The organism is Streptomyces sp. NPDC001204 (assembly GCF_053598035.1).
The window spans coordinates 1-57,671 of sequence record NZ_JBSFJL010000003.1; the positions used below are offsets into that span (position 1 = coordinate 1).

At 72.5% G+C, this 57,671-nt stretch carries 51 protein-coding genes and 1 rRNA gene (1 of these 52 running past the window's edge); 38 read left to right on the forward strand and 14 right to left on the reverse strand.

Going from position 1 to position 57,671, the window contains the following annotated elements; translation table 11 throughout:
• The first annotated feature begins 179 nt into the window (after window positions 1–179).
• Window positions 180–296, forward strand: a 5S ribosomal RNA gene (rrf, locus tag ACWC91_RS05420).
• 80 nt (window positions 297–376) lie between these two features.
• Here the strand turns inward: rrf and ACWC91_RS05425 are convergent.
• A complete protein-coding gene (locus ACWC91_RS05425; protein WP_450725830.1) occupies window positions 377–1,285 on the reverse strand; it encodes a hypothetical protein in 909 nt (302 codons plus the stop codon).
• A 270-nt stretch (window positions 1,286–1,555) separates the two neighbouring features.
• Between ACWC91_RS05425 and ACWC91_RS05430 the strand changes: the two genes are divergently transcribed.
• The gene (locus ACWC91_RS05430) at window positions 1,556–2,314 is read left to right on the forward strand and encodes a hypothetical protein (protein WP_450643456.1); all 759 of its coding nucleotides are present in this window, start codon (window positions 1,556–1,558) and stop codon (window positions 2,312–2,314) included.
• Window positions 2,315–2,400: 86 nt separating this feature from the next.
• Here ACWC91_RS05430 and ACWC91_RS05435 read toward each other — a convergent pair whose 3' ends face one another.
• Window positions 2,401–3,693, reverse strand: coding sequence for a DUF1015 domain-containing protein (locus tag ACWC91_RS05435; RefSeq protein ID WP_281155712.1), 1,293 nt, complete (start codon window positions 3,691–3,693; stop codon window positions 2,401–2,403).
• Between the two features lie 73 nt (window positions 3,694–3,766).
• Between ACWC91_RS05435 and ACWC91_RS05440 the strand changes: the two genes are divergently transcribed.
• From ACWC91_RS05440 to ACWC91_RS05455, 4 genes are all read left to right on the forward strand, one after another.
• Window positions 3,767–4,792: an HAD-IIA family hydrolase gene (locus ACWC91_RS05440; RefSeq protein WP_281155713.1), complete on the forward strand. Its 1,026-nt coding sequence runs from the start codon at window positions 3,767–3,769 to the stop codon at window positions 4,790–4,792.
• 70 nt (window positions 4,793–4,862) lie between these two features.
• Entirely contained in the window at window positions 4,863–5,906 is a 1,044-nt protein-coding gene (locus ACWC91_RS05445) for a FecCD family ABC transporter permease (RefSeq protein WP_225076019.1), read from the forward strand.
• Complete coding sequence (locus tag ACWC91_RS05450) at window positions 5,903–6,958, forward strand: FecCD family ABC transporter permease (RefSeq protein WP_281155714.1); 1,056 nt, start codon at window positions 5,903–5,905, stop codon at window positions 6,956–6,958. Before ACWC91_RS05445 ends, ACWC91_RS05450 begins: the two co-directional genes overlap by 4 nt.
• Window positions 6,955–7,839 carry an ABC transporter ATP-binding protein gene (locus tag ACWC91_RS05455; protein ID WP_225076021.1) on the forward strand — a complete coding sequence of 295 codons (885 nt, stop codon included), beginning with the start codon at window positions 6,955–6,957 and terminating at the stop codon, window positions 7,837–7,839. The genes ACWC91_RS05450 and ACWC91_RS05455 overlap by 4 nt, the downstream gene beginning before the upstream one ends.
• Here the strand turns inward: ACWC91_RS05455 and ACWC91_RS05460 are convergent.
• Window positions 7,823–8,170, reverse strand: coding sequence for an SCP2 sterol-binding domain-containing protein (locus ACWC91_RS05460; protein WP_225076022.1), 348 nt, complete (start codon window positions 8,168–8,170; stop codon window positions 7,823–7,825). The genes ACWC91_RS05455 and ACWC91_RS05460 overlap by 17 nt on opposite strands.
• A 42-nt stretch (window positions 8,171–8,212) precedes the next feature.
• Here ACWC91_RS05460 and ACWC91_RS05465 point away from each other — a divergent pair, with 42 nt between their 5' ends.
• The 5 genes from ACWC91_RS05465 (at window position 8,213) to ACWC91_RS05485 (ending at window position 14,354) form a co-directional block, all read left to right on the forward strand.
• On the forward strand, window positions 8,213–8,548 hold the full coding sequence (locus tag ACWC91_RS05465; protein ID WP_281155715.1) for a hypothetical protein: 336 nt from the start codon (window positions 8,213–8,215) through the stop codon (window positions 8,546–8,548).
• 7 nt (window positions 8,549–8,555) lie between these two features.
• Window positions 8,556–9,371 (forward strand): TlyA family RNA methyltransferase, encoded by an 816-nt coding sequence (locus tag ACWC91_RS05470; RefSeq protein ID WP_225076024.1) that lies wholly within the window; start codon window positions 8,556–8,558, stop codon window positions 9,369–9,371.
• Entirely contained in the window at window positions 9,368–10,273 is a 906-nt protein-coding gene (locus tag ACWC91_RS05475) for an NAD kinase (protein ID WP_141362301.1), read from the forward strand. The genes ACWC91_RS05470 and ACWC91_RS05475 overlap by 4 nt, the downstream gene beginning before the upstream one ends.
• A gap of 91 nt (window positions 10,274–10,364) precedes the next feature.
• A complete protein-coding gene (recN, locus tag ACWC91_RS05480) occupies window positions 10,365–12,116 on the forward strand; it encodes a DNA repair protein RecN (RefSeq protein ID WP_225076025.1) in 1,752 nt (583 codons plus the stop codon).
• Window positions 12,117–13,223: 1,107 nt separating this feature from the next.
• Window positions 13,224–14,354, forward strand: coding sequence for a glycosyltransferase family 4 protein (locus ACWC91_RS05485; RefSeq protein ID WP_225076026.1), 1,131 nt, complete (start codon window positions 13,224–13,226; stop codon window positions 14,352–14,354).
• A 3-nt stretch (window positions 14,355–14,357) separates the two neighbouring features.
• Here ACWC91_RS05485 and ACWC91_RS05490 read toward each other — a convergent pair whose 3' ends face one another.
• Both ACWC91_RS05490 and ACWC91_RS05495 read right to left on the reverse strand, forming a co-directional pair.
• The gene (locus ACWC91_RS05490; RefSeq protein ID WP_225076027.1) at window positions 14,358–16,025 is read right to left on the reverse strand and encodes a PucR family transcriptional regulator; all 1,668 of its coding nucleotides are present in this window, start codon (window positions 16,023–16,025) and stop codon (window positions 14,358–14,360) included.
• A gap of 115 nt (window positions 16,026–16,140) precedes the next feature.
• On the reverse strand, window positions 16,141–17,943 hold the full coding sequence (locus ACWC91_RS05495; protein ID WP_225076290.1) for a glycoside hydrolase family 15 protein: 1,803 nt from the start codon (window positions 17,941–17,943) through the stop codon (window positions 16,141–16,143).
• Between the two features lie 515 nt (window positions 17,944–18,458).
• Here ACWC91_RS05495 and ACWC91_RS05500 point away from each other — a divergent pair.
• The 9 genes from ACWC91_RS05500 to ACWC91_RS05540 all read left to right on the forward strand — a co-directional run bounded on the left by ACWC91_RS05500 (window position 18,459) and on the right by ACWC91_RS05540 (window position 30,088).
• Window positions 18,459–20,126, forward strand: coding sequence for a CTP synthase (locus tag ACWC91_RS05500; protein WP_225076028.1), 1,668 nt, complete (start codon window positions 18,459–18,461; stop codon window positions 20,124–20,126).
• A gap of 85 nt (window positions 20,127–20,211) precedes the next feature.
• Window positions 20,212–20,838 carry an NUDIX domain-containing protein gene (locus ACWC91_RS05505; protein WP_141362309.1) on the forward strand — a complete coding sequence of 209 codons (627 nt, stop codon included), beginning with the start codon at window positions 20,212–20,214 and terminating at the stop codon, window positions 20,836–20,838.
• Window positions 20,839–20,998: 160 nt separating this feature from the next.
• Window positions 20,999–23,086, forward strand: coding sequence for a tetratricopeptide repeat protein (locus ACWC91_RS05510; RefSeq protein ID WP_450643455.1), 2,088 nt, complete (start codon window positions 20,999–21,001; stop codon window positions 23,084–23,086).
• A 135-nt stretch (window positions 23,087–23,221) separates the two neighbouring features.
• Entirely contained in the window at window positions 23,222–24,346 is a 1,125-nt protein-coding gene (gene ald / locus ACWC91_RS05515; RefSeq protein ID WP_225076030.1) for an alanine dehydrogenase, read from the forward strand.
• Window positions 24,347–24,746: 400 nt separating this feature from the next.
• A complete protein-coding gene (locus ACWC91_RS05520; protein WP_141362315.1) occupies window positions 24,747–25,883 on the forward strand; it encodes a ParA family protein in 1,137 nt (378 codons plus the stop codon).
• Window positions 25,868–26,440, forward strand: a complete 573-nt coding sequence (locus tag ACWC91_RS05525) for a hypothetical protein (protein WP_225076031.1) — start codon at window positions 25,868–25,870, stop codon at window positions 26,438–26,440. The genes ACWC91_RS05520 and ACWC91_RS05525 overlap by 16 nt, the downstream gene beginning before the upstream one ends.
• An 884-nt stretch (window positions 26,441–27,324) precedes the next feature.
• Window positions 27,325–28,356 carry a segregation and condensation protein A gene (locus ACWC91_RS05530; RefSeq protein ID WP_450644010.1) on the forward strand — a complete coding sequence of 344 codons (1,032 nt, stop codon included), beginning with the start codon at window positions 27,325–27,327 and terminating at the stop codon, window positions 28,354–28,356.
• Entirely contained in the window at window positions 28,353–29,027 is a 675-nt protein-coding gene (scpB, locus tag ACWC91_RS05535) for an SMC-Scp complex subunit ScpB (RefSeq protein WP_141362321.1), read from the forward strand. The genes ACWC91_RS05530 and scpB overlap by 4 nt, the downstream gene beginning before the upstream one ends.
• A complete protein-coding gene (locus ACWC91_RS05540) occupies window positions 29,027–30,088 on the forward strand; it encodes a pseudouridine synthase (RefSeq protein ID WP_281155718.1) in 1,062 nt (353 codons plus the stop codon). The genes scpB and ACWC91_RS05540 overlap by 1 nt, the downstream gene beginning before the upstream one ends.
• Window positions 30,089–30,113: 25 nt before the next feature.
• Here ACWC91_RS05540 and ACWC91_RS05545 read toward each other — a convergent pair whose 3' ends face one another.
• Entirely contained in the window at window positions 30,114–30,806 is a 693-nt protein-coding gene (locus tag ACWC91_RS05545; RefSeq protein ID WP_225076034.1) for a nucleotidyltransferase domain-containing protein, read from the reverse strand.
• Between the two features lie 22 nt (window positions 30,807–30,828).
• Window positions 30,829–31,302 (reverse strand): Rieske (2Fe-2S) protein, encoded by a 474-nt coding sequence (locus tag ACWC91_RS05550; RefSeq protein ID WP_225076035.1) that lies wholly within the window; start codon window positions 31,300–31,302, stop codon window positions 30,829–30,831.
• A 215-nt stretch (window positions 31,303–31,517) separates the two neighbouring features.
• Between ACWC91_RS05550 and aroH the strand changes: the two genes are divergently transcribed.
• The 5 genes from aroH (at window position 31,518) to der (ending at window position 36,000) form a co-directional block, all read left to right on the forward strand.
• Entirely contained in the window at window positions 31,518–31,880 is a 363-nt protein-coding gene (gene aroH / locus ACWC91_RS05555) for a chorismate mutase (protein ID WP_225076036.1), read from the forward strand.
• A complete protein-coding gene (locus ACWC91_RS05560; protein WP_450644007.1) occupies window positions 31,877–32,962 on the forward strand; it encodes a prephenate dehydrogenase in 1,086 nt (361 codons plus the stop codon). Before aroH ends, ACWC91_RS05560 begins: the two co-directional genes overlap by 4 nt.
• A gap of 89 nt (window positions 32,963–33,051) precedes the next feature.
• Window positions 33,052–33,747 carry a (d)CMP kinase gene (gene cmk, locus ACWC91_RS05565; protein WP_225076038.1) on the forward strand — a complete coding sequence of 232 codons (696 nt, stop codon included), beginning with the start codon at window positions 33,052–33,054 and terminating at the stop codon, window positions 33,745–33,747.
• The gene (locus tag ACWC91_RS05570; protein ID WP_225076039.1) at window positions 33,705–34,448 is read left to right on the forward strand and encodes a lysophospholipid acyltransferase family protein; all 744 of its coding nucleotides are present in this window, start codon (window positions 33,705–33,707) and stop codon (window positions 34,446–34,448) included. Before cmk ends, ACWC91_RS05570 begins: the two co-directional genes overlap by 43 nt.
• Window positions 34,449–34,515: 67 nt before the next feature.
• A complete protein-coding gene (der, locus tag ACWC91_RS05575; RefSeq protein ID WP_225076040.1) occupies window positions 34,516–36,000 on the forward strand; it encodes a ribosome biogenesis GTPase Der in 1,485 nt (494 codons plus the stop codon).
• A 55-nt stretch (window positions 36,001–36,055) separates the two neighbouring features.
• Here the strand turns inward: der and ACWC91_RS05580 are convergent, their stop codons facing one another.
• Window positions 36,056–36,430: a hypothetical protein gene (locus tag ACWC91_RS05580; RefSeq protein WP_225076041.1), complete on the reverse strand. Its 375-nt coding sequence runs from the start codon at window positions 36,428–36,430 to the stop codon at window positions 36,056–36,058.
• A gap of 37 nt (window positions 36,431–36,467) precedes the next feature.
• Complete coding sequence (locus ACWC91_RS05585; RefSeq protein ID WP_450644005.1) at window positions 36,468–37,301, reverse strand: hypothetical protein; 834 nt, start codon at window positions 37,299–37,301, stop codon at window positions 36,468–36,470.
• 541 nt (window positions 37,302–37,842) lie between these two features.
• Between ACWC91_RS05585 and ACWC91_RS05590 the strand changes: the two genes are divergently transcribed.
• Both ACWC91_RS05590 and ACWC91_RS05595 read left to right on the forward strand, forming a co-directional pair.
• Complete coding sequence (locus ACWC91_RS05590; RefSeq protein WP_281155719.1) at window positions 37,843–38,559, forward strand: transglycosylase family protein; 717 nt, start codon at window positions 37,843–37,845, stop codon at window positions 38,557–38,559.
• 404 nt (window positions 38,560–38,963) lie between these two features.
• A complete protein-coding gene (locus tag ACWC91_RS05595; protein ID WP_281155720.1) occupies window positions 38,964–39,179 on the forward strand; it encodes an I78 family peptidase inhibitor in 216 nt (71 codons plus the stop codon).
• A gap of 39 nt (window positions 39,180–39,218) precedes the next feature.
• On the opposite strand, the gene ACWC91_RS05600 is transcribed toward ACWC91_RS05595, so the two are convergent.
• Together ACWC91_RS05600 and ACWC91_RS05605 are read right to left on the reverse strand one after the other, a co-directional pair.
• Window positions 39,219–40,250: a phosphatase PAP2 family protein gene (locus ACWC91_RS05600; protein WP_225076045.1), complete on the reverse strand. Its 1,032-nt coding sequence runs from the start codon at window positions 40,248–40,250 to the stop codon at window positions 39,219–39,221.
• A 238-nt stretch (window positions 40,251–40,488) separates the two neighbouring features.
• Window positions 40,489–41,691 carry a hypothetical protein gene (locus ACWC91_RS05605; protein WP_450725811.1) on the reverse strand — a complete coding sequence of 401 codons (1,203 nt, stop codon included), beginning with the start codon at window positions 41,689–41,691 and terminating at the stop codon, window positions 40,489–40,491.
• A gap of 291 nt (window positions 41,692–41,982) precedes the next feature.
• Here ACWC91_RS05605 and ACWC91_RS05610 point away from each other — a divergent pair, with 291 nt between their 5' ends.
• Both ACWC91_RS05610 and ACWC91_RS05615 read left to right on the forward strand, forming a co-directional pair.
• Complete coding sequence (locus tag ACWC91_RS05610) at window positions 41,983–43,584, forward strand: MFS transporter (protein ID WP_376502764.1); 1,602 nt, start codon at window positions 41,983–41,985, stop codon at window positions 43,582–43,584.
• A 133-nt stretch (window positions 43,585–43,717) separates the two neighbouring features.
• Window positions 43,718–44,929 carry an acyl-CoA dehydrogenase family protein gene (locus tag ACWC91_RS05615; RefSeq protein ID WP_225076048.1) on the forward strand — a complete coding sequence of 404 codons (1,212 nt, stop codon included), beginning with the start codon at window positions 43,718–43,720 and terminating at the stop codon, window positions 44,927–44,929.
• A 36-nt stretch (window positions 44,930–44,965) separates the two neighbouring features.
• Here the strand turns inward: ACWC91_RS05615 and ACWC91_RS05620 are convergent, their stop codons facing one another.
• Window positions 44,966–45,403, reverse strand: a complete 438-nt coding sequence (locus ACWC91_RS05620; RefSeq protein ID WP_225076049.1) for a cell division protein SepF — start codon at window positions 45,401–45,403, stop codon at window positions 44,966–44,968.
• Between the two features lie 290 nt (window positions 45,404–45,693).
• Here ACWC91_RS05620 and ACWC91_RS05625 point away from each other — a divergent pair, with 290 nt between their 5' ends.
• The 7 genes from ACWC91_RS05625 to ACWC91_RS05655 all read left to right on the forward strand — a co-directional run bounded on the left by ACWC91_RS05625 (window position 45,694) and on the right by ACWC91_RS05655 (window position 55,573).
• Entirely contained in the window at window positions 45,694–46,890 is a 1,197-nt protein-coding gene (locus ACWC91_RS05625) for a DUF5685 family protein (RefSeq protein WP_376502767.1), read from the forward strand.
• A gap of 116 nt (window positions 46,891–47,006) precedes the next feature.
• Window positions 47,007–47,345, forward strand: coding sequence for a hypothetical protein (locus ACWC91_RS05630; protein ID WP_450644698.1), 339 nt, complete (start codon window positions 47,007–47,009; stop codon window positions 47,343–47,345).
• Between the two features lie 271 nt (window positions 47,346–47,616).
• A complete protein-coding gene (locus ACWC91_RS05635; protein ID WP_225076052.1) occupies window positions 47,617–48,525 on the forward strand; it encodes a S1 family peptidase in 909 nt (302 codons plus the stop codon).
• Between the two features lie 170 nt (window positions 48,526–48,695).
• Window positions 48,696–49,532 (forward strand): slipin family protein, encoded by an 837-nt coding sequence (locus ACWC91_RS05640; RefSeq protein WP_225076053.1) that lies wholly within the window; start codon window positions 48,696–48,698, stop codon window positions 49,530–49,532.
• A gap of 248 nt (window positions 49,533–49,780) precedes the next feature.
• Entirely contained in the window at window positions 49,781–50,860 is a 1,080-nt protein-coding gene (locus ACWC91_RS05645; RefSeq protein ID WP_225076054.1) for a S1 family peptidase, read from the forward strand.
• Window positions 50,861–51,089: 229 nt separating this feature from the next.
• Entirely contained in the window at window positions 51,090–54,557 is a 3,468-nt protein-coding gene (locus ACWC91_RS05650) for a DNA polymerase III subunit alpha (RefSeq protein ID WP_450643361.1), read from the forward strand.
• Window positions 54,554–55,573 (forward strand): DNA polymerase Y family protein, encoded by a 1,020-nt coding sequence (locus ACWC91_RS05655; RefSeq protein WP_281155723.1) that lies wholly within the window; start codon window positions 54,554–54,556, stop codon window positions 55,571–55,573. The genes ACWC91_RS05650 and ACWC91_RS05655 overlap by 4 nt, the downstream gene beginning before the upstream one ends.
• Before the next feature lie 17 nt (window positions 55,574–55,590).
• Here the strand turns inward: ACWC91_RS05655 and ACWC91_RS05660 are convergent, their stop codons facing one another.
• A complete protein-coding gene (locus ACWC91_RS05660) occupies window positions 55,591–55,965 on the reverse strand; it encodes a cupin domain-containing protein (protein ID WP_450643360.1) in 375 nt (124 codons plus the stop codon).
• 101 nt (window positions 55,966–56,066) lie between these two features.
• Between ACWC91_RS05660 and ACWC91_RS05665 the strand changes: the two genes are divergently transcribed.
• Together ACWC91_RS05665 and ACWC91_RS05670 are read left to right on the forward strand one after the other, a co-directional pair.
• The gene (locus tag ACWC91_RS05665; RefSeq protein ID WP_281155724.1) at window positions 56,067–56,513 is read left to right on the forward strand and encodes a MarR family winged helix-turn-helix transcriptional regulator; all 447 of its coding nucleotides are present in this window, start codon (window positions 56,067–56,069) and stop codon (window positions 56,511–56,513) included.
• Window positions 56,514–56,698: 185 nt separating this feature from the next.
• A complete protein-coding gene (locus ACWC91_RS05670; RefSeq protein WP_281155725.1) occupies window positions 56,699–57,559 on the forward strand; it encodes an esterase/lipase family protein in 861 nt (286 codons plus the stop codon).
• Window positions 57,560–57,619: 60 nt separating this feature from the next.
• Here the strand turns inward: ACWC91_RS05670 and ACWC91_RS05675 are convergent, their stop codons facing one another.
• Window positions 57,620–57,671: the final stretch of a lytic polysaccharide monooxygenase auxiliary activity family 9 protein gene (locus tag ACWC91_RS05675; RefSeq protein WP_225076060.1), read on the reverse strand. It continues 1,025 nt past the right edge of the window; 52 of the gene's 1,077 nt are visible here — the last part of the coding sequence; the start codon falls outside the window, past its right edge; its stop codon occupies window positions 57,620–57,622.

Below are 57,671 nucleotides of genomic sequence, written 5' to 3' on the forward strand. Positions count from 1 at the left end.
GGTTGATAGGCCGGATCTGGAAGCACCGTGAGGTGTGGAGGTGACCGGTACTAATAGGCCGAGGGCTTGTCCTCAGTTGCTCGCGTCCACTGTGTAAGTTCTGAGGCAACGAACAGTTGCCGGCTTTGAGCTGAACTCACAACAGAAGAGTGTGCTTGTTCGCTCGAAACCATTAGGGTTTCGGTGGTCATAGCGTGAGGGAAACGCCCGGTTACATTCCGAACCCGGAAGCTAAGCCTCACAGCGCCGATGGTACTGCAGGGGGGACCCTGTGGGAGAGTAGGACGCCGCCGAACAATCTTTGGAGGACCCCTGGTCACCAGCGTTCAGCTGGGACCAGGGGTCCTTTTCGCATTTCCCGTACAGAAGACAGGAGTCACCGATGTCCGCCAACTCTCCCGACGAGCGCCCGGAGCGCGATCAGCACCGCCGGGACGGTGGTGACCGTGGTGACCGTGGCGGGTACCGCGGAGGACCGCGCCGCGATGACCGCCGAGGCTTCCGTCGTGACGACGACCGTGGTGGTTTCGGGCGGCGTGACGACCGTGGTGGTTTCCGTCGTGATGACAGGCCCGAGCGGGGCGATCGTCCCGAGCGGGGCGAGCGCGGGGATCGTGGCGGCTTCCGCCGTGACGACCGGCGCGACGACCGCCGTGATGACCGGAGGGACGGTGACCGCGGGGGCTACGGCCGTCGCGACGACCGTGACCGTGACCGCGGTTTCCGCCGCGAGGGCGGCGACCGCCCCACCTACCGCCGTGACGACCGCCGTGACGACCGCCGCGATGACCGCCGTGACGACCGGAGGGACGAGCGCCGCGACTTCGGCCGCGGCGACCGCCGAGACGACCGCCGTGGTTTCGACCGCGGTGAGCGCCGTGACGATCGGGGCGAGCGCCGTGACGATCGCCGAGGCTTCCGTCGTGACGACGACCGTGGTGGTTTCGGGCGGCGTGACGACCGTGGTGGTTTCCGTCGTGATGACAGGCCCGAGCGGGGCGATCGTCCCGACCGGGGCGAGCGCGGGGATCGTGGCGGCTTCCGCCGTGACGACCGGCGCGATGACCGCCGTGATGACCGCCGTGATGACCGGAGGGACGGTGACCGCGGGGGCTACGGCCGGCGCGACGACCGTGACCGTGACCGTGACCGCGGTTTCCGCCGCGAGGGCGGCGACCGCCCCACCTACCGCCGTGACGACCGCCGTGACGACCGCCGGGACGACCGGAGGGACGAGCGCCGCGACTTCGGCCGCGGCGACCGCCGTGACGACCGCCGCGACCACCGGAAGGACGACCGCCGGGACTTCGAGCGCAGCGACCGCGGCGACCGTCGGGACTTCGACCGCGGCGACCGCCGCGATGACCGTCGTGACTTCGACCGCGGTGACCGTGGCGGCTTCCGTGGGCGTGACGACCGTGGTGGGCGCGGCCCGCGTCGTGACGACCGGGGCGGACGCCCGGGTGGTTTCCGGGGCGGCCGTGACGACCGGCGCGGCGGCGGGCGTCTCCGCGACGACCGGGACCGGGACCGGGACCGTGAGCCGATCAAGCGGCTGCCGATCCCGGAGGACGTCACGGGCGAGGAGATCGACAAGGACGTACGGCAGGAACTGCAGAGCCTGCCCAAGACGCTCGCCGAGGACGTCGCCAGGAACCTGGTGATGGTCGCCCGGCTCATCGACGAGGACCCCGAGGGCGCCTACGGCTACTCCAGGGTGGCCCTGCGCCTGGCGTCCCGTGTCGCCGCCGTACGGGAGGCGGCCGGCTTCGCCGCGTACGCGAGCCAGAAGTACGGCGAGGCGCTCGCCGAGTTCCGGGCCGCCCGGCGGATGACCGGGAACGTGGACCTGTGGCCCGTCATGGCGGACTGCGAGCGCGGTCTCGGACGGCCGGAGAAGGCGCTGGACATGGCCGGGGCGCCGGAGGTGCACAAGCTTGACAAGGCCGGGCAGGTGGAGATGCGGCTCGTCGCGGCCGGCGCCCGGCGGGACATGGATCAGCTGGACGCGGCCATCGTGACGCTGCAGAGCCCCGAACTGGCCTCCGGCTCGGTCCAGCCGTGGACCGCGCGCCTGCGGTACGCCTACGCCGACGCGCTGCTCGCCGCCGGGCGGGACTCCGAGGCACGTGAGTGGTTCGCCAAGGCCGTCGAGGCCGACCGGGACGGCAGCACCGACGCCTCCGACCGGCTGGCCGAGCTGGACGGTGTGGAGTTCACCGACGCCCTCGACGAGAACGGCGCGAACGACGAGCCCGCTGAGAGCGACGGGAGCGACGGGAGCGACGACGCCGACCCGGCCGGCAAGGACTGACGGACACCACCGGTCGTCAGGCCGTCACACCGGCCGTCACAGACAGAGGGCGGGCCCCGGTCACCGGGGCCCGCCCTTCGTCGTTTTCAGAGATCCAGTGCCCTCAGCACCAGTCCCGACGCCGGCTTGGGGCCGAACGACGTCGACTTGCGGGGCATCGTGACACCCTGGCGGGCCAGGTCGCGGACGACCTCCTCGCGGACCGGGTGCATCAGGACGGCCGTACCGCCGTCGCGTTCGGCCTTCTCCACGGTGGCGACCGTGTCGTGGATGTACGCGATGTGGGCCGGGGAGTCCTCGGGGATGTGCCAGACGTGCTCGAGGAGCGTGGCGTGCAGGACGGTCGCGTCGAGGGTGCGCCAGGCGGCGGGGTGCTCCGCCGGGATCGTACGGGCCAGCAGGGCCGGGTCCGGGCGGTCCACGAGATGGAAGCCGCCGTCGCCGGCCAACAGGAAGGCGTTGCCCTCGCAGGCCGCGTCCGCGAGCGCCTCCAGCGCTTCCGCCAGGGGCAGGTCCAGACGCCGTACGCGGAACAGGCCGTCCAGGGCGGACAGCGCTTCGGCGACCGGCAGGCCGTGGAGCAGGCGGTGGATGGCGCGAACCCGGAGCGGGTAGCGGGCCGTGTCGACCAGGAGGACCAGACCGTAGTCCCAGGCGCTGGGGGAGGGGTGTTCCGTGCGCAGCCGGCGGTAGGTCGCCCAGCGGTGATGGCCGTCGGCGATCAGGGCCTGGTGTTGGGCCAGGTCCCCCCGCACGCGCGCGAGATCGTCGGGATCGGTGACCGCCCACAGGCGGTGGGCGAAGCCGTCCTCGGTGGTCGTCGACAGCAGCGGCGGCCGTTCGGCGACGCGTTCGATGATCATGGTGGTGGCGGCGGTCGAGCCGTCGCCGCGGTAGGTGAGCAGCAGCGGTTCGAGATTGGCGCTGGTCGCGCGCATCAGGGCGGCACGGTCCGCGACCACGTGCGGCATGACGTCCTCGTGCGGCAGCACCACGCCCTCCGCCGGCTCCGACACGCGCAGCGCGCCGATCAGTCCGCGTTGCAGCATGCCGTCGCCGTCGCGCTGCTCGTAGACGTACAGGGCCGGTTCCGGGTCGGCGGCCAGGACGCCCTCGGAGAGCCAGCGGCGCAGGGTCTCCGCCGCCTGTTTGTTGCGGGCGCTGGGCGTTTCGGCCTGCGGCAGAATCAGCCGGACGATGTTGTACGGATCGGCCGACTGGAGGTGGTGCAGGCCGTCGGGCCGCACGACGACGTCGTACGGCGGGGACGTCACGGCGGCCAGGCTGCCGACCCGGTCGGGGTCGTAGCGCAGGCCGCGGAACGGGGTGAGTTCGAGGCCCGGGCGCGTCGTCGCCGATGGGTGACCTGCTGTGTTCATCCCGGCATCGTACGTGTGTCAGCGGCATGGGGGATGATCGGGGGAAAACGGGTTTCATGAGGAGAGATGCGGAATGACCCAGGGCGTCAGGACGAGGCCCGAAGGCAGTGCACAGGCCCTGAGCGAGGCGTACGACACGGCCCTGCTCGACCTGGACGGGGTGGTCTACGCGGGCGGCCACGCGATCGCGCACGCGGTCGACTCGCTGGGTACCGCCCGAGCGGGCGGGATGCATCTGGCGTACGTCACCAACAACGCCCTGCGCACCCCGGCGGCGGTGGCCGCGCACCTCACGGAGCTGGGCATACGGGCGGAGGCGGCCGATGTGGTCACCTCCGCGCAGGCGGTGGCCCGGCTGATCGCGGACCAGGTGCCGCAGGGGGCGCGTGTGCTGGTGATCGGCGGTGAGGGGCTGCGCACGGCGCTGCGCGAGCGCGGGCTGGAGCCGGTCGAGTCGGCCGACGACGATCCGGCGGCGGTGGTGCAGGGCTACGGCGGTCCGGAGCTCGCGTGGGGGCGTTTCGCGGAGGCGTGCTACGCCATCGCGCGCGGGGTGCCCTGGTTCGCCTCCAACACCGATCTGACGATTCCGGGCGCACGCGGCATCGCTCCGGGAAACGGCGCGGCGGTCGAGGTCGTCCGGATCGCCACGGGCGCGGAGCCGCAGGTGGCGGGCAAGCCGCTGCCGCCCATGCACCGCGAGACGATCCTGCGCACCGGTGCCGAGCGGCCGCTGGTGGTCGGGGATCGGCTGGACACCGACATCGAGGGCGCGTTCAACGGCGGGGTCGACTCGCTGCTCGTCCTGACCGGGGTGACGGACGGCGCGAAGCTGCTCGCCGCGCCCCCTCGGCACCGGCCGACGTATGTCGACGCGGACCTGCGGGGGCTGCTCACCGGGCAGCCGGAAATCACTCGGGAGGGTGACGGTTTTCGGTGCGGAGGGTGGACGGCGACGGCGGACACCGGTCTTGAGCTGAACGGCGACGGGGAGGCGCTGGACGGGCTGCGCGCGCTGTGCGCGGCGGCGTGGACGGCGGGCGGCGAGGACGCGTGCGAGCTGGACGGGGGGAAGGCACTGGCGCGGCTGGGGCTCTGAACCCGTCGCTGAACCCGGTGAGGCGCCGGGAACCGTCGAACCGGCGGAGAGGGTAGGCTAACCTAACTTCGTGTTGGTCGACAGTCCCCCAGAAGAGCGCGCGGCGGCCGCCGCCGCGCCCCCAACCCGTCGAGGCGCGCGGGCCGTCGGGCTCCTCGCCTCCGTCGCGATACTGCTGCTCGTCGCCCTGGCGAGCATCGCGATCGGAGCGAAGGAGCTGTCCTTGGCCCAGGTCTGGCACGGACTGTTCCAGGACTCGGGGACGTACGGCGACGTCGTGGTCGGCGAGCGGCTGTCCCGTACCGTCCTCGGCCTGCTCGCCGGATCGGCGCTCGGGCTGGCCGGGGCCGTGCTCCAGGCGCTGACCCGCAACCCGCTCGCCGATCCGGGCATCCTCGGCATCAACGCGGGCGCGTCCGCGGCCGTCGTCACCGCCATCACCTTCCTGGGCGTGACCAGCCTGAGCGGCTACGTCTGGTTCGCCTTCCTCGGCGCCGCGGCCGTGGGGGCCCTGGTGTGGTTCCTCGGCGGCAGCCGGGGCGCCACGCCCGTACGCCTCGCGCTCGCCGGGACCGCGATCGGCGCCGCGCTGTACGGCTACGTCCAGGCCGTGATGATCATGGACGGGGCGGCGCTGGGCAGGATGCGGTTCTGGACGGTGGGTTCCCTCGCCTCCGCCACGACGGCCACCGTCACCCAGGTGCTCCCGTTCTTCGCGGTCGGCACGGTCGTCGCCCTGCTGCTGGCCCGGCCGCTCAACGCCATGGCCATGGGCGACGACACCGCCCGCGCCCTGGGCGCCGATCTGAACCGCACCCGGGCGCTCGCCATGCTCGCCGCGACCGTGCTGTGCGGGGCCGCGACCGCCGCCTGCGGGCCGATCGTCTTCGTCGGGCTGATGGTCCCGCACGTCGTGCGCTCCTTCACCGGACCCGACCTGCGCTGGATCCTGCCCTACGCCACCGTCCTGTCCCCCGTGCTGCTGCTCGGCGCCGACGTCGTGGGCCGGGTCGTCGCCCGGCCCGCCGAGCTCCAGGTCGGGATCGTCACCGCGATCATCGGTGGCCCCGTGTTCATCCTGCTCGTACGGCGGCGGAGGACGGCCCAGCTGTGAAGACCACCCGCACCCCCCGCCCCGTACGGGCCCTGCGCACCCCTGGCGGGCTGTCCCTGCGCCTCGACGTCCGCACGTGCGTGGTCGTCGCCCTGCTGGTGCTGGCCGCGCTCACGGCGAGCGTCGTGCTGATCGGCACCGGAGACTTCCCGATCCCGGCCTCCGACGTGCTCAGGACGCTCCTCGGCCAGGGCGGTCCCGGGCAGGAGTTCGTCGTCCGCGAGCTGCGGCTGCCGCGCGTCCTCGTAGGTCTCCTGGTCGGCGGCTGCCTCGGCGTCGGCGGCGCGCTGTTCCAGTCCGTCTCCCGCAATCCGCTGGGCAGCCCGGACGTGCTCGGCCTCTCCCAGGGCGCGGCCGCCGGCGCGCTCACCGTCATCGTCCTGTTCTCGGGCAGCGCCGGCGCGGTCACCCTCGGCGCGCTCGTGGGCGGCCTGGTCACCGGCACGGCCCTCTACCTGCTGGCCTGGAAGCAGGGGGTGCACGGGTACCGGCTGGTCCTGGTCGGCATCGGCGTCTCCGCGGTGGTCACCGCCGTCAACGGCTACCTGATCACCAAGGCCGACTTCGTGGACGCGGCCCGTGCGGTGGTCTGGATGACCGGTTCGCTGAACGGGCGCGACTGGACCCAGGTCGGACCGCTGGCCGTGCTGTGCGCCGTGGTCCTCCCGGTCGTCCTCGCGAGCGCGCGCGCCCTGCGGATGCTGGAGATGGGCGACGACGTCTCCTACGCCCTCGGGGTGCGTGTCGAACGCGTACGGCTGCTGCTGATGGGCTGTGCCGTCCTGCTGGCCGCCGCCGCCACCGCGGCCGCCGGTCCCGTGAGCTTCGTCGCCCTGACCGCGCCGCAGCTCGCCCGGCGCCTCACCCGCTCCCCGGGCCCCAACCTGGTGCCCTCCCTGTGCATGGGCGCCGCACTGCTGGTCACCGCCGACCTGACCGCGCAGCGGGCGTTCGGCGCCGACCAGCTGCCGGTCGGCGTGGTCACGGGCGTACTCGGCGGGGTCTACCTGCTGTGGCTGCTGGTCACCGAGCGCAGGGCCGGGCGGATATGAGCGCCCGCAGCAACGCAGTGAGCAACCGAAGGAGCACCGTGAACCGCCTGTCCGCCGACAACGTCACCCTCGCCTACGACCAGCGCGTCATCGCCGAGCAGCTGTCGGTGGAGATACCCGACCACTCCTTCACGGTGATCGTCGGCCCCAACGCGTGCGGCAAGTCCACACTGCTGCGGGCACTGTCGCGGATGCTCAGGCCCAGCCGGGGCCGGGTGCTGCTCGACGGGCAGGTCATCCAGTCGATGCCGGCCAAGAAGGTCGCCCGGACGCTCGGCCTGCTGCCGCAGTCCTCGATCGCGCCCGACGGGATCACCGTCGCCGACCTCGTGGGCCGCGGCCGCTACCCGCACCAGGGGATTCTGCGCCAGTGGTCCGCCGAGGACGAGCGGGTCGTGCGCGAGTCCATGGAGCGGACCGGCGTCGCCCAGCTCGCCGAGCGGTACGTCGACGAGCTGTCGGGCGGCCAGCGGCAGCGCGTGTGGATCGCCATGGCGCTGGCCCAGCAGACACCGCTGCTGCTGCTCGACGAGCCGACGACGTACCTGGACATCCAGCACCAGATCGACGTCCTCGACCTGTGCGCCGAACTGCACGAGGAGCAGGGGCGCACCCTCGTCGCCGTGCTGCACGACCTGAACCACGCCGCCCGCTACGCCACCCACCTCGTCGCCCTGCGCGACGGCCGGGTCATCGCCCAGGGCGCGCCGAACGAGATCGTCACCGCCGAACTGGTGGAGGAGGTGTTCGGGCTGCGCTGCCAGGTCATCGAGGACCCGGAGACCGGCACGCCGCTGGTGGTGCCGGCGGCGCGCGCGGCCCGCGCGCGTGCGGCGGCCCACGGCACGGCCGCCGGTCTGGCCGCTACAGAAGTTTCGTGAGCCGCATCAGGTCGAACAGGCTCGCCTGGAGCTTCACCCGCCCCGACCCCCAGGCCTTGGCGAACGCCAGCTCCCCGCCGACCAGCGCGAGCAGGTCGTCGCCGGTCATGGCGAGCCGGATCTCGGCCTTCCGGGGCGGCGGACCCTGAACGGTGTCCCGCACCTCTATCCGGCCGCCGACGAGGCGGCCCAGGAAGGTGACGTCCAGATCCTTGATGTGGCAGCTCACCGAGCGGTCCAGGGCCGCCGCCTCGCGGACGTCCCCTTCCGCTGTCGCCATGGTGTCGGAGAGTCTTTCGAGTGCGCTGCGGCACTCCTCGATCGTTGCCATCACCACCGACGTTACCCCAGGGCTTCGCGGTAGCGTCTGGGCATGAGCGACTCTGTGACCGGGACGGAGGTCCGGGAGGAGGCGGCGGACCCCGAGGGGGAGGCTCCACCGCCCAGCGGCGAGGCGGCCGACGCGACCGGCGAGCACGACCCCGCCGCCCCCGCCCCGCTGCTCGTGCCCCGCACCCCCACCGGCGACGCCCGTGTCGACGCGGCCCTGGAACGGCTCGGTGACGCCGACCACCTCGCCACGGACGGACACCTCCAGGTGTACGAGGATGTACACGGGGGGCTGCGCGACGCGCTCACCGCGCTCGACGCCCGTCCGGCACCTCCGGCGCCCCCCGCGCAGTCACCGCCGTACCGACACAGGAGCTGAACCGAACGTGGCAGGAGTCGCACGCCGCCGTCTCGACGCGGAGCTGGTCCGCCGGAAGCTCGCACGCTCGCGCGAGCACGCCGGCCAGCTGATCGCCGCAGGGCGGGTCACCGTCGGCAAGACCGTCGCGACCAAGTCCGCCACCCAGGTGGAGACCGCCGTCGCCATCGTCGTCGCCGCCGACGACAGTGACCCCGACTACGTCTCCCGGGGCGGCCACAAGCTGGCCGGTGCGCTGAAGGCCTTCGTACCACGCGGGCTGGTCGTCGAGGGACGGCGGGCACTGGACGCCGGCGCGTCCACCGGAGGCTTCACCGACGTGCTGCTGCGCGCGGGCGCCGCACACGTCGTCGCCGTCGACGTCGGATACGGACAACTCGCCTGGACTTTGCAGAGCGATGAACGCGTCACCGTCAAGGACCGTACGAACGTACGCGAGTTGACGCTCGAAGCGATCGATGGGGAGCCTGTGGATCTTGTCGTGGGGGATCTGTCCTTCATCCCGCTCGGCCTGGTGCTGCCCGCCCTGGTGCGGTGCGCGAAGCCGGACGCCGATCTGGTGATGATGGTCAAGCCGCAGTTCGAGGTGGGGAAGGAACGGCTGGGCAGCGGGGGCGTCGTGCGGAGTCCGGAGCTGCGGGCCGAGGCCGTGCGGACCGTGGCCGGGAAGGCGTGGGAACTGGGACTGGGGGCCGAAGGCGTCACCGCCAGTCCGCTGCCCGGACCCTCCGGGAACGTCGAATACTTTCTGTGGCTGCGTGCCGGGGCGCCCGCCCTGGACCCGGCCGATGTTGACCGCGCAGTGGCGGAGGGGCCGCGTTGACACAGACCCAAGCTCGAACCGTTTTCCTGCTGGCCCACACCGGCCGGTCGGCCGCCATCCGCAGTGCCGAGCTCGTGGTCAAGGGGCTGCTGCTGTCCGGCATCGGCGTACGCGTCCTGGAGGCGGAGGCACGCGACCTGCCGCTGCCGGACGAGGTGGAGCTCGTCAAGGAGGCCACCCCGCAGTGTCTCGACGGGTGCGAGCTGCTCATCGTGCTGGGCGGTGACGGCACCCTGCTGCGCGGCGCTGAGTTCGCCCGCGCCTCGGGCGTGCCGATGCTCGGCGTCAACCTCGGGCGGGTCGGCTTCCTCGCCGAGGCCGAGCGGGACGACCTCGACAAGGTCGTCGACCGGGTGGTCAGCAAGGCGTACGAGGTCGAGGAGCGCATGACCGTCGACGTGGTCGTGCACCGCAACGGGGACATCGTGCACACCGACTGGGCGCTGAACGAGGCGGCCGTGCAGAAGGTGTCCGCCGAGCGGATGCTGGAGATCGTGCTCGAGATCGACGGGCGTCCGGTGACCGGGTTCGGCTGCGACGGAATCGTCTGCGCCACCCCCACCGGGTCCACCGCGTACGCCTTCTCCGCAGGCGGGCCCGTGGTGTGGCCGGAGGTCGAGGCGCTGCTGATGGTGCCGATCTCCGCGCACGCGCTGTTCGCCAAGCCCCTGGTGACGTCGCCCGACTCCGTGCTGGCCGTCGAGGTGCTGCCGCACGTCCCGCCGGGCGTGCTGTGGTGCGACGGGCGGCGCACGGTCGAACTGCCGCCCGGCGCGCGCGTGGAGGTGCGCCGCGGAGCGGTACCGGTCCGGCTGGCCCGCCTGCACCACGCGTCGTTCACGGACCGCCTGGTCGCCAAGTTCGCGCTGCCGGTCTCGGGGTGGCGCGGGGCGCCGCACTAGGACCGCCGTCCCGGGACACGGGTGCACGGGCGTGCCCCCGGGTGCCCCTCTATGGGTGGGGTGGCGTCGCACGACGCGACCAAAACCTCGTATGGTCGTGGTCGTGTTGGAGGAGATGCGGATACGGTCACTCGGAGTGATTGACGACGCGGTCGTCGAGCTTTCGCCGGGGTTCACCGCCGTCACCGGTGAGACCGGTGCGGGCAAGACCATGGTGGTCACCAGTCTGGGACTGCTGCTGGGCGGACGCGCGGATCCGGCGCTGGTACGGATCGGCGCCGGGAAAGCGGTCGTGGAGGGGCGGGTCACCGTACCCGCGGACGCCTCCGCCGCCGTACGGGCCGAGGAGGCCGGCGCCGAGCTCGACGACGGGGCGCTGCTGATCAGCCGTACCGTCTCCGCCGAGGGCCGCTCCCGGGCGCACCTGGGCGGACGGAGCGTGCCGGTGGGGCTGCTCGCCGAACTCGCCGACGAACTGGTGGCCGTGCACGGGCAGACCGACCAGCAGGGACTGCTCAAACTGACCCGGCAGCGGCAGGCGCTCGACCGGTACGCGGGCGACGCCGTCGCCGTGCCGCTCGCCAAGTACGCCGAGGCCTACCGCCGGCTCCGCGTCGTGACGGCGGAGCTGGACGAGATCACCACGCGTGCGCGTGAACGGGCCCAGGAGGCCGACATGCTGCGCTACGGCCTCGACGAGATCGCCGGGGTCGAACCGCGGGCCGGGGAGGACACCGAGCTGGCCGAGGAGGCGGAGCGGCTCGGCCACGCCGAGGCGCTGTCCGCCGCCGCGACGGCCGCGCACGCCGCCCTCGCGGGCAATCCGGAGGACCCCGAGGGCATCGACGCGGCCACCCTCGTCGCGGGCGCCCAGCGGGCCCTGGAGGCCGTGCGGTCGCACGATCCGGCGCTGGCCGCGCTCGCCGACCGCATCGGCGAGATCGGCATCCTGCTCGGCGACGTGGCCGGGGAACTGGCGGGATACGCCGACGACCTGGACGCCGATCCGCTGAGGCTGGCGGCGGTGGAGGAGCGGCGGGCCGCGCTCGGCGCGCTGACCCGCAAGTACGGCGAGTACGAGAAGGGCGTCGCCGCCGTACTCGCGTGGGCCGAGCGGAGCGCCGCCCGCCTCACGGAGCTGGACGGCGACGACGAGCGGATCGGGGAGCTGACCGCCGAGCGGGACGCGCTGCGCATCGAACTGGGAGGTCTGGCCCAGGCGTTGACGGACGCCCGTACGGAGGCCGCGGAGCGGTTCGCCGCCGCCGTGACGGCCGAGCTGGCCTCCCTGGCCATGCCCCACGCGCGCGTGTCGTTCGACATCCGGCAGACCGAGGACCCCGAGGGCGTCGAGGTCGGCGGCCGTACCGTCGCCTGCGGGCCGACCGGCGCCGACGAGGTCGAACTGCTCCTTGCCCCGCATCCCGGGGCGCCGCCCCGGCCGATCGCCAAGGGCGCCTCCGGCGGTGAGCTGTCGCGCGTGATGCTGGCCGTCGAGGTCGTCTTCGCCGGGACGGATCCGGTGCCGACGTATCTCTTCGACGAGGTCGACGCGGGCGTCGGCGGCAAGGCGGCCGTGGAGATCGGGCGGCGCCTGGCCCGGCTGGCGAAGAGCGCCCAGGTCGTCGTCGTCACCCACCTGCCCCAGGTCGCCGCCTTCGCCGACCGGCAGCTGCTGGTGGAGAAGACCAACGACGGCTCGGTGACCCGGTCGGGCGTGAAGGTGCTGGAGGGCGAGGACCGCGTCCGGGAGCTGTCCCGGATGCTGGCCGGCCAGGAGGACTCGCAGACGGCCCGGGCACACGCCGAGGAACTGCTCGCCGCGGCCCGGGCGGACGCCTAGGAAGTGCGTAGGGTGGCGAAATGGTCTCCCGCGCCGCCACCCCGCGCACACCTCCCCCCACTCCCACCCGACTCGCCACCACCGTCCTCCACACCGCACCGCCGGCCGGACGCGAGCGTTGGGGCCGCAGGCATCACACGGGACGACCCATCGGGCGGTACACCGGACCGGCGACGGCCGCGACGCCCGTGGCCGGGGCCGACCGTGTGCGGTCCGCGGTGGGGCCGGCGGTGGCGACCGCGTGCGCCAGGTCGGCGGCGGCTGTAGTGGCCGCGGTCGGGGCCGGTCGGGGCCGGTCGGGGCCGGTCGGGGCCGGTCGGGTGCGGTCCGCGGCGGGTCCGGCGGTGCAGGCCGCGTGCGCTGGGTCGGCGGCTGCTGCGTATGCCGGTTCTGCGACGGTTGCGGTGGCTGCGGTTGGGGGCTGGACGGGTATGGCCCGAGGTGGCTTTGGCGGTGTCGGTGACTACGTCGCCGGTGGCTCGCGGTGCGGCTTTGGGACGTGCCTTGCCGGCCTGCGGCGCGGTGAGGTCGCCCGCGGGACGGTCGAGCTGCCCCGGATCCCCGCCGCCCAAGCGCGACCGAGGGAAAGGTCGCTGGACGGGGTGGCGATCGCGTGCGCCGCCACCCCTCCCGGACGTGCGGCCGGTCGGTTGGCCGGCGCGGTGTTCGCGCTGCCGCGCGGTGAACCGGACGCCGTCAGCAGCACCGCCGCGGCGGTGCTGCCCCGCGTGTACGGGGAGCGGGTGGTGAGCGGGGGTACGGGGGCGCACGCCCTGGGCATGGCGCCGTCGCGTGCGACGGACGCGGCGGACCGTTCGCGCACGCCCTCGCGGTGGCCGCCGCTCCCGCGCACGGGGAGAAAGTGAACGCGCCGAGGGCGGCACCGACCCGCCGGTTTCACTCTTATGAGTGATCCGCCGTCAAGCTGTCGAACCGTTCCCGCAGGCGCCCGGCACCCGCGCCGACCCGGAACACCCGTACGTACTGGCATCCTTGGACGCCGGGGGCAGTGAGCCGGGACAGCGTGTGCGGCTTTGTACCCCGGCTCGATACCTTCTGTACGTTTCCCCGTGACCCTCCCGACGCCGAACCAGGAGCCCCGGCCGCGTGAGCCCCGTGAGCAGCCACGTATCGCACGGTCAGTCGACGCTGCGCACCGTGCAGGTGCTGGGCGGAGGCAACGCCGGCAGCAGCGCGCACGTGCGGTCGCTGGCCGCGGGCCTGGTCGCCCGGGGCGTGCGGGTGACGGTGTGCGCCCCCGCCGAGGCCGACCGCGCCTACTCCTTCACCGGCGTCGGCGCCCAGCACGTGCACGTGCCGCGCAGCAGCGACCCGGTGTCCGTGGCCGCGCTGCGCACGGTCTGCGCGGACGCCGACCTGGTGCACGCGCACGGGCTGCACGCCTCCTTCCGCGCCGTGCTGGCGCTCAGCGGCCGCAGCACGCCCCTCGTGGTGACCTGGCACAACCACGTGCACGCCGAAGGAGCCCGCGCGCACCTGATGCGGCTGCTGGAGCGCCGTGTGGTCAAGGCCGCCACGGTCGTGCTCGGCACCACCTCCGAACTCGTCGACCGGGCCCGCGGGCGAGGCGCGCGGGACGCCCGGCTCGCCGCCGTCGCGGTGTCCCGGCCGACCGCCGGATACGAGCACCCGGAGCGTCCATGCTCCAAGGTGCGGGCCGAACTCGGCGCCATCGACCGGCCGTTGCTCATCGCCGTAGCCTCCCTGGACCCGGGCCGCGGCCATGAGCTGCTGCTGGACGCGGCCCGCGCCTGGCGCCTCATGGAACCCGTGCCGCTGCTCGTCGTCGCGGGGGAGGGGCCCCTGCGTACGGAGTTCCAGCGGCGGATCGAGGACGAGGAACTGCCGGTCCGGCTTCTCGGGCGGCGGGACGACGTCGGCGAGCTGCTGGCCGCCGCCGACCTGGCCCTGCTGCCCAGGAGCTGGGAGGCCCGCTCCGTCCTGGCCCAGGAGGCCCTGCACGCGCGGGTGCCGCTCGTCGCCGCGCGGACCGGCGGCGTCCCCGAACTCGTGGGCGACGCAGCCGAGCTGGTACCGGACCAGGACGTGGACGCGTTCACCGGCGCCGTCATACGGCTGCTCGGCGACCCCGAACGCCGCGAGGCGCTGCGGGACATGGGCACCCGGCAGGCCGCCACGTGGCCCACCGAGGACGACACGGTCGCCCAGGTGCTCAGCGTCTACGACGAGTTGACCCGGCCCCAGCCGCTGACCTGACGCTCACGGCACGTGCCGGCGGGCCCGCAGGGCCAGACTCAGGGCCAGGACCGTCTGCGGGTCGTCGAGGTCGGTGCCCAGCAACTCTCCGATCCGGGCCAGGCGGTTGTAGAGCGTCTGCCGGTTCAGGTGCAGCTCGCGGGCGGTCTCCGCCTTGCGGCCCGCGTGCGCCAGGTACGTCTGAAGGGTGGGCAGCAGCGGCGGCTTCGAGCGCAGGTCGTGGTCCCGCAGCGGGCCGATCGCGCGGTCCACGAAGGCCGCCAGGTCGGGGTGGTCGCGCAGCCGCCACAGCAGCAGGTCGATGTCCAGGCGACGGGCGTCGTACCAGGGCCGGTCCGGCAGCCCCTGCGCCGCCGTCGCCGCCTCCGCCGCGTGCCGCAGGCCCGCCGAGGCGGCCGCCCAGCCGCCCGCCACACCGACGACCACCACCTCCGGCTGCCCGCCCGGCCGCCGCATCCCGGCCCGCTCCACACCCGCCCGCAGGGCCGCCGCGACCCGGTCCGCGACGGTGGGCCGCTCCTTCTCCGAGCGCAGGCCGATCAGCAGCGGCACCCGGCCCTCGACCGGCCGCACGCCCAGCAGCACCGGCACGCCCACCGAGGCGAGTTCCTCGCCGACCGCGCGGGCCAGTACCGCCCAGCCCCCGCCGCCGGCGGCCGCGCTCGGCCGGGCGGTGTCCCCGGTGGACGCGAGCGCGTCGCCGAGCCGCATCACCACGGGCAGCAGCGGGCTGTTGCCCGGCTTGAAGCCGAGGACCCGCGCCTGCGCGGGAGCGTCCTCCGCGGCGATACGCCCCTCGGCGAGGTCGGTGAGGAAGTCGCCGCGGCCGCGCGCCGCCAGCTCCTCCTCCTGGCGGGCCTGCATCAGCACCACGGCCAGGAGACCCGCCGCCCGCTCGGCGGCCATGCGGTGCACCGGGGCCAGCGGCGAGCGGACCGGCAGCAGCACGAGCCGGGCGCGCACCGAGCCGGTGCCGGGTCCGCCGCCGGGCACGTCCACGACGACCGACCCGGCCGGCGGCGCCGCGTCCTTGCGCTGGCCGCGCAGTCCCTCCCAGACCTGGAGCGGATCGGCGCCCTCGGGCCCGGAGCCGGCCGCGTACAACAACTGCCCGTCCGGGGTCTCCAGGAAGACCGGGTTGCCGCCGAAGTCGGCCAGGATGCCGAGCACCTGCGGCACTCCGCCGCCGCCGAGCAGTGCCTGAGTGCAGCGGCGGTGCACCTCCTCGGCCCGCTGGAGCAGCGCGTAGTGGCCGTTGACGATCTCCGTGTGGATCTCCTCGGTGACCGCCACGAACGGCACCTCGCGGTGCAGCTGGACGAGGGGGAGACCGGCGGACCGCGCGGTCTCGACGAGGGCGGTGGGCAGGCGCGTGAAGCGCGGGCCCAGCTCCACCACCAGGGCCGCGATGCCGCGGTCGGCGAGGGTGCGCACGAAGGCCCGCTGGTCGGCGGGGCGGGTGCCGAGTCCGTAGCCGGTGGTCAGCAGGAGTTCGCCGCCCTTGAGGAGGGAGGCGATGTTGGGGACCTCGCCGGCGTGCACCCAGCGGACGGTGCGGGTCAGCTTGTCGGCGCCGGCGAGGACCTCGGGGAGGCCGCTGCGCAGGCCGGGCAGTTCGAGGGCGCGCCGGACGGTGATGCCGGTGCCCTCGGTGTCGAATCTGCGGTCCATGGAGCGGACGCTACCTCTGCCCGGGACGCGGCGGCAGCGTCGGGTGGCCGGAGCGGTCCGACACCCTGAGCTGGGCTGACCGCCGGACGGGCGCGTTCGCCCGCCCGGCGCCGGGTCAGCCTCCGTAGGCGCCGCTCGCCGTCAGGCGCAGGGCCGTGTCGATCAGCGGCACATGGCTGAAGGCCTGGGGGAAGTTGCCCACCTGGCGCTGGCGGCGCGGGTCCCACTCCTCGGCGAGCAGGCCCAGGTCGTTGCGGAGCGAGAGGAGCTTGTCGAAGAGCTTGCGCGCCTCGTCCACGCGGCCGATCATCGCCAGGTCGTCGGCCATCCAGAAGGAGCAGGCGAGGAAGGCGCCCTCGTCGCCGGGCAGGCCGTCGACGCCCGCGTGGTCGCCGTCGGTGGGGTAGCGCAGGATGAACCCGTCCGAGGTGGACAGCTCGCGCTGGATCGCCTCGATGGTGCCGATGACCCGCTTGTCGTCCGGCGGCAGGAAGCCCATCTGCGGGATGAGCAGCAAGGACGCGTCCAGCTCCCGTGAACCGTAGGACTGCGTGAAGGTGTTGCGCTCCTTGTCGTAGCCCTTCTCGCACACCTCGCGGTGGATGTCGTCCCGCAGCACCTTCCAGCGCTCCAGCGGGCCGTCGGCCTCCCCGGACTCGATGAGCTTGATGGTGCGGTCGACGGCGACCCAGGCCATGACCTTGGAGTGCACGAAGTGGCGGCGCGGCCCGCGCACCTCCCAGATGCCCTCGTCCGGCTCCTGCCAGTGCTTCTCCAGGTACTGGATCAGCTTGAGCTGGAGCAGCGAGGCGTAGTCGTTGCGGGCCAGGCCCGTCATGTGGGCCAGGTGCAGGGCCTCGGTGACCTCGCCGTAGACGTCCAGCTGGAGCTGGTGCGCGGCGCCGTTGCCCACCCGGACCGGCGCGGAGTTCTCGTAGCCGGGCAGCCAGTCCAGCTCCGCCTCGCCCAGCTCGCGCTCGCCGGCGATGCCGTACATGATCTGGAGGTTGTCCGGATCGCCGGCGACGGCCCGCAGCAGCCACTCGCGCCAGGCGCGGGCCTCCTCGCGGTAGCCGGTGCGCAGCAGCGAGGACAGGGTGATCGCCGCGTCGCGCAGCCAGGTGTAGCGGTAGTCCCAGTTGCGTACGCCGCCGATGTCCTCGGGCAGCGACGTGGTGGGGGCCGCCACGATGCCGCCGGTCGGGGCGTAGGTCAGGGCCTTGAGCGTGATCAGGCTGCGGACCACGGCCTCGCGGTAGGGGCCGTGGTACGTGCAGTGCCCGACCCAGTCGCGCCAGAACTCCTCCGTCGCCTCCAGCGACTGCTCCGGCTCCGGCAGCGGCGGCGGCTCCTTGTGCGACGCCTGCCAGGAGATGGTGAACGCGATCCGGTCACCGGGAGCGACGGTGAAGTCCGCGTACGTGGTCAGCGACTCGCCGTAGGTCTTCACCGATGTGTCGAACCACACGGAGTCCGGACCCGCCACCGCCACCGTGCGGCCCTCGTGCCGGTGCACCCACGGCACGACCCGGCCGTAGGAGAAGCGCATGCGCAGCGTGGAGCGCATCGGTACCCGCCCGGTGACGCCCTCCACGATGCGGATCAGCTGCGGGGCGCCGTCGCGCGGGGGCATGAAATCCGTCACGCGGACCGTGCCGCGCGGGGTGTCCCACTCGGATTCCAGGATCAGCGAGTCACCGCGGTAACTGCGCCGGGCCGCCGTGGGCGGCTGTGTGCCGGCCGCGAACGCCGGGCCGATCCGCCAGAAACCGTGTTCCTCGGTACCCAGCAGGCCGGCGAAGATGGCATGGGAATCGAAGCGGGGCAGGCACAGCCAGTCGACTGTCCCGTCCCGGCAGACCAGGGCAGCGGTCTGCATGTCTCCGATGAGTGCGTAGTCTTCGATGCGCCCGGCCACGTGCAACTCCAGTCGAACGGCCACGTCACACCCCGCGAAGGGGCTGTCGCTAGTGCGGTCAAGGGGTGGTTGTAATGCGTCGTCGAGCGGTGGGGGGACCGCCGGTCGGCCGTGGGGGCAGAACGACAACCCTTGCTCAACGAACTGACGAGCTCTTGTTGTTCCGGGTCATACGGACGGGGGTGGTGCCGTGTTGCCGGCGGGGCTCCTCAGCGAGTGTCCGAGCAGGATACGACGCACGTAGATGATCTGCGTGCCGCTCCGGGCAACCCGGGTGCGCCGAACGAGTGAGCCATGGGTGAGGGACCTGTGAGTGGTACGCGCACGTGTCGGAGCGTGCGCGGAGCGTGGCCGGGAGCCATGCCCGTCAGGCGCTGATACCCTGGTAGCCCGTGGACCGGTGGGCTCGAAACCCCCGAACCGCAGCGACGGCGCCTCAGCCGGACACCCGGGTTCCCCGGACCGGCCAGCCGTACCGCACGACAGACCGCGACCACGGGAGCCCCCTCTTGGCCATGCCGCCCGCTGCTTTCCGAAACAGCAAAGCCACGACGACCAAGCACATCTTCGTCACCGGGGGTGTCGCCTCCTCGCTCGGCAAGGGCCTCACCGCCTCCAGCCTGGGCATGCTGCTGAAGGCCCGGGGCCTGCGCGTCGTGATGCAGAAGCTGGACCCGTACCTCAACGTCGACCCGGGCACGATGAACCCCTTCCAGCACGGTGAGGTGTTCGTCACCAACGACGGCGCCGAGACCGACCTGGACATCGGCCACTACGAGCGCTTCCTCGACCGGGACCTGGACGGCTCCGCCAACGTCACCACCGGCCAGGTCTACTCCACGGTCATCGCCAAGGAGCGGCGCGGCGAGTACCTGGGCGACACGGTGCAGGTCATCCCGCACATCACCAACGAGATCAAGCACCGCATCCGGCGCATGGCCACCGACGAGGTGGACGTCGTCATCACCGAGGTCGGCGGCACGGTCGGCGACATCGAGTCGCTGCCGTTCCTGGAGACCGTCCGCCAGGTCCGCCACGAGGTCGGCCGGGACAACGTCTTCGTCGTGCACATCTCGCTGCTTCCCTACATCGGCCCCTCCGGGGAGCTGAAGACCAAGCCGACCCAGCACTCGGTCGCCGCGCTGCGCAACATCGGCATCCAGCCGGACGCGATCGTGCTGCGCTGCGACCGCGAGGTGCCCACCGCGATCAAGCGCAAGATCTCCCTGATGTGCGACGTCGACGAGGCGGCCGTGGTCGCCTGCCCCGACGCCCGGTCGATCTACGACATCCCGAAGGTCGTGCACTCCGAGGGCCTGGACGCCTACGTCGTCCGCAAGCTGGACCTGCCCTTCCGCGACGTGGACTGGACGACCTGGGACGACCTGCTGGACCGCGTCCACAAGCCCGAGCACGAGATCACCCTGGCCCTGGTCGGCAAGTACATCGACCTGCCCGACGCCTACCTGTCGGTGACCGAGGCGCTGCGCGCGGGCGGCTTCGCCAACAGGGCCCGGGTGAAGATCAAGTGGGTCACCTCCGACGACTGCAAGACCGCGGCCGGCGCCGAGCAGCAGCTCGCCGGCGTCGACGGCATCTGCATCCCGGGCGGCTTCGGTGACCGCGGCGTGCTCGGCAAGGTCGGCGCCATCCGCTACGCCCGTGAGAACGGCATCCCGCTGCTGGGCCTGTGCCTGGGCCTGCAGTGCATCGTGATCGAGGCCGCCCGCAACCTCGCCGACATCGCGGACGCCAACTCCACCGAGTTCGACCCGGCCACCGGCCACCCGGTGATCTCCACCATGGCCGAGCAGATGGACATCGTCGCCGGCGAGGGCGACATGGGCGGCACCATGCGGCTCGGCATGTACCCGGCGAAGCTGGCCGAGGGCTCGATCGTGCGCGAGGTCTACGACGGCAAGGAGTACGTCGAGGAGCGCCACCGCCACCGCTACGAGGTGAACAACGCCTACCGCGCGGAGCTGGAGAAGAAGGCGGGCATCGTCTTCTCCGGCACCTCCCCGGACGGCAAGCTCGTCGAGTACGTGGAGTACCCGCGCGAGGTCCACCCCTACCTGGTCGCCACCCAGGCGCACCCGGAGCTGCGCTCGCGCCCGACGCGTCCGCACCCGCTGTTCGCCGGCCTGGTGAAGGCCGCCGTCGAGCGGAAGAACTCCAAGTAGCACACCCGGTTGTACGGTTGCGGGGGTGCGTACCGTCAAAGGTGCGCACCCCCGTTCTGTTTGCGCACGTCGGAAAGGCCAGGGCATGACGATCAAGGACATCCCCGAGGAGTGGGAGATCCGGGCCACCAGCACCCCGTTCGTCGGCGGCAAGACCTCCGTCCGCACCGACGACGTCGTCATGCCCGACGGCTCCGTGGTCACCCGCGACTACCAGGTGCATCCCGGCTCCGTGGCCGTCCTCGCCCTCGACGAGGAGGACCGGGTGCTGCTGATCCGCCAGTACCGCCACCCGGTGCGGCAGCGGCTGTGGGAGATCCCGGCGGGCCTGCTCGACGTGCCCGGCGAGAACCCGCTGCACGCCGCCCAGCGCGAGCTGTACGAGGAGGCCCACGTCAAGGCCGAGGACTGGCGGGTGCTGACCGACGTCTACACCACCCCGGGCGGCTGCGACGAGTCCGTGCGGATCTTCCTCGCCCGGGGCCTGTCCGAGGCGGTCGGCGAGCGCTTCGCGGCGGAGCACGAGGAGACCGACATGGAGCACGCGCGGATCCCGGTGGACGAACTGGTACGGGGCGTGCTCGCGGGCGAACTGCACAACAACTGCCTGGTGGTGGGCGTCCTGTCGCTGGTCGCCGCGCGCCGGGGGGACGGATTGGACGCCCTGCGCCCGGCCGAGGCGCCCTGGCCGGCCCGCCCCTTCGCGTCCTGAACACACCGTCGACCCCTGTGGTGTGACGATCGCCTGATCCGATCGGGCGACGTGTCCGCCGTGCTCCTCACGGTTCGTCGCAGAGCGTGAACTAGGCTCTGGAAACGCCCGAACCGGAGTCCCGGCGGGCTTGCACGTGCGTGGGACGGGAGTGTGGCCCGTGACGGATCAGGCGGTGGACGCAGGTGGCGTGAACCTGTCCGGCGGGGACTGGTTCCCCGCGGCCGCGAAGAGTCTCTTCCTGGGCCGCACGCGGGAGTTGAAGGAGCTGCGCGCCGACATCGAGCGGGCCGGCCTCGACACCCTGGCCGGCCGCAAGGAGCCGCGCGCACGCGTCCTGCTGATCGCGGGCAGGCCCGGCTCCGGCCGTACGGCGCTCGCCGAGGAACTGGTGGGGCAGGTCGCGCAGCGTTACCCCGGCGGGGTGCTGCGCGCCGGGCTCACCGAGCCCGACGGCACCCCCGTACCCGTCGAGGCCGTCGCCCGCGACCTGCTCACGGCCCTGGATCTGCCGACCCCGCCCGGCGCCGCCGAGGACGACCTGACCGAGGCCCTGCGCACCGCCCTCGCCGAGCGCCGGGCGCTGCTCCTGCTCGACGACGCGGCCGGCGCGGACCAGGTCGACGCGCTGCTGCCGGAGAACGCCGACTGCCTGCTCGTCGCCGTCTCCCGGGGCCCGCTCACCGGGATCGCCGACGTCCGCCCGTGCACCCTGGGCGGCCTGGACACCAAGTCCGGCGTTGAGCTGCTGGCGCAGCGCATCGACCCGGTGCGCATCACCGTCGACCCGCGCGCCGCCGAGAGCCTGATCGAGGTCTGCCAGGGCCAGCCCGCCGCGCTGACCCTGGCCGGCGGCTGGCTCGCCGCCCACCCCCAGGCGGCCGTCGCCGACCTCGCCAAGCAGCTGCGCGCCGACCCCGACGAGCGCTCCGCCCTCGACCGGGTGCTGCGGTTCGTGCACGGCACCCTGTCCGGTCAGGCCGCCCGGCTGCTGCGCCTGCTCTCCCTCGCCCCGGCCGGTGACGTCGACCCGCAGACCGCCTCCGCGCTCGCCGGCTGCTCGGTCGAGGCCGCCCGCGGCCTCCTCGACGACTTCGCCGGACTCGGCGTGCTGCGCGCCGTCCCCTCGCCGCTGCCGTGCTACGAGGTCCCCGGCTGCCTGCACCCGCTGCTGGCGGACCTCGCCCAGCGCCAGGACCGCCCCGCCGAGCTGCGGCTCGCCCGCGCCCGGATGCTGGAGCGGACCGTGCGGCTGCTCCAGTCCTGCCGGGCGATCACCGAGACCGACAGCCCCGAGACCCGGGAGAAGCTGAAGAGCCTGCCTCCGGGGCTGCGCTTCGCCACTCCGCGGGCCGCCGAGAAGTGGCTGCGCGCCCGCAGGCCCGCCCTGCTCGCCGCGGCCCGGCTCGCCGTCGCCGACGGCGAACTGGACACCCTGGCCCGCCGCTTGATGTCCCAGCTGGTGCGGGCCATGGTGGCGCACATCGGCACCCAGGCCGCCGCCGGTGACCTCTACGGCATCCACCGGCTCGTCCTGGACGTCGCCGAGCGGCGCGGGCTGCCCCGGGAGAAGGCCGCCGCCCTGCTGAACCTCGCCGACCTGGACGCCCGCACCGGGCGTACGGCGGCGGCGCTGGCCCGCTACCGGGCCGCGCTGGACGCGGGACGGGAGGCCGACGACCCGTACGCGATCAGCCGCGCCATGGAATCCGTAGGCAGCGCCCACCAGGAGCTGGGGGACTACGACCGGGCCGCCGACTGGTTCGGCCGCGCCCTGGCGCGGCGGCTCGCGCGCGAGGAGCGCGAGGACGCCGCCCGCCTCTACGGCCGCATCGCCACCGCGCACACCTACACGGGCCGCTACGGCGAGGCCCTGCGCAACTGGCGGGCGGCCGTCGCCGCGCACCGCAAGGCGGGCGATGTCGCCGCCCACGCGCGCGCGTTGAGCGAGCTGGCGCGCGTCCAGGAGTACGCCGGGCGCCCCGAGGACTGCCTGCGCACCTGCCAGGAGGCGGTGGAGTGGGCCCGCCACGCCGAGGACGTACGGCTCCAGGCGGCGCTCCAGTTGCGGCTCGCCGACACCCTGGAGCGGCTGGGCGACGCGGCCACGGCGGCCCTGCACCGCGGAACGGCCCGGCGCATGCTAGGCGACGAGGTCCCTGCGGCCGAGGAGGGCGGTCCGGAGGGCCCATTGACGGCTGGGGACGGCAATGCCTGCGAAATCCGCAGTGCATCCACTGAAGATTGATGCAATGAAAGGCTAGACAGAGAGAAAGCCTTCATTAGACTGGTTCTGCCGCTCGTTCCCCTGCGGTGTTGCCTGGTATGCCCTCGCATGCCGGGGTACGTCTGATATTGCCCCACATTCTCTGAGCCAAGGACCGTGATCGACGTGAAGGTCGGCATCCCCCGCGAAGTCAAGAACAACGAGTTCCGGGTGGCCATCACCCCCGCCGGCGTGCACGAGCTCGTGCGTAACGGCCACCAGGTCGTCGTCGAGCGGAACGCGGGCGTCGGCTCCTCGATCCCGGACGAGGAGTACGTGGCCGCCGGCGCCCGGATCCTCGAGACCGCGGACGAGGTCTGGGCCGCCGCCGACATGGTGCTGAAGGTCAAGGAGCCCATCGCCGAGGAGTACCACCGCCTCCGCAAGGACCAGATCCTCTTCACCTACCTGCACCTGGCCGCCTCCAAGGAGTGCACGGACGCCCTGCTGGAGTCCGGCACCACGGCGATCGCCTACGAGACCGTCGAGCTCCCGAACCGCGCGCTGCCGCTGCTCGCCCCGATGTCCGAGGTCGCGGGCCGTCTCGCGCCGCAGGTCGGCGCCTACCACCTGATGCGCGCCGCGGGCGGCCGCGGTGTGCTGCCGGGCGGCGTCCCGGGCGTGCCGGCCGGCGAGGCCGTCATCATCGGCGGTGGCGTCTCCGGCTGGAACGCCGCGCAGATCGCCATCGGTCTGGGCTTCCACGTGACCCTCCTGGACAAGGACATCAACAAGCTCAAGGAGGCGGACAAGATCTTCGGTACGAAGATCAAGACCGTCGTCTCGAACGCCTTCGAGCTGGAGAAGGCCTGCGTGGAGGCCGACCTCGTGGTCGGCGCCGTGCTCGTCCCGGGCGCCAAGGCCCCGAAGCTGGTCAGCAACGAGCTGGTGTCCCGGATGAAGGCCGGAAGTGTCCTTGTCGACATCGCGATCGACCAGGGCGGATGCTTCGAGGACTCCCACCCGACCACGCACGCCGAGCCGACCTTCAAGGTCCACGAGTCGGTGTTCTACTGCGTCGCCAACATGCCGGGCGCCGTGCCCAACACCTCCACCTACGCGCTGACCAACGCCACGCTGCCGTACATCGTCGAACTCGCCAACCGTGGCTGGGTGGAGGCGCTGCGCCGTGACCCGGCGCTGGCCAAGGGCCTCAACACCCACGAGGGCAAGGTCGTTTACCGCGAGGTCGCCGAGGCCCACGGCCTGGAGCACGTCGCGCTGGAGTCCCTGCTCGGCTGAGCGGGTCGCCAAGTCGCCAAGGTGTGAAAGGCGATACGTCAACACGCGTCGTCAACCTCGCACGACCGGCCGGACCTTGTCCCACAAGGTCCGGCCGGATGTGTGTATGGTCACTTCGCCGCACTCGGTCAACTCGCCTCGAACGCAACCATTCGACCGATTCACGCACCGGTGAAACCTGCCGTGCGACGGTCGTACGCCCTTGACAGAGGGATGTTCCATTACCGACACATCGGGCCGGGTCCGGCGGATTGTGTTGCTGCGGACCGCCGACACGCCATAGAGTCGCCAATCGTCGGCATGGTGCCACGCTGACCTGTCTAGAAGTTCCCTGGTCACCAAGGAGGTAAGACGACTTGTGAATGAGTCGACATTTTCTCCCGGGGGTGGTCAACCAGGAATGCCTGCGACGGGCCAGGGCCCCACGCGGCTCGAGGCTGTCGGCTCCGTTGCTGTGCGCACCTTCGCAGCCCACCAGAGTCACCGGACACCAGGGGTGACTCAGCCAGCACACCCAAGCATGGATGGCCATCACGTGAACGCCATGGCCGGCGACGGAAGTGGCGCGCCCCACAACCACTTCGCCGACTACGACGAACTGCCCGAGGGGCACTTCTACGACCCCGACGCCGAGTACGAGCCCGACCCCGAGTACGCGGCCACGCTCGCGCCCGACGCGGCCCGCCAGCGCCGTGAGCGCATCGGCCCGACCGGACGCCCGCTGCCGTACTTCCCGATCCCGGGTCCGCTGACCGACCACGGCCCCGCGAAGATCATCGCGATGTGCAACCAGAAGGGCGGCGTCGGCAAGACCACGTCGACCATCAACCTGGGTGCCGCGCTCGCGGAGTACGGCCGCCGGGTGCTGCTCGTGGACTTCGACCCGCAGGGCGCGCTGTCGGTGGGTCTCGGCGTCAACCCCATGGAGCTCGACCTCACCGTCTACAACCTGCTCATGGAGCGGGGCATGTCCGCGGACGAGGTCCTGCTGAAGACGGCGGTCCCCAACATGGACCTGCTGCCCAGCAACATCGACCTGTCGGCCGCCGAGGTCCAGCTGGTGAGCGAGGTCGCGCGCGAGTCGACGCTCCAACGCGCCCTGAAGCCGCTGATGGACGACTACGACTACATCGTCATCGACTGCCAGCCCTCGCTCGGCCTGCTCACCGTCAACGCCCTCACGGCCGCGCACAAGGTGATCGTGCCGCTGGAGTGCGAGTTCTTCGCGCTGCGCGGTGTGGCACTGCTGACCGAGACCATCGAGAAGGTCCAGGAGCGCCTCAACCCGGAGCTGGAGCTCGACGGGATCCTGGCCACGATGTACGACTCGCGCACGGTGCACAGCCGTGAGGTGCTCGCGCGTGTCGTCGAGGCGTTCGACGACCACGTGTACCACACGGTCATCGGACGCACCGTCCGCTTCCCGGAGACCACGGTCGCCGGTGAGCCGATCACCACGTACGCCTCCAACTCCGTCGGCGCCGCCGCCTACCGCCAGCTCGCCAGGGAGGTGCTCGCCCGGTGTCACGCCGAGTGAGTCTGCCGGGGGCCGACGAACTGTTCCGTACGACAGGGGGAATGGCGCTCCAGCCGTCCACTCCCCGACGCCAGGCAGGCGGCGAGGCCCGGGTGCCCGCCCCCGCGGCGGAGGGTGACGCGGCCGCCTCGGCGGAGGACGCGCCGCAGTCGGTGCCCGCGCAGGGCGGCGACGGCGAGGGCGCGGAGCACGTGGCGGTGGAGGCGGCACCGACGGACGCGGGCGAGTCCCGCAGCCGGTCCGCGACCGCGGAGCGCTCCGCACGGCGTCCGGCGGCGGCGCAGGAAGGTTCTGCCGCCGCGCAGCCGCGCAAGCGGGGCCGCGGCGCCGCGGCGCGCCGGCCCAGCGGACGGGAACGGCACGACGAGAAGATCACCGTGTACGTGTCCGCCGAGGAGCTCATGGACCTGGAGCACGCCCGGCTGGTGCTCCGCGGTGAGCACGGGCTCGCCGTGGACCGCGGGCGCATCGTCCGCGAGGCGGTCGCCGTGGTGCTGGCCGACCTGGAGTCCCGGGGCGAGGCGAGCATCCTGGTACGGCGGCTGCGCGGCCGTTAGCCGTCCGAGCGGGCGGTAAGCGGTAGCCTGCGACGGCAATGACCTCGAACGACGCTCCCACCCCCACCGGCCGCAGACGCGCCCTCGGCCGCGGCCCGGGAACGGCATCCCCACCCCCGGCTCACCCACCCGAGCCGCCCGCGCCCCAGGATGAGCGCCCCGAACCGCCGGCCGCGCCTCCGGAGCCCATGCCCGCTCCCGGGCCCGCCGAGCAGCCCTCCGAGCCGTCGGTACGGGCTCCTGAGACGCCGGTGGACCTCCCGGGGGACGGCCCGGTGGTGGGCCCGGCCGCCGGGCAGCCGGCCGAGCCGGCGACCGGCGTTGCCGAGAATGCGGCGGCCGAGCCAGGTGGCTCGACCCCGCCCCGCGCCGGTTCCGACACGACGTCCGGGCCGACTGCCGGGGATGTCTCGCAGTCGGCGGTCGCGGAGGGCTCCCGGGCGGAGGCTCGTGGCGCCCTCGGGCAGCAGGCCGACGCGGGGCGCCGGGTGGAGGCCGTGCTGGAGCCGGGGGACGTTTCGCAGCCGGCGGTCACAGTCGATTCCAGGGCGGAGGCTCGTGCTGCTTCCGAAGCGGAAGCTGACGAGGGGCGCAGGGCGGAAGCCGCGTCGAGGCCCGAGGCCGGTTCCGGCATGACGTCCGGGCCGACTGCCGGGGATGTCTCGCAGTCGGCGGTCGCGGAGGGCTCCCGGGCGGAGGCTCGTGGCGCCCTCGGGCAGCAGGCCGACGCGGGGTGCCGGGTGGAGGCCGTGCTGGAGCCGGGGGACGTTTCGCAGCCGGCGGTCACAGTCGATTCCAGGGCGGAGGCTCGTGCTGCTTCCGAAGCGGAAGCTGACGGGGGGCGCAGGGCGGAACCCGCGTCGAGGCCCGAGGCCGGTTCCGGCATGACGTCCGGGCCGACTGCCGGGGATGTCTCGCAGTCGGCGGTCGCGGAGGGCTCCCGGCCGGAGGCTCGTGGCGCCCTCGGGCAGCAGGCCGACGCGGGGCGCAGGGCGGAAGCCGCGTCGAGGCCCGAGGCCGGTTCCGGTGCGGGGGCCGAGACCGGGCTGCCGTCCGAAGGGGCCGGCGAGGGGGACGGGGCTCTCGGTGACGGGGTGTTCAAGGTTCGGCTGGCCAACTTCGAGGGGCCGTTCGACCTGCTGCTGCAGCTGATCTCGAGGCACAAGCTCGACGTCACCGAGGTGGCCCTGTCCAAGGTCACCGACGAGTTCATGGCGCACATCCGGGCCATGGGTCCCGACTGGGACCTGGACCAGACGACCGAGTTCCTGGTCGTGGCCGCCACCCTGCTCGACCTCAAGGCGGCCCGGCTGCTGCCCGCGGCCGAGATCGAGGACGAGGCCGACCTGGCGTTGCTCGAAGCACGCGACCTGCTGTTCGCCCGGCTGCTCCAGTACCGCGCGTACAAGCAGATCGCCGACATCTTCAGCCGCCGGCTGGACGAGGAGGGCCGGCGCCACCCCCGTACCGTCGGGCTGGAACCCCACCACGCCGAACTGCTGCCCGAGGTCGTCATCAGCATCGGCGCGGCGCGCTTCGCCGAACTCGCGGTCAAGGCGATGCAGCCCAAGCCCAAGCCGCAGGTGTACGTCGACCACATCCACGCGCCGCTGGTCAGCGTGCAGGAGCAGGCGGGGATCGTGATCGCGCGGCTGCGGGAGCTGGGTGAGGCCGGCTTCCGGGAACTGGTGGCCGACACCGACGACACGCTCACCGTCGTGGCCCGCTTCCTCGCCCTGCTGGAGCTGTACCGCGAGAAGGCCGTGGCCCTGGACCAGGAGACCGCCCTCGGCGAGCTGATCGTGCGCTGGACCGGCGGTGACGGGGACGAGACGCCCACCGTGACGGACGAGTTCGATCGCGCACCCGAGGAGCCCGAGGAGCCCGAGGAGCCCAAGGAGGAGGAGAAGGCGTGAACGAGGAGACCACCGACCCGTCCGCGGCCCCGAGCACCGTCGCCGACCTCGACCTCAGGCCCGCCCTGGAGGCCGTCCTCATGGTCGTGGACGAGCCCGCGACCGAGGAGCACCTGGCGAAGATCCTGCAACGGCCCCGCCGGCAGGTCGCGGACGCGTTGCGCGAACTCGCCGACGAGTACACCGTGCAGGGCCGCGGCTTCGAGCTGCGGCTGATCGCCGGCGGCTGGCGTTTCTACGCCCGCCCCGAGTACGCGGCCGCCGTCGAGGGCTTCGTCCTGGACGGCCAGCAGGCCCGGCTCACCCAGGCCGCCCTGGAGACCCTCGCCGTGGTCGCCTACCGCCAGCCGGTCAGCCGCAGCCGCGTCTCCGCCGTCCGCGGAGTCAACTGCGACGGAGTCATGCGTACGCTGCTCCAACGCGGTCTGGTCGAGGAGGCGGGCGCGGAACCCGAAACAGGTGCGATCCTGTACAGGACGACGAACTACTTCCTGGAGCGGATGGGCCTGCGCGGTCTGGACGAGCTCCCGGAACTCGCGCCCTTCCTCCCCGAGGCGGAGGCGATCGAGGCCGAGACCCAGGAGGGCGTACCGTCGTTCGACCCGGACGCTCCCGATGACGCGCCGGGCGCAGACGGCGACCACACGACGAACACGACGACGGAATTTTGATGCGAAGCAGCGGCAGCGGCAGGAACGGCGGGCGCGGCGACTACCGCGGTGCCGGCAACAACAGGGACGAGCGGCAGGGGCAGGGCCGCCCCCGCAAGCCCCGACCCGAGGAGCGCCGCTACGACGTCGGCCCCGGCGCGACCAAGGACGGCCCCAAGTCCGGGCGCGGCGGATCCGCGCGCGGTGGCGCCAAGGGCGGCCCCAAGCAGCCCCAGCAGGGCGGCCGTACGGCTCCGGCCCGCTCCCGCGAGTACGAGACGCGGATGGAGGAGCGCAACCGCGAGCGGTACGCCGGCAAGAAGGACGTCAAGCTGCCCAAGACCTTCCCGGGCGCCGAGCAGGAGGGCGAGCGGCTCCAGAAGGTGCTCGCCCGCGCGGGATACGGTTCGCGGCGCGCCTGCGAGGAACTGATCGAGCAGGCCCGGGTCGAGATCAACGGCGAGATCGTCCTGGAGCAGGGCCGCCGGGTCGACCCGGAGAAGGACGAGGTCAAGGTCGACGGCCTGACCGTGGCCACGCAGTCGTACCAGTTCTTCTCGCTGAACAAGCCCGCCGGTGTCGTCTCCACCATGGAGGACCCGGAGGGCCGCCAGTGCCTCGGTGACTACGTCACCAACCGCGAGACGCGCCTCTTCCACGTCGGGCGCCTCGACACCGAGACCGAGGGTGTGATCCTGCTCACGAACCACGGCGAGCTGGCGCACCGGCTGACCCACCCGAAGTACGGCGTGCGCAAGACCTACCTCGCGCACATCGTCGGCCCGATCCCGCGGGACCTGGGCAAGCAGCTCAAGGACGGCATCCAGCTGGAGGACGGCTACGCGCGCGCGGACCACTTCCGGGTCGTCGAGCAGACCGGCAAGAACTACCTCGTGGAGGTCACCCTCCACGAGGGCCGCAAGCACATCGTCCGCCGCATGCTCGCCGCCGCGGGCTTCCCGGTCGACAAGCTCGTCCGCACCGCCTTCGGCCCCATCACCCTGGGCGACCAGAAGTCCGGCTGGCTCCGCCGCCTGTCGAACACCGAGGTCGGCATGCTGATGAACGAGGTCGACCTCTAGGGTTCTGCGTCCGGATCAGGCCGGCTCAGACGTCTCCCCGGCAGGCCGACGCGTGGCGGACACGGCGCAGGAAGTCCGCCACGCGTCGGTGATCGGGCTCCGCGGGGAGCGGGGTGCGGTCGGCGGCCCGTTCGGTCTCGGCGGCCAGGCGGGCCATCCGGGACTCGACCTCGGGCCACGGGACCTCACCCCGCCGCACCTCCAGGAGCGGTTCGCGCCGGTCGCCGACGTCGACCGTCAGCGTGCCGGTGCGCAGCAGGTCGCGGGCGCTGGTCAGCAGGCGCAGCAGATGCATCGCGTGCTTCCAGCGCGGGGCGCCGTGCGTGCGGACATCGGCTTCGAGCTTCCCGCGCTGACTCAGCGCGTACCGGGTGAACGTCCCGCACACCTGCCGGGAGAGGAACGCGCCGCGCAGGGACAGCAGTTCGCGGCCGGTGTCGTCCACGTACTCCACCAGGGGCGAGTGCAGGCACTCCAGGATGTTGGGGTTCGCGCGCAGCGCCAGCGCGCAGAGGCGCTCCAGCTCCCAGCTGAACTGCTCGTCGAGGGGCCCCTCCACATGCGTCGGCGGCTTCTCGAAGCGCCAGAACAGGGGAGTGGGCGCGACGAACACGCCCCTGCGGTCCGTGTCGCTGTCGTCCGTCGCCAGCCCGAAGGCCCGCGACCCCATGACACAGGCGTAGATGGTGTGGTCACGCACCAGGTCCTCGGGCTGCATGCCCGGGAGCGTACGCGGATCCTCACAGCAGGTGGATGGAATTTCCCTCCACCTTGATCTGCTTGGCGTCCAGCGGGCTGACCGCCGGCCCGTTGGCCACCGAGCCGTCGGCGATGCGGAACCTGCTGCCGTGGCAGGGGCAGTCGATCATGCCGTTGGAGATCTTGCCCACCGTGCAGCCCTGGTGCGAGCAGATCGCCGAGAAGGCCTTGAACTCGCCCTTCTTCGGCTGGGTGACCACGACCTTCTGCTCGGCGAAGACCTTGCCGCCGCCTTCCGGGATGTCGGCCGTGCTCGCCAGTTCCGGTCCGGTGGCGGACCCCTCCGTGGCGCCGGAGGCCGCCGAAGGGTGGGACGTCGTCTCCTCCGAAGGAGAGGTCGCCTCCGCGGAAGGTGACGTCTCGGAGTTGCTGCTGGCTTTGGTGCCGCAGCCCGCCGCCACGAGCGCCACCGCACTCGTGGCGAGAACCGTGCGCCGCGTCGAGCCCTGGGTCATGTCGTCACTCCGGGGTTCCGGGGGAAGGAGGGAAGAGCTCCGAGCGGAGCATCAGCATCTTCGCATCGAATACGGTCAAGTCGAAGCACATCGTGACAGCACGTAATAAACCACCCGTTTCCCTGGTCGTCTCAGCGGGCGGGCGCCGGTCACCCGTCCCACGCGGTCTGACTAGGCTGGACACGAGACGATTCACCTCAGCAAGGAGCAGCGCCGTGGCGGTACGAGCGGTCCGGGGGGCCGTCCAACTCGAGCGGGACGAGGCCGGGCACATGGACGAGCAGGTCGGGGCGCTGCTCACCGCCGTCCTGGAGCGGAACGGCCTGACCGCGGACGACCTGATCAGTATCTGGTTCACGGCCACCCCCGACCTGCACAGCGACTTCCCGGCCGCCGCGGCCCGCAAGCTCGGCATCGTCGACGTACCGTTGATCTGCGCCCAGGAACTGGACATCGAGGGCGCCATGCCCCGCGTCGTCCGCGTCCTCGCGCACATCGAGTCCGACCGGCCGCGCGACGAGATCGCCCATGTCTACCTCGGCGCGGCGGCCGCCCTGCGCAAGGACATCGCCCAGTGAGAAACGCACTCGTGATCGGCACCGGGCTGATCGGAACCTCCGCCGCCCTGGCTCTCGCGCAGCGCGGGGTGGTCGTGCACCTCGCCGACCACGACCCGGAGCAGGCCCGTACGGCCGCGGCGCTCGGCGCCGGCACGGACGAGGCCCCGGACGGGCCGGTCGACCTCGCCATCGTCGCCGCGCCGCCGGCGCACGTGGCGGGCGTGCTCGCCGACGCCATGCGCCGGGGCGCGGCCCGCGGCTACCTGGACGTGGCCAGCGTCAAGGGCGGCCCGCGCCGTGAGCTGGAGTCGATGGGCCTGGACCTCACCGGCTACATCGGCACGCACCCCATGTCGGGCCGCGAGCAGTCGGGTCCGCTGGCGGCGACCGGTGACCTCTTCGAGGGCCGCCCCTGGGTGCTCACGCCCACCCGGGACACCGACACCGAGGTCCTCAACCTCGCCCTGGAGCTCGTCTCGCACTGCCGGGCGGTCCCGGTCGTCATGGACGCCGACGCCCACGACCGTGCCGTGGCCCTCGTCTCCCACATGCCCCACCTGGTCTCCAGCCTGGTCGCCGCGCGTCTGAAGAACGCCGAGGACGCGGCCGTACGGCTGTGCGGGCAGGGCATCAGGGACGTGACCCGGATCGCGGCCTCCGACCCGCGGATGTGGATCGAGATCCTGTCCGCCAACCCGGGACCGGTCGCCGACCTGCTCTCCGACATCTCCACCGACCTGGAGGAGGCCGTGCAGGCCCTGCGCGCCCTCCAGTCCTCCGACGAGGCCAAGCGCCGCGAGGGCGCCGCCGGCATCGAGGACGTGCTGCGGCGGGGCAACGCCGGCCAGGTCCGGGTCCCCGGCAAGCACGGGTCCGCGCCGCGGGTGTACGAGGTCGTCGCGGTCCTCATCGACGACCAGCCCGGCCAACTGGCCCGCATCTTCGCGGACGCGGGGCTGGCCGGGGTCAACGTCGAGGACGTGCGCATCGAGCACGCCACCGGGCAGCAGGCCGGTCTGGTGCAGCTCATGGTCGAGCCGAAGGCGGCACCGGTCCTCACCTCCGCCCTGCGGGAGCGGGGCTGGGCCATCCGCCAGTAAGAGGGCGTCCGGGAAGCCAGTAACCTTGTGCGGGGCGCTCTCGCGTCCCGTACACCACCCACCACCCTTCACCAGGAAGGTGCCCCGCTGTGGAAAACGGCGCCGCCCGGACCGCCCAGCCTGTGATCGTCGCCATCGACGGTCCTTCCGGCACGGGCAAGTCGAGCACATCGAAGGCCGTGGCCGCACAGCTCGGCCTGAGCTACCTGGACACCGGCGCCCAGTACCGGGCGATCACGTGGTGGATGGTGACCAACGGGATCGACATGGACGACCCCACCGCGATCGCCGCGGTGGCCGGCAAGCCCGAGATCGTCTCCGGCACCGACCCCGCCCACCCGACGATCACCGTCGACGGCGTGGACGTGGCCGGTCCGATCCGCACCCAGGAGGTCACCGCCCAGGTCAGCGCGGTCAGCGCCGTACCGGAGGTGCGGACCCGGATCACCGAGCTCCAGCGGTCGCTGGCCGTGTCCGCCGAGGCCGGGATCGTCGTCGAGGGCCGCGACATCGGCACCACGGTGCTGCCGGACGCCGACCTGAAGATCTTCCTCACCGCCTCCCCGGAGGCCCGCGCCGCCCGGCGCAGCGGTGAGCTCAAGGGCGCCGACGTCCACGCCACCCGCGAGGCCCTGATCAAGCGCGACGCGGCCGACTCCAGCCGCAAGACCTCCCCGCTGGCCAAGGCCGGCGACGCGGTCGAGGTGGACACCACCGAGCTGACGCTGGCACAGGTCATCGAGTGCGTGGTCACCCTCGTCGAGGAGAAGCGGGCCGCGAAGTGAACCGTCCGCCGGAGCGTGCGGCGGGCCCTCCGTCGGAACGCGGTGCCGACGTCGGCCGGCGGATCGGCGTCGGGCTGATGTACGGGCTGTGGCGCCCGCGCGTGCTGGGCGCCTGGAAGGTGCCCGCCTCCGGCCCGGTGATCCTCGCGGTCAACCACGCGCACAACGTCGACGGCCCGATGGTCATGGGCGTGGCACCCCGGCCGGTGCACTTCCTGATCAAGAAGGAGGCGTTCGTCGGCCCGCTGGGCCCCTTCCTGACAGGTATCGGCCAGCTTCAGGTGGACCGGCACTCCGCCGACCGTTCGGCGATCACACGGGCGCTCGGCGTCCTGAAGCAGGGCGGCGTCCTCGGGATCTTCCCCGAGGGCACCCGCGGCGAGGGCGACTTCGCCTCCCTGCGGGCCGGGCTCGCCTACTTCGCGGTCCGCAGCGGCGCCCCGATCGTCCCGGTGGCCGTGCTGGGAAGTTCCGAGAGGCGCGGACGGTTGATGAAGGGGCTGCCCCCGCTGCGCCACCGGGTCGACGTCGTCTTCGGCGACCCGTTCGAGGCGGGCGACGAGGGCGGGCGGCGTACGCGCCGGGCCCTGGACGAGGCGACCGAGCGCATCCAGAAGCAGCTCACCGACCACCTGGAAAACGCCCGGCGACTGACCGGGCGCCAGGGCCTGTCCGCCGGACGGGCCCTGGGCGACACTTGAGTAGTGGATCACCGCGAACCGGTGGTGTTCCACCGATCACCACGATGAACGACGAGGTACGGACTTCATGAACGACGACATCCAGCCCGACGGCTCGGCCGAGCACGAGTACGAGCACGGGGCGCTCGGCGAGGCCGAGTACGCGGAGTTCATGGAGCTCGCCGCGGAAGAGGGCTTCGACATCGAGGACGTCGAGGGCGCCATTGAGGCCGCCGGACACGGCCCGCTGCCCGTCCTCGCCGTCGTCGGCCGCCCCAATGTCGGCAAGTCGACTCTGGTGAACCGCATCATCGGCCGCCGTGAGGCGGTCGTCGAGGACAAGCCGGGCGTCACCCGCGACCGCGTCACCTACGAGGCCGAGTGGGCGGGCCGCCGCTTCAAGGTCGTCGACACCGGCGGCTGGGAGCAGGACGTCCTCGGCATCGACGCCTCCGTGGCCGCGCAGGCCGAGTACGCCATCGAGGCCGCCGACGCGGTGGTGTTCGTCGTGGACGCCAAGGTCGGCGCCACCGACACCGACGAGGCCGTCGTACGGCTCCTGCGCAAGGCGGGCAAGCCGGTGGTGCTGTGCGCCAACAAGGTCGACGGCCCGAGCGGCGAGGCGGACGCCACGTACCTGTGGTCGCTCGGCCTCGGCGAGCCGCACCCGGTCTCGGCCCTGCACGGCCGCGGCACCGGCGACATGCTGGACCGCGTCCTGGAGGCGCTCCCCGAGGCGCCGCGCGAGACGTTCGGCGGGAGCGGCATCGGCGGCCCCCGCCGGGTGGCCCTCATCGGCCGCCCGAACGTCGGCAAGTCCTCGCTGCTGAACAAGGTGGCGGGCGAGGAGCGCGTCGTCGTCAACGAGCTGGCCGGAACCACCCGCGACCCGGTCGACGAGCTGATCGAACTGGGCGGCAAGACCTGGAAGTTCGTCGACACCGCAGGCATCCGCAAGCGTGTCCACCTCCAGCAGGGCGCCGACTACTACGCCTCGCTGCGCACCGCGGCCGCCGTCGAGAAGGCCGAGGTCGCCGTCATCCTGATCGACGCCTCCGAGTCCGTCTCGGTGCAGGACCAGCGGATCATCACCATGGCCGTGGAGGCGGGCCGCGCGCTCGTCATCGCCTACAACAAGTGGGACACCCTCGACGAGGAGCGCCGCTACTACCTGGAGCGGGAGATCGAGACCGAGCTCGCGCAGATCGCGTGGGCCCCGCGCGTCAACGTCTCGGCGCACACCGGACGGCACGTGGAGAAGCTGGTCCCGGCGATCGAGACGGCGCTGGCCGGCTGGGAGACCCGGGTGCCGACCGGCCGCCTCAACGCCTTCCTCGGCGAGCTGGTCGCCGCCCACCCGCACCCGATCCGGGGCGGGAAGCAGCCGCGCATCCTGTTCGGCACCCAGGCCGGCACCAAGCCGCCGCGGTTCGTGCTGTTCGCCTCCGGGTTCATCGAGGCCGGCTACCGGCGGTTCATCGAGCGACGGCTGCGTGAGGAGTTCGGCTTCGACGGCACGCCGATCCACATCTCCGTGCGGGTGCGCGAGAAGCGCGGCGCGAAGAAGAAGTAGCGGCCACGGCGAAGGGGCGGCCCCGAACGGGGGCCGCCCCTTCGCCGTCGGCGGATCAGATTCCGCGCCGCGGAGCCGGTGGCAGGGCGGCGGGAACGTGGTGCATCCCGGTTTCCTGCCGCCCGATCGTCCCGACCCGCTGCCACTGCGTGTGTTGCCGGCCCGTGCCATGGCGGGTGCTGTAGGCCCCCAGGCTGTAGGCGCCGTACACGGTGGAGCCCGTATCGTGCGGCAGGTTCCCGAACGCTACAAAACCCAGATCCTCCTCGCCGCTGCGGTCGCCCGGCAGGGTCCGGTAGGACTTGACGTACTCGGCGTAGAGCGCGTCGTAGATCGGCGTGGCCGATGGGCCGCCGTGATGATCCTGGGGCGTCCGCGCGGAGGGGATGGGCGGGTAGGGCTGGCGGCGGGGAACGTCATATGCGTGCACGTATCTCCAAACGACCCCGAACCGGAAGGGATGCGGCTCAGGTCCCGGCGAGCGGGAGCGTCGCCGCGACCAGCCTTCCGCCCGCCGCGGCCTTGTCCAGTGCGTCCCGCAGCAGGTCCTCCCGCGGCTGCCGTCCGATGGACCCGACCGGCGCGGCGAACATGATCACCTGCTGGTGCTTGTTGGCGGCCGCCCGCCAGCCGTCGGTGACCTGGAGCGGCTGGTGCGCCTGCCACCAGGCCACCGGCTGGCCGCCGTTGGCCTGGGGCTGGAGGACGGCGTGCAGCTGGCCCAGGGCGAGCAGCACCGACCAGCCGTGCAGTACCGGCGGCACGGCGGCGAGTTCGGTCACCGGGGCGTAGCCCTGCTCGATGAGCAGCGGCAGGAACTCGTCGGCGCCGCCCAGCGAGCCCGGACGCACGATGGGCGCGGTCGGCTCGACGACCAGGGCGGGGTGCAACTCCCCGGCGATCAGGACGAGTCCGCTGGTGATCCCGAGCACGGCCTGCTCCGGCACCGCCTTCTGGGGCACGGCCTGCTCGGGCGCGCTCCACTGGGGCGGGGTCTGCTCCGGCACCCTGCCGGAGGGGCCCGTGTTCCCGTTGATGGAGCGGACCGCGCCCCGCAGTTGCTCCTCGGTGACCTGGACGACCTGCGAGGGCAGGCAGGTGGCGTGGGCGAAGGCGAGGACGGCGGTCTCGTCCCCGACGAACAGGACGGTGCTGGTGCGCTCCTGTTCGGAGTCGCCGGGGGTGCGGCAGGACGTGCAGTCGTAACTGCCCGGGGCGTTCTGTCCGGCGAGCAGCCGGTCGGCTTCTTCGTCGCCGATCTCGGCGCGTACGGCGTCGCTGACGTCGAGCATGCGCGGCACGGGTGGCTCCCTCGGGATGCTGTGCGTGGCGGAGCCGGGTGGCTCCCGGCCCATGAACCGGGAGGGACCCGGCTCATGAAGAAGACAACGGGTGATCTGTGGCGGGAGTCACGCCCTCCGGCGAACGGAATCGAACCATCCCGTGCGGAGGGTGACGGCAGGTACGGAATCCGGCACTCACGGTCAACTCGCCCCAAGTGCAAGGGTGTTGAGTCGGTGAAGTGAGTCACAGATCGACGGTGCCGGTGGTCGAAAAATCAGGAAATCAGTGAATGAAGTGGGTGGCGGAAAAAAGTTCGTACCGCCGGTAACGGCGAACTGGCCTGCCGGAACGGGCGGTTGGTTGATCCGGGCTGCGTCCGCTCCTTACATTCCTCAGCCGTGTGCATCGAGCACCACTCGGGCACGTCCGCCGACCGCACCGGGCCGAGCACGGCTCGGCACGACCTCGTGCGGCGGACGGGGCGAGCGCGCCGGCCGCGTCCATGCGCGGCGGGCACGCCCGCCTTGGGGGACCCCGAGTGCTTCGAGAGGGATCCACATGTCCGAATGTGCCGACAAGAGCCACGACACCACGCGCGACAACGCCCGCAGGGCACGGACGACGGCGGCTCTCGCCGGGGCGGCCCTGCTCGCCCCGCTCGGGCTGCTGGCCGCCACCGGCAACGCCCACGCGGCGGACGGCGGCGTGTGGGACCGCATCGCCCGGTGCGAGAGCGGCGGCAACTGGCACATCAACACCGGCAACGGCTACTACGGCGGGCTCCAGTTCGCCGCCGGCACCTGGCGCGCCTACGGCGGCACGGCCTACGCGCCCACCGCCGACCGGGCCTCCAGGGCCCAGCAGATCGCCGTCGCCACCAGGGTCCAGCAGGCCCAGGGCTGGGGCGCGTGGCCGGTCTGCTCGGCCCGGGCCGGAGCGTACGGCAGCGCACCCGCGGCCGGATCCGGGGCGGGGACGACGACCGAATCGGCGCACAGCACACACAAGCCGGCGAACAAGCCGGTCCAGGAGGGCGGCCGGCAGAAGACACGGGACGCGGTCCCGCCGCGGCGGCCGTCGACGGCGCCGGCGCGCGAGGCGGGCCACCCGGACCGCGGCGCCTCCCGCGGCGCGTACACCGTGCGCGCGGGCGACACGCTGAGCGGCATCGCCGCCCGGCACGGGACCACCTGGCAGTGGCTCCACTCCGTCAACAGGTCCGTCATCGGGGGCGATCCCGATCTGATCGTGCCCGGTCAGCGCCTGGAACTCTGAACCGCTCCGGCTCCCGCCACGGGCGCCAGGCCCCGTCCGGTGCACCGACCGGGCGGGGCCTTCCGCCGTCCGGCGGGCGCTCGCTCCGGCAGCGGAACGGTGGAATTCCCATGCCGTGTCAGCTTCCGGGAACGGCCGCGGATTCGGAATGCGAGGGCGTCCCGGTGCGGTTCGGGAACGCTTCTCGCGGTGCATTCGGCCGGACTTTTCCGGGTGTTGTCCCGGCCGGTGGGAATTGCGTTCGCGCGACTGCGGAAGACGGACGGAACCCCCCCCGTACGTGTGACGGAGTGAGACCGTTCCGGAGGCTGGGGCTTGTGACACAAGTGTGACAGGAGGGGATCGAGTGACCCGCGTGCCGGGGTGGGCTTTCCACGCCGCGAGCCGGCACCTAGCGTGGCGGTATGGCACCGATTCCCACTCCGCCGGCGGAACCCCAGGACAACCCCGACGCATATGTCGGCCTCGAGGCCGGACAGGCCGAACGGCTCGCGCGTGAACGGGGCTGGAGCCCGGTGCGGTCACTGCCGCCGGGCGCGATCATCACCATGGAGTACCGGTTCGGACGGCTGAACTTCGAGGTCCGGGACGGCCGCGTGGCACGGGCCTGGAAGGGCTGAACCGCCGCCGGCGCTCCCGGATCCCGCGGCGGTCCGTCGTCAACTGCCCGTCAGGGGGCGGGCCGCCGAGGCCGTGCCGCGCGGGACGCGGTCGGGGTGCGGCGGTCGGCGGCTGCCGGCCGGGGTGACCGTCGTGCGCTCGGAGCGGCCCGTGTGCCGGCCCGGGGCGAGGTGGGCCGGTGTCCGGGACGTGCGTCCGGCGCCGACCGTCTCGTGGGCCACCGGGGTCTCGTCCGAGGCGGGGGCGCGTGGGGTGAACACGACGGGCGCGCCGACGGGTGCGGCGGGCGCGGGCACGGGTGCCGGGCGGCCGCGACGGGCACGCCAGCGGTCGCGCAGGTCGAACAGGGCGACCTCGGTCCTGGCGATCAGCGGCTCGCACCACGGCAGCGCCAGCAGGATCAGCAGCCCCGCGGCCCAGCCGAGGAGCACGTCGCTCAGCCAGTGCGTCCCCAGGTAGACCGTGGTCAGGCCGACGCCGAGCGCCGTCACCGCGGACAGCGCCGACAGCCAGCGGCGCGCTCTCGGGGTGGAGGCCAGATAGGCCAGGATGCCCCAGGTCACCACGGCGTTGGCGGTGTGGCCGCTGGGGAATATATCGCCGCCCAGGCCCATCTCGTTCGAGCCGATGACGGTCGCGTAGTGGGGTCCCAGACGTCCCATGCCGATCTTCGCGGCGCCGACCGTGGCGTTGAGCAGCAGCAGCGAGGCGGCGAGGGTCAGCAGCGGGCGCAGCGTGTGCTGCCGCCAGGAGCGCCAGCCCAGCCATGCGCACACCATCACGGCGGTGGGGCCGCGCTGGCCCAGCACCACGTAGTAGTCGAGGAACGCGTGGATCTGCGGCCACTGCTGGTAGGGCCGGAAGAACATGACCTGCCAGTCGAGCCGGACCAGCCACGAGGTGGTGACCACGGCCCAGACGATCGCCAGGTAGAAGGCGAGCGTCGCCGAGAAGAGCACGAACCGGTGGCGGCTCATTCGCGGCATGTCGATGTGCGCCGGCCGTTGCGGCTCACGGTCCAGCCTGGCGAACACCCGGTCCAGGCGGGTGAGGGTTCGTTCGGTACGCACCCAATCGACGTTACAGCGAGTGAGGTGTGTTCCCTGACGAAGCACGTGATTTGTGATGACCACGTGATGTGGGATTGCTCTCAACGGGGCTTTATATCCACGGAATCCGCAATCACGAACGAACCCGTCCCGCATTTCCTTTGATCATTCCGGCGCACGCTTATGTGGCGCTTATGAATGCGTTGACCGAACGCCCGGATGAAATTCCGTGCGCCCTCGGCCGGTCGGAGCCGGCCGGTCACGGGGGACCGGAGCCGTTCAGCCAGAACGCCCCGTAGACCGCCGAGGCCACCGCGACGCCGCCCACGATCAGCGCCGACCGGGCCACGCGCGTCCGGGCGAGCGCCGACGCGAGCGGCAGCAGCAGCGGGAAGGCGGGCAGCAACAGACGTGGCTTGGAGCCGAAGTAGCTCGACGCGCACAGGGCGAGTGCGGTCACGACACCCGAGTACACCAGCAGCGCGAGCGGCTGCCGCTGCCGTACGCCGGTGACGTACAGCCAGATGACCCCGGCGACCCCGAGGATCAGCCCGGCCCCGGCGAGGGCGGAGGGGAAGGACGTGAACTTGTCGGCGACGAAGCGGGCGAAGGCGTACCCGCCGTCGAAGCCGTTGCGCCAGCCGGCCTGGACGCGGAGGTAGCCGAAAGGGCCCTCGCCGGTGCGGTGGCCGACCCACAGGACGTATCCGGCGGCGCCGAGCGGGGCGAGCGCCATGCCGAGCAGGCGGCGGGCGGTGCCGTGCCCGGTGGCGGCCGGGGCGCGGTGCGCGTCCCGCGCGCCGTCCGCCGCCGTCGCGCTCCGGTCTCCCACGAACGAGGCAAGCGCCGCCGCCCACACCGCCGCGACCACCGCGAGACCCACCGGCCGGGTCAGTCCCGCCAGCAGGGCCAGGGTGCCCGCCGTCACCCAGCGGCCGGTGAGCACGGCGTACAGCGCCCAGGCGGCGAGCGCCGTGAACAGCGACTCGCTGTAGGCCATGGACTGCACGATCCCGACCGGTAGCACCGCCCACAGCAGTACGGCCGCGACGCCGGTCCCGCGGCCGTACACGTGATCGGCGACCGCGAAGATCCCCCAGGCCGCGGCGAGGGAGGCCGCCAGGCCGACCGCGAAGCCCGCGTCGGCGTACGACAGCGGGCTCACCGCGGCGAGCAGCCGCTCCAGCCAGGGCAGCAGCGGGAAGAAGGCCAGGTTCGAGTGCACGTCCCCGTTCGGCAGGCGTACCTCGTATCCGTAGCCGAGCCCGGCCACCCCGGCGTACCAGAGCGAGTCCCAGCGGGCGGTCAGCAGCGTGTACGCGCTCCTGCCGCGCTCGGCACTCCACAGCGCCAGGGCGATCAGGCCCAGAGCGCGCACGGCGGCGTACCCGAGGAGCGCCGGGGCGGCCCTGCGCAGGGCCCCGGCGCGGACCACTGTCACGCGCGTCGCAAGATCGCTCACGGACTCGATTATCGGCGCTGCCGGTGACCGGAGCGGCCACCGGGGCACGCCCACGGGCCGCTCACCGGGGACTTACGGCGGACTCACGGGGAAGCGGAGTGGCGTATGCCACACGGGTTGAGCGCCTGCTCTGAGAGGTGAGCCACGCCCCATCCGGACGAATGAGCGTACTCTGACGTGTCACTCGCACGTCGTCGCGCAGGTCGGGGGCCCGCTCCGCTCCGGCCGAGCCACGGGGAGTCCCCACCCCGCGGGCCGCCGAACGCGAGGGCTCATCTGGGAGGTACGTACATGTCCGGGACGACCGCGGCCGCCGACCGGCTGCGCCGTCGGGCGGCGGGTGCCGGTGCCAACCGCTGGGTCGTCCTGGTCGTCCTCTGCGTCAGCCTGCTGCTGGTGGCGGTGGACGCGACCGTGCTGCACGTGGCGGTGCCCGCGGTCACCGAGGACCTCAGGCCCGGCGCCATCGAACTGCTCTGGATCGTCGACACCTACCCCCTCGTCTGCGCCTCGCTGCTGATCCTGTTCGGCACCCTGGGCGACCGGGTGGGCCGCAGACGGATCCTGCTGCTGGGCTACGCCCTCTTCGGCATCGCCTCCGCCGTGGCGGCCTTCGCGCCCAACCCCCAGATGCTGATCTTCGCGCGGGCGCTGCTCGGCGTCGGCGGCGCCATGATCATGCCGGCCACGCTGTCGCTCCTGCGGCAGGTCTTCCCGGACCGGCGCGAGCGGGCGCTGGCGATCGGGATCTGGAGCGCGGTCGCCGCGGTGGGCGCGGCGGTCGGGCCGCTGCTCGGCGGCTTCCTGCTCGAACACTTCTGGTGGGGGTCGGTCTTCCTCGTCAACATCCCGCTGATGCTGGTCAGTCTGCCGGTGGGCCGGCTGCTGCTGCCCGAGTCGACCGGCGACCGTGACGGCCCCTGGGACGTCGTCGGCGCGTTGCTGGCGGCGGCCGGACTGTTCGGTGTGGTGCTGGGCGTGAAGCGGCTCGGCGGCGGTGAGACGGCGCTGAGCGTGCTCACCGTGGGGCCGCTGGTGGTCGGCGCGGCGCTGCTGGTGACGTTCGTACGACGGCAGCGGCGGCGGACCCATCCGCTGGTGGACCTCAGGATGTTCGCGCGCCCGGCGTTCAGCACGTCGGTGGGCTGCATCGTGCTGGCCATGCTGGCGCTCGTCGGGCTCGAACTGATCGCGGCGCAGTACCTGCAACTGGTCCTCGGCCTCTCGCCGCTCGCCACGGGACTGCGGCTGCTGCCGCTGACGTTCGCCGCGATGGCGGCCGGACTGGCCGGGGCGCGGATGCTGCGGCGGTTCGGGCCGCGGCGGATGGTGTGCTTCGGGTTCTGCGTGACCGCCGCCGCGGTGGTGCTGCTCACGGCGATGGGCGGCCGGGACAACCCGGGGCTGCTCCTCGCCGGCTTCGCGCTGCTCGGCTTCGGCCTGGAGACGACGCTGTTCGGGGCGTACGAGTCGATGCTGAGCGAGTCGCCGGCCGAGCAGGCGGGCGGCGCGGCGGCGATCGGGGAGACGTCCTACCAGTTGGGCGCGGGGATGGGCATCGCCCTGCTGGGCACGGTGATGAACGCGGCGTACGCGCCCGGGCTCGCCGATGTGCCGGGGGTGCCCGCGAAGGCGTCCGGCGCGGCGGCGAACTCGCTGGGGGAGGCCTACGGGGTCGCCGACCAGCTCGGCGGGCCGGTCGGGGCCGCGCTGCGGCGGGCGGCCCGGGAGGCCTTCGTGCACGGGCTGCATGTGACGCTGCTGGTGAGTGCGGGGCTGTTGCTGCTGGGTGCGGTGATGGCGCTGCGGCTGCCACGGGTGATGCACTGCGAGGAGCCGCCGGTCGAACTGCCCGCGCAGCGGGAGGCCGAGAGGTCCCGCGTCTCGGCATGAGCGCCCTCCCTCTCCCGGGGTCGGCGCCGCGGCGGGGGAGGGGCACGCTGGACGTGAGCGGCTCCGCGACGTAACGTCTGGCCGGAGTCGCACAACTAGCGGTGCTAGGTTTCAGTTGCCGGAGGGTGTCCTCATGTCCTCGCAGTCGTCCCTGTCGTCCTCGTCGTCCCGGGTGCCCTCGTTCGACCCCGCCGACCCGCTCGGGATCGACGACCTGCTGGACCCGGAGGACCTCGCCGTCCGCGACACCATGCGGCAGTGGGCCGCCGACCGTGTCCTGCCCCATGTCGCCGAGTGGTACGAGAAGGGCGAGCTGCCCGTCATCCGGGAACTGTCCCGAGAGCTCGGCGGCATCGGCGCCCTCGGCATGTCCCTGACCGGATACGGCTGCGCGGGCGCCACCGCCGTCCAGTACGGGCTCGCCTGCCTCGAGCTCGAGGCCGCCGACTCCGGCATCCGGTCCCTGGTCTCGGTGCAGGGCTCGCTCGCCATGTACGCCGTCCACCGGTTCGGAAGCGAGGAGCAGAAGCAGAGGTGGCTGCCTCCCATGGCCGCCGGCGAGGTGATCGGCTGCTTCGGGCTCACCGAGCCCGACCACGGCTCCGACCCCGGCTCCATGCGCACCCACGCCAAGCGTGACGGCACCGACTGGATCCTCAACGGCCGCAAGATGTGGATCACCAACGGCTCCGTGGCCGGCGTCGCCGTCGTCTGGGCGCAGACCGAGGACGGCATCCGCGGCTTCCTCGTGCCGGCCGGCACCCCCGGGTTCTCCGCCCCGGAGATCAAGCACAAGTGGTCCCTGCGGGCGAGCGTCACCAGCGAGCTGGTCCTGGACGACGTACGACTGCCCGCCGACGCCGTACTGCCGGAGGCCACCGGGCTGCGCGGACCGCTCGGCTGTCTCTCGCACGCCCGCTACGGCATCGTCTGGGGCGCCATGGGCGCGGCCCGCTCCAGCTTCGAGGCCGCCCTCGACTACGCCAAGTCGCGCGAGCAGTTCGGCAGGCCCATCGGAGGCTTCCAGCTCACCCAGGCCAAACTCGCCGACATGGCGGTGGAACTGCACAAGGGGATTCTGCTCGCCCACCATCTGGGGCGGCGCATGGACGCCGGCCGTCTGCGTCCCGAGCAGGTCAGCTTCGGCAAGCTCAACAACGTACGAGAGGCGATCGAGATCTGCCGTACCGCGCGGACGATCCTCGGGGCGAACGGGATCTCCCTGGAGTACCCCGTGATGCGGCACGCGACCAACCTCGAGTCGGTGCTCACCTACGAGGGCACCGTCGAGATGCACCAGCTCGTGCTGGGCAAGGCGCTCACCGGGTTCGACGCCTTCCGGTGAGCCCCGAACGGAGCAGGGCCGGTGTACGGCCCTGCCTCAGCTCTGGTTGAAGAACCCGTCCGCGCGGTGCACCGCCGGGTCCCCGTTGACGATCTCGGTGTCGGCGGGGGACAGCAGGAACACCCGGGTGGACACGCGGTCGATGGAGCCGCGCAGCCCGAAGACGAGCCCGGCCGCGAAGTCGACCACGCGCTTGGCGTCGGAGGCTTCCATGGCCGTCAGGTTCATGATGACGGGCACGCCCTCCCGGAACAGCTCGCCGATGGCGCGGGCGTCCCGGAAGCTGTCCGGTGTCACCGTGCCGATCCGGCGGCCCTTGTCCTCTGCCGTGTCCGTAGCCACCTTCACCCGGGGGTCGGTGACCCAGGCGTCCCCGGACTCGGTCCCTTCCGTGTAGTCGTCGTCGTAGTAGCGCTCGTCATCGTTGTCGTCGACGAGGCCGAGCCACGCACTCGCCTTGCGTACCGATCCCATGGACGCCTCCTCTCACAGCGGTCTTTTCTGCATTCCGCATCCCTATGGTCATCCATGATGCTGACAACGCGCCAAGTGAACAGGCGGCGCACGGGGGGTTTGTGACGGTACTGGTGCACGACCCATACGTCGAGAGCCCGTATGCCCCAAGGGTTTTGCCCTACACGACTGCTGACTGAGAGTGAAATATGATTGTTCTCAGCATATGGGTGACGGTCGGGGCGTACGGGTGAACGAAGGGGTCGGTACGATGCCGCGACTCAACGTCCTGCACACCAAGGGGGATGGTCGTGTTCGGAATCGTCAGGCCCTGCCGTCACCGGCTCGGGGAAGGACTCGGCGCCGAGTGGATGGCCCACTTGTGCGGGCTGTGTCTGGCCCTGCGCGGTGACCACGGACAGTTCGCGCGGATCGTGACGAACTACGACGGGCTGCTCGTCTCGGTCCTGACGGAGGCTCAGGCGGAGCGGACCGGGCGGGCCGGCGGCCTGCGGCGTACCGCCGGGCCGTGCCCGCTGCGCGGGATGCGCACCGCGTCCGTCGCCCTCGGCGAGGGGCCGCGACTGGCGGCGGCCGTCTCACTGGTGCTGGCCTCGGCCAAGGTGCGCGACCACGTCGCCGACGGCGACGGACTGCTGGCGCGCCGGCCGGTGGCGCTCGCCGCGCGCCGGGTCGCCGACAACTGGAGCCGGGCGGGCGCCCGTACGGGGGCCGGTGTCGGATTCGACACGGCGGTGCTCCTGGACGCGGTGGACCGTCAGACGGGCCTTGAGGCGCTCGCCGGTCCCGGGACGCCGCTCCTGGCCGTCACCGAGCCCACCGAGACCGCGACCGCCGCGGCCTTCGCGCACACCGCGGTCCTCGCCGGTCGGCCGGGCAACGCCGTACCGCTCGCCGAGGCCGGGCGCCTGTTCGGACGGCTGGCGCACCTCCTGGACGCCGTGGAGGACCGCGAGTCCGACGCCGCCACCGGCGCCTGGAATCCGCTCACCGCCACCGGGACGCCACTCGGCGAGGCACGCCGGCTCGCGGACGACGCGGTGCACGGCATCCGGCTCGCCCTGAGCGAGGTGGAGTTCGGCGACGGACGGCTCGCCCATCGGCTGCTCGTGCACGAACTCCGGCGCTCCGTCGACCGCGCCTTCGGCACCGGGTCGTGCGGGCACGCGTCCGAGGGGGCCTTCGGCCCGCCGCAGGGACCGTACGCCCCGCAGGCTCCGTACGACCCGAACCATCCCAACCACCCGTACGCCGGGGGAGGCGAGCCGCCGCGGCCCGGCGGGCGCGGGTTCTGGGCCGGGTGCGCGGTGGCTGTCGGGCTGTGCTGCACCTGCAAGGTGTGCTGCGCCGACGAGTTCGAGGGTCCGTGGTCGGGCAAGAAGCGCTCGGGCTGCTGCAACAACTGCGACTGCTCGTGCTGCGACGGGTGCGACTGCTGCTGTGACGGCTGCGACTGCTGTGACGGCTGCTCGTGCTGCGACTGCTGACCGCCGCCGGCCGTACACCCCGTCCACGGGCTACCCCGTCCACGGGCTCCGGGCCCGGACGACGGGCGGCGGCGGGGTTTGGCCGCCGGGCCGCGTATGGAAGGGCTCATCTCGTGATGGACCTATCCGACCAGTGGAAGCAGGGGCGCGCCCGCCGTTCCGAGACGGTGCCGGCGCCCCGCGACCCGCTCGCCCGGACCGGCGCGTCCGGGCCCGGGGGCTATTCGGAGCGTCGAGTTCCGGACATCCCCCGAGCCTGGACGGCCGGGGGTGAAGCGGGCGCGGCCACCGCCGCCGAGGCGGACGAACCGGCCTTCGGCGGACGGCCCTTCGGCGGTCGGGTGCGGCTCGCCGCCGGCGCCGGAACGGAGCGGGCCTCCCAGGTCGACCTGCGCGAGCGCCCGGCCGGACGGCGCCGTGAGGGCATACGGGGTGCGGGGGCCACGACGGCGTGACAGCGGCGGGGGGACACGGGCCCGGCCCGGGGTCGCCCTCCCATTGCTGACCACATGTCAATTCACCCTGATCGCGCACAGTTCACTCGAATCGCACATGATCGCGCGGCCGAAAGGCGCCCTTGCGCCGACCGGTCGTTCGGCCGAATACTCCCCCACAGCGCTTGTCAGGGGCACGGCGTGTTCGGAATCCGAACACCCGTCCGCTGACTGCGCCTCACGGGCCCCGACCCCACGCGGGCCCCCGACTTCCTTTGTGGAGGAACGAAAAGTGAGGATCAAGCGCACCACTCCCCGCAGCGGCGTGACGAGACGGACCCGGCTGATCGCCGTCGCCTCCGGCTTCGTGGCCGCAGCCGCGTTCGCGGTCCCCAGTGCGAACGCGTCCGACACTCCCACCACCTTCAGCGCGTCCCAGCTCACCACCGCGAGCGCCTCCGTGCTCAAGGCCGACATCCCGGGCACGGCTTGGGTGGTCGACAGCAAGACCAACCGGGTCGTCGTCACCGTCGACAGCACGGTCTCCCAGGCCGACATCGCCCGGATCAAGCAGCAGGCGGGGGGCAACTCCGGAGCCCTGACCATCAAGCACACCGCCGGCAAGTTCAACAAGCTGATCTCCGGCGGCGACGCCATCTATGCGAGTAGCTGGCGCTGCTCGCTGGGCTTCAACGTCAAGGACAACAGCGGCAACTCCTACTTCCTGACCGCCGGTCACTGCACCGACGGCGCGGGCACCTGGTGGTCGAACTCCTCCCACACCACCACGCTCGGCACCACCGCCGGCTCCTCCTTCCCCGGCCACGACTACGGCATCGTGCGCTACACCAACACCTCGGTGGCCAAGCCGAGCGCTGTGGGCAGCGTGACCATCACCAGCGCGGCCACGCCGTCCGTCGGCACCACCGTCTACCGGCGCGGCTCGACGACCGGCATTCACAGCGGCAAGGTCACGGCGCTCAACGCGACGGTCAACTACGGCAACGGCGAGATCGTCAACGGCCTCATCCAGACCACGGTCTGCGCCGAGCCCGGTGACTCCGGCGGCTCGCTGTACTCCAACAGCGGCATCGCCTACGGCCTGACCTCCGGCGGCAGCGGCAACTGCACCTCCGGTGGTACGACCTTCTTCCAGCCGGTCACCGCCGCGCTGAGCGCCTACGGGGTCCACATCGGCTGACGTTCCCCCGTGCCGGGCCGCGATGTGCGCGGCCCGGCGCCCGCCCCGCGCTCGACAGCGAAGAGCCCCCGCACGCAACCGGCGTGCGGGGGCTCGCCCTTGGGCGCGGCGCGGGTTACGGTCGAAGGACCGTGAGCCTGCGCGCCCGTGCCGGATTGGGGGGGACCGCGATGGTCGAGGAACTGGTGACGGCGGGGGTGGCGCTCGCGTCCGCCGGGGCGGTGGGCCTGATGGCGGCGGCGCGGGTCGTCAAGCAGTACGAGCGGGGCGTGGTGTTCCGCCTCGGCAGGCTGCGCCCGCAGGTGCGTGGACCCGGGCTCACGCTGATCGTCCCGTTCGTGGACCGGCTCCAGAAGGTCAGCATGCAGATCGTGACCATGCCCGTGCCGGCGCAGGAGGGCATCACCCGGGACAACGTGACGGTGCGTGTGGACGCGGTCGTCTACTTCAAGGTGACCTCGCCGGCCGAGGCGCTGGTCCAGGTGGAGGACTACCGCTTCGCGGTCTCGCAGATGGCGCAGACCTCGTTGAGGTCCATCATCGGCAAGAGCGAACTGGACGATCTCCTGTCCGACCGCGAGAAGCTGAACCAGGGGCTGGAGCTGATGATCGACAGCCCGGCCGTGGAGTGGGGCGTCACGATCGACCGGGTGGAGATCAAGGACGTGTCGCTGCCCGAGACGATGAAGCGGTCCATGGCCCGGCAGGCGGAGGCCGACCGTGAGCGCCGGGCGCGGGTCATCAACGCGGACGCGGAGCTCCAGGCGTCGAAGAAGCTGGCCGAGGCGGCCCAGCAGATGGCGGACACGCCCGCCGCGCTGCAACTGCGGCTGCTTCAGACCGTGACGGCGGTCGCCGCCGAGAAGAACTCCACCCTGGTCCTGCCCTTCCCGGTCGAGCTGCTGCGGTTCCTGGAGAAGGCGCAGCAGCAACTTCCCGCGGCGGCCCCGGCGCCCGCGCCCCGGGTGGAACCGGCGCCCGAGGGGCCGAATTCGAGCCAGGGTTAGACCTCGCGGAATGCGGACCGGTCATCCGCACGTGGTGTTTGCGCTGTGAATGTTGCGTGAACGCCCCCGCGGTGATCTCGGGGGGCAGGCCGATACGCAGGGGACATACGCCTGTTGACGTACCCGCGTCCAGAACTCGACCTTGTGTGCGCCCTGGGGGCATCGGAATAGTGGGCGCCGTTCAACCGCCTTCCGGCTCGTCGGGTCCCCACAACCTCATGGGCCGGTCCCCCACAGGAGGACGTCAGTTGAAGCATCGACGCATACCCGGACGCCGTGCGGCCGTGGCGGGTGCGGGCATCGCCGCCCTGCTCGTCGCCGGAGTCACCTTCCAGAGTGCGAACGCCAGTGAACCCGCGAAGGCCCCCGAGGTCCGGACCCTTTCGTCCGTGGCGGCCGGAAAGCTCGCCTCGACGCTCGTGCGGGACCTCGGCGCCGACGCCGCCGGCACGTACTACGACGCCACGACGAAGAGCCTCGTGGTGAACGTGCTCGACGCGAGTACCGCCGAGACCGTCGAGCGGGCGGGCGCCAAGGCCAGAGTCGTACGGAACTCCCTCGCCGAACTGACCGGCGCCCGCACCACGCTGGAGAAGGACGCGGCCATCCCCGGCACCTCGTGGGCGACGGATCCCGTGACCAACAAGGTCGTCGTCACCGCCGACAGCACGGTCTCCGGTGCCGAGTGGAACACGCTGAGCGAGGTCGTCGACGGGCTCGGCGCCAAGGCCGAACTCAGGCGGTCGAAGGGGGAGTTCAAGCCCTTCGTCGCGGGCGGTGACGCGATCACCGGCTCCGGCGGCCGCTGCTCGCTCGGCTTCAACGTGGTCAAGGGCGGCCAGCCGTACTTCCTCACCGCCGGCCACTGCACGGAGGCGATCTCCACCTGGTCGGACGCCGGCGGCACGGTGATCGGCCAGAACGAGCGGTCCAGCTTCCCGGGCGACGACTTCGGTCTGGTCAGGTACACCGCGAGCGTGGACCACCCGAGCGCGGTGAACCTCTACGACGGCTCGACGCAGACGATCACCAGGGCGGGTGAGGCGACCGTCGGCGAGAAGGTGACCCGCAGCGGCTCGACGACCCAGGTGCACAGCGGCACGGTCACCGGTCTGAACGCCACCGTGAACTACTCCGAGGGCACGGTCAGCGGTCTGATCCAGACCGATGTGTGTGCCGAGCCCGGTGACAGCGGCGGCTCCCTGTTCGACGGCGACACCGCGATCGGCCTCACCTCCGGTGGCAGCGGTGACTGCATCTCGGGCGGTGTGACCTTCTTCCAGCCGGTCACCGAGGCCCTCTCGGTGACCGGCGCCCAGATCGGCTGATCCCGGCCCCGGCCTCCACGCCCGGCCATGCGAAAGCCCCGCCCTCACGAGGGCGGGGCTTTCGCATGGCCGTCACGTCCCTCGCGCTCCGGGCGCCGGGCGTTTGCGCAGGTGAGACACGCTCGAACGGATGTCGCACGGACGTTCGGAAATTGGTTTATGGTGGGGGTGGGAGAGATGGGAACTGATGTTCGAGGGCGGTCACGGCTCACGAGTGCGGGAGGTGCGGATGCCGGACTTCACGCATCTGCACACCGCCTCCGGGTTCTCCCTGCGCTACGGCGCCTCGCACCCGGAGCGGCTGGCCGAGCGCGCCGCGGAACGGGGCATGGACGCGCTCGCGCTCACCGACCGCGACACCCTGGCCGGCTCGGTCCGCTTCGCCAAGGCCTGCGCAGCGGCGGGCGTCCGCCCCCTGTTCGGTGTGGAACTGGCGGTGGAGACCGCGGAGCCCGTACGGCGGGAGCGGCGCCGCACCCCCGTGCGCGGAGGCGCCTTCGTCGACGAGTCGGCCCCCCGGGCCACCTTCCTCGCCCGCGCCGGCGCCCGCGGCTGGGCCGATCTGTGCCGCCTGGTCACCGCCGCCCACTCCGGGCTCACGGCCGCGCGCGAACAGGGCGGACCCCCGTCCCCGGGCACCCCGCTGCTGCCCTGGCCCGGCAACCACGCCGACGGCCTGACCGTCCTGCTCGGGCCCGACTCCGACGTCGGCCGCGCCCTCGCCGCCGGCCGCCCCGACCGGGCCGCGAGGCTCCTCGTGCCCTGGCGCGAGACCTACGGCGACGCCCTGCGCCTGGAGGCCGTCTGGCACGGCCGCACGGGCACCGGACCCGGCTCGCTGCGCCTGGCCGCCCGCACCGTCGGCTTCGCCGCCGAGCAGCGGATCCGGCCCGTGCTCAGCAACGCCGTCCGGTACGCCGACCCGGGCCAGGGCCCGGTCGCCGACGTGCTGGACGCCGCCCGCCGGCTCGTCCCCATCGACCCGGCCAAGGAGCTGGACTCCGGCGAGGCCTGGCTGAAGGAACCGGACGCCATGCTGCGCGCCGCCGAGCGGATCGTGGAGGCCGCCGGCTTCCGCACCGAGGCCGCCCACCGCCTGCTGGAGCAGACCCGGGCGACGGCCGCCGAGTGCCTGGTCGACCCCGAGGACGACCTCGGCCTGGGCACCGTCCACTTCCCCGAGCCGCACCTCGTCGGCGCCGGCCGCCGCACCGCCCAGCGCGTACTCGCCTCCCGGGCGGCGGCGGGCATGGTGCTGCGCGGCTACGCCGGCCGCCGGGACTACTGGGAGCGGATGCACCGGGAGCTGGACATCATCGCCCACCACGGCTTCGCCACCTACTTCCTCACCGTCGCCCAAGTCGTCGACGACGTACGGAAGATGGGCATCCGGGTCGCCGCCCGCGGCTCCGGCGCCGGCTCCCTCGTCAACCACCTCCTCGGCATCGCCCACGCCGACCCGGTCGAGCACGGGCTGCTGATGGAGCGCTTCCTGTCCAAGCGGCGCACGGCCCTGCCCGACATCGACATCGACGTGGAGTCCGCGCGCCGGCTGGAGGTCTACCGCGAGATCATCGGCCGGTTCGGCACCGAACGGGTCGCGACCGTCGCCATGCCGGAGACGTACCGCGTACGGCACGCCATCCGCGATGTCGGGGCCGCCCTGTCCATGGACCCCGCCGACATCGACCGCATCGCCAAGTCCTTCCCGCACATCCGCGCCCGCGACGCCCGCGCGGCGCTCGACGAGCTGCCCGAACTCAGGGAGCTGGCGGGGGAGCGGGACAGGTACGGCAGGCTGTGGGAGCTGGTCGAGGCCCTGGACGCCCTTCCGCGCGGGGTCGCCATGCACCCCTGCGGGGTCCTGCTCTCCGACGCCTCCCTGCCGTCCCGCACGCCGGTCGTGCCCACCAGCGGCGAGGGCTTCCCCATGTCCCAGTTCGACAAGGACGACGTGGAGGACCTCGGGCTGCTCAAGCTGGACGTGCTGGGCGTGCGGATGCAGTCGGCGATGGCGCACGCGGTCGCGGAGGTGGAGCGGACCACGGGGGAGCGGATCGACCTGGACTCCCTGCCGGACGGCGACCCGGCGACGTACCGGCTCATCCGCTCCGCCGAGACCCTCGGCTGCTTCCAGATCGAGTCCCCGGGCCAGCGCGACCTGGTCGGACGTCTCCAGCCGGCCGGCTTCCACGACCTGGTCGTCGACATCTCCCTGTTCCGGCCCGGTCCGGTCGCCGCCGACATGGTGCGGCCCTTCATCGAGGCCCGGCACGGGCGGGCGCCGGTGCGCTATCCGCACCCCGACCTCCGGGAACCGCTGGAGGAGACGTACGGGGTCGTCGTCTTCCACGAGCAGATCATCCACATCCTGCACCTCATGACCGGCTGCGGACGCGACGAGGCTGACCGGGTGCGGCGCGGGCTGTCCGACCCGGAGTCGCAGGGGCGGATCAAGGTGTGGTTCGCGCAGCACGCGGCGGCGAAGGGGTACGACGCGGAAACGATTCACCGCACCTGGGAGATCGTCGAGGCGTTCGGCTCCTACGGCTTCTGCAAGGCGCACGCGGTCGCCTTCGCCGTGCCGACGTACCAGTCGGCGTGGCTGAAGGCCCATCATCCGGCCGCCTTCTACGCCGGGCTGCTCACGCACGACCCCGGGATGTACCCGAAGCGGCTGCTGCTGGCGGACGCGCGGCGGCGTGGGGTACCGATCCTGCCGCTGGACGTGAACAGGTCGGGAGTCACCCATCGTATCGAACTGGTGTCTGAGCGGAAGCCTGGTTCTTCCGGTATGTGGGGACTCCGGCTGGCCCTCTCCGATGTGCACGGCATCAGCGAGGCCGAGGCGGCGCGGATCGCGGACGGACAGCCCTACGCCTCGCTGCTCGACTTCTGGGAACGGGCCCGGCCCAGCCGCCCGGTCGCCGCCCGGCTCGCCCAGGTGGGCGCGCTGGACGCGTTCGGCGCCAACCGCCGCGACCTGCAACTGCACCTGACCGAGCTGCACCGCGGCGCCCGTGGCGCGGGCGGCGGCCAACTGCCGCTGGCCGGCGGGAGGCGGACGGCCGCGGCCGGGCTCCCCGACCTGTCCGACGCCGAACGGCTCAGCGCCGAGCTGGGCGTACTCTCCATGGACGTCTCGCGGAACCTGATGGACGACCACCGGAAGTTCCTCGACGAGCTGGGCGTGGTCCCGGCGCGCCGGCTGCGCGAGGCCCGGCACGGCGAGACGGTACTGGTCGCGGGCGCCAAGGCGGCCACCCAGACCCCGCCGGTCCGGTCCGGCAAACGGGTCATCTTCACCACGCTGGACGACGGCACCGGCCTGGTCGACCTCGCCTTCTTCGACGACTCCCACGACGCCTGCGCGCGCACCGTCTTCCACTCCTGGCTGCTGCTGGTGCGCGGCGTGGTGCAGCGGCGCGGCCCGCGCAGCCTCAGCGTGGTGGGCGCCGCCGCCTGGAACCTGGCCGAACTCGTCGAACTGCGCGCCGAGGGCGGACTCGACGAAGTGGCGGCGCGCCTGGCCGGACCGGCACCGGAGGAGCCCGGCGACGGCGCCCCCGTGCGCGGCCGGACGATCCGCATGTCCACGGGGTACGAGATGCACCCCTGGGCCGATCTGCGTCCCGCGGGCGAAGGCCCGCCGGGTGGAAGGAAGTTGTGGCACCAGAGTCCAGGGAGTGCGGGATGACGGTTCTCTGCGTACGTTTCCAGCTGCCGCCGATGCACGAGGCCGCCCTGCCGGGGCTGCTCGGGCTCCTCGGGGAGTTCACCCCGGTCGTCGAGGCGCTGCCGCCGGACGGGGCGCTGGCCGATCTGCGGGGCGCCGAACGGTACTTCGGGCGCGACGCGGTCGAGCTGGCGTCGGTGATCCGCGTCCGCGCCCTCGCGCTGCACGGCGTGGACTGCGTGATCGGCGCCGGGCCGGGCCCGATGCTGGCCCGCATGGCCCTGCGCGACGCCCGACCCGGACTCACGTGCGCGGTGCCCGGCGAACCGGACGCCGTGGCGGGGTTCCTGGCCGAGCGGCCCGTCACCGCGCTGCCCGGCGTCGGCGCGGTGACGGCCCGTACCCTGGACGAGTACGGCCTCGACACTCTGGGCCGGGTCGCCGCCGCGCCCCTGCCCACCCTCCAGCGCCTGGTCGGCGCCAAGTCCGGCCGCGAACTCCATGAGAAGGCGAACGGCGTCGACCGGAGCCGGGTCGTACCGAACGCCGTCTCCCTCCCCCAGGCTCTCGGCCGCGTTCGAGCGGGGGGGACCCCCGTGCTCGTGGCGGAACGCCCCTTCGACCGGGACGAACTGGACCCCGACCGGCACCGCAGGGCGTTGCTGTCGGCCGCCGGGGAACTGGGCTCCCGGCTGCGCGCCCTGGGCAAGGTCTGCCGCACCCTGACCCTCACCGTGCGCTACGCCGACCGGGCCCCCGTCGGCACCACCCGCAGCCGCACGCTGGCCGAACCGACCGCGCACTCGGCCGCGTTGACCGGAGTCGCGTACGCCCTGTACGAGGCTCTGGGACTCCAGCGCGCCCGGGTCCGCGCGCTCGTTCTGCGCGCCGAGGGCCTCGGACCCGCCGAACAGGCCTTCCACCAGCTCACCTTCGACCCCGTCGACGAGAAGGTCCGCCGTATCGAGGAGGTCGCGGACCGCGCGCGGGCCCGCTTCGGCCCGCGGGCGGTGATGCCGGGCACGCTGGCCGCGTGACTCCCGTCGGATCGGGGTCAGTTGGCCCACGGCGGAGTGAGCACCGTGCCGTTCGCCAGACGGGCCTGAAGACCGATGGACGTGGTGACCCAGGAGACCGCGGTGCGGTCCGCCGGGTTCTCCACGGTGAGCGTCGCACCGGCGTTGATGATCACCGTGTCGCCCGCGGTGACGCGCTCGGTGCGGTCGTCGAGCGTGATCAGGAGTTCGCCGTCGAGCAGGTGGAGGATCTCCTCGTGGGCGACGGTGTGGGCCGGGGCCCTGGTGCCGGCGGGGATCTCGCCGCGCCAGGCGCACAGTTGCCCGGACCCGGTTCGCGGGGTGGCGTACGAGACGAAGCGGGCGCCGTGGATCTCGTGGGTCACGGCGTCGGACGGGCGGACGACGGGCATGGGTGTCTCCTCGGAAAGTGGTGGTCAAGTTGCTTGACTAAAAGACCCGGAATCATAGTCAAGCTGCTTGACCATTTCGTCAAGGGTGTTTCAATGCCTCCGTGCAGAACTCCGAAGCCATGGCCCTGTCCGCCACCCTGCTGGCCGTCGCCGGCGAGCTGACCCAGCGCATCCATGACGGCGTCGTCGCCCGCGGCTTCGAGGGGCTCCGGCCGGCGCACGGCTTCGCGTTCGTGCGGCTGGCCCCGGGCGGGGCGACGGTCACCGAGCTGGCCGCCCATCTGGGGGTCACCAAGCAGGCCGCCAGTCAGCTCGTCGACGAGGTCGTGCGCAAGGGATACGCGGAGCGCCTGCCGCACCCCCAGGACGCGCGGGCCCGTCTGGTCGTGCTGACCGAGCGCGGCCGGGCCTGCACCCGCGCGGCGGAGGAGTCGGCCGCCGACGCCGTGCGGGCGTGGGGCGAGGCGATCGGTGAGGGTGAAGTGCGTGCGCTGTGGGGACAGTTGGCGCGTCTTGCGCCGTACGGTCCGATCCGGCCCGCTTGGTGACGGTTCGTCAGGGGCGTTACATCACGACCCTCGGTCGTGGCCGGGCGTCGCCCGAAGTTTTTACTGACGCGTAACTTCACAGTTTTACTACTCGTCCGTAACTTGACGAGTGAACAGCATCCCGTGATCCGGATCACAGGGCGTAGTGCCGTCGCACCTCCCTTGAGTCGCAAGGAGATCACCCGATGCTGCCCTTCAAGCGCGTCCTCAGACCACTGGCCGCCCTGGTGCTGGCCGCCGCCCTCGCCACCGCCCCCGCCGTCACCGCTCACGCGGCCACTGCTCCGAGCAGCGGCTGGAACAACTACAGCTGCAAGCCCTCCGCCGCCCACCCCCGTCCGGTCGTCCTCGTCCACGGCACCTTCGGCAACTCCGTCGACAACTGGCTGTCCCTCGCGCCGTATCTGAAGGGCCGCGGCTACTGCGTCTTCTCCCTCGACTACGGCCAGTTGCCGGGCGTCCCGCTCTTCTACGGCCTCGGCCCCATCGACAAGTCGGCCGAGCAGCTGTCCGCCTTCGTCGACAAGGTGCTCGCCGCGACCGGCGCCGCCAAGGCCGACCTCGTCGGCCACTCACAGGGCGGGATGATGCCCCGCTACTACCTGAAGTTCCTCGGCGGAGCCGCCAAGGTGAACGCCCTCGTCGGCATCGCGCCCGACAACCACGGCACCACCCTCAGCGGCCTCACCAACCTCCTGCCCTACTTCCCGGGCGCGAGCGACCTGCTCAAGGCCGCCACCCCCGGCCTCGCCGACCAGATCGCCGGGTCCGCCTTCCTCACCAAGCTCAACGAGGGCGGCGACACCGTGCCCGGCGTGCACTACACGGTCATCGCCACCAAGTACGACGAGGTGGTCACGCCGTGGCGCAGCCAGTACCTGACCGGCCCCGACGTGCGCAACGTCCTGCTGCAGGACCTGTGCGCGGTCGACCTGTCCGAGCACGTGACGATCGGCACCATCGACCGCATCGCCTTCCACGAGGTGGCCAACGCGCTCGACCCGGCGCACGCCGGCGCCACCACCTGCGCGTCGGTCTTCAGCTGACGTGGCTCGGGGCCTGCCCGGCCTGAGCCGCCGGACAGGCCCCGCGTTCGACGGGCCGCGTCAGCGGCCTCGCCCGCCGCCGGCCGCGGCGCGACGCCGGACCGAGGCGAAC

Coding starts and splice junctions, on each gene's coding strand:
- ACWC91_RS05620 (WP_225076049.1), bottom strand. CDS start 45,403: ATGGGATCGGTACGCAAGGCGAGTGCGTGGCTCGGCCTCGTCGACGAC.
- ACWC91_RS05545 (WP_225076034.1), bottom strand. CDS start 30,806: ATGCAGCCCGAGGACCTGGTGCGTGACCACACCATCTACGCCTGTGTC.
- ACWC91_RS05440 (WP_281155713.1), top strand. CDS start 3,767: ATGACCCAGGGCGTCAGGACGAGGCCCGAAGGCAGTGCACAGGCCCTG.
- ACWC91_RS05530 (WP_450644010.1), top strand. CDS start 27,325: ATGACGTCCGGGCCGACTGCCGGGGATGTCTCGCAGTCGGCGGTCGCG.
- ACWC91_RS05455 (WP_225076021.1), top strand. CDS start 6,955: ATGAGCGCCCGCAGCAACGCAGTGAGCAACCGAAGGAGCACCGTGAAC.
- ACWC91_RS05505 (WP_141362309.1), top strand. CDS start 20,212: ATGACGATCAAGGACATCCCCGAGGAGTGGGAGATCCGGGCCACCAGC.
- ACWC91_RS05435 (WP_281155712.1), bottom strand. CDS start 3,693: ATGAACACAGCAGGTCACCCATCGGCGACGACGCGCCCGGGCCTCGAA.
- ACWC91_RS05640 (WP_225076053.1), top strand. CDS start 48,696: ATGGTCGAGGAACTGGTGACGGCGGGGGTGGCGCTCGCGTCCGCCGGG.
- ACWC91_RS05615 (WP_225076048.1), top strand. CDS start 43,718: ATGTCCTCGCAGTCGTCCCTGTCGTCCTCGTCGTCCCGGGTGCCCTCG.
- ACWC91_RS05660 (WP_450643360.1), bottom strand. CDS start 55,965: ATGCCCGTCGTCCGCCCGTCCGACGCCGTGACCCACGAGATCCACGGC.
- ACWC91_RS05590 (WP_281155719.1), top strand. CDS start 37,843: ATGTCCGAATGTGCCGACAAGAGCCACGACACCACGCGCGACAACGCC.
- ACWC91_RS05460 (WP_225076022.1), bottom strand. CDS start 8,170: ATGGCAACGATCGAGGAGTGCCGCAGCGCACTCGAAAGACTCTCCGAC.
- der (WP_225076040.1), top strand. CDS start 34,516: ATGAACGACGACATCCAGCCCGACGGCTCGGCCGAGCACGAGTACGAG.
- ACWC91_RS05500 (WP_225076028.1), top strand. CDS start 18,459: ATGCCGCCCGCTGCTTTCCGAAACAGCAAAGCCACGACGACCAAGCAC.
- ACWC91_RS05465 (WP_281155715.1), top strand. CDS start 8,213: ATGAGCGACTCTGTGACCGGGACGGAGGTCCGGGAGGAGGCGGCGGAC.
- ACWC91_RS05670 (WP_281155725.1), top strand. CDS start 56,699: ATGCTGCCCTTCAAGCGCGTCCTCAGACCACTGGCCGCCCTGGTGCTG.
- ACWC91_RS05630 (WP_450644698.1), top strand. CDS start 47,007: ATGGACCTATCCGACCAGTGGAAGCAGGGGCGCGCCCGCCGTTCCGAG.
- recN (WP_225076025.1), top strand. CDS start 10,365: ATGGTCGTGGTCGTGTTGGAGGAGATGCGGATACGGTCACTCGGAGTG.
- ACWC91_RS05610 (WP_376502764.1), top strand. CDS start 41,983: ATGTCCGGGACGACCGCGGCCGCCGACCGGCTGCGCCGTCGGGCGGCG.
- ACWC91_RS05540 (WP_281155718.1), top strand. CDS start 29,027: ATGCGAAGCAGCGGCAGCGGCAGGAACGGCGGGCGCGGCGACTACCGC.
- ACWC91_RS05595 (WP_281155720.1), top strand. CDS start 38,964: ATGGCACCGATTCCCACTCCGCCGGCGGAACCCCAGGACAACCCCGAC.
- ACWC91_RS05520 (WP_141362315.1), top strand. CDS start 24,747: ATGCCTGCGACGGGCCAGGGCCCCACGCGGCTCGAGGCTGTCGGCTCC.
- ACWC91_RS05490 (WP_225076027.1), bottom strand. CDS start 16,025: ATGGACCGCAGATTCGACACCGAGGGCACCGGCATCACCGTCCGGCGC.
- ACWC91_RS05550 (WP_225076035.1), bottom strand. CDS start 31,302: ATGACCCAGGGCTCGACGCGGCGCACGGTTCTCGCCACGAGTGCGGTG.
- ACWC91_RS05650 (WP_450643361.1), top strand. CDS start 51,090: ATGCCGGACTTCACGCATCTGCACACCGCCTCCGGGTTCTCCCTGCGC.
- ACWC91_RS05655 (WP_281155723.1), top strand. CDS start 54,554: ATGACGGTTCTCTGCGTACGTTTCCAGCTGCCGCCGATGCACGAGGCC.